We start from the raw sequence: 55,275 nt of genomic DNA, 5'->3' as shown, positions 1-55,275 counted from the left end.
CCCCCGACATCCTCGCCCTGCACGGCGAGCTTCCGGTCGAAGCCCAATCCCGCGTGCTCCAGCCCGATCCGGACGGCCGGCGCCGTGTCGTCCTCGCCACCAACGTCGCCGAATCCAGCGTCACGCTGCCAGGTGTGCGCGTGGTGATCGACTCCGGCCTGGCGCGCGAGCCGCGCTACGATCCCAACAGCGGTTTCGCGCGACTGGACGTGGTGAACATCGCGCAGGCATCGGCCGACCAGCGCGCCGGCCGTGCGGGCCGCGTCGCCGAAGGCTGGGCGTATCGCCTCTGGCCCGAATCGCAGCGGCTGGAGCCGCAGCGTCGCCCGGAAATGGCGCAGGTCGAACTCGCCGGCCTCGCGCTCGAACTCGCCGCGTGGGGCGACGCCGACCTGCGCTTCGTCGATGCGCCGCCGCCGGGCGCGCTCGCCGCCGCGCGCGAACTGCTGCACCGCCTGGGCGCGCTGGAAGGCGGTTCGATCACACCGCTCGGCCGTCGCATGCTCGCGCTGGGCACGCATCCGCGACTGGCCGCGATGCTGCTCGCGCCGCGCGATCGCGTCGAGCAGGCGCTGGCGTGCGATCTGGCCGCGCTGCTGGAAGCACGCGATCCCCTGCGCTCTCGCAGCGATTCGCTCGCCGAACGCTGGCAGGCGCTGGCGGCGTTCCGTGCCGGGCGCATCGGGCCGGAGGCTTCGCGTTCGTCGCTCGCCGCGCTCGACCAGGCCGCGAAGCAGTGGCGACGCCGCCTGCGACTCGACACGGCACCGCCACCGGATGCGCCCGCACACCTGCTCGGCGACGTGCTGCTGCATGCATTCCCCGATCGCATCGGGCGCCAGCATCCTTCCGATCCGTACCGCTACCTCCTCGCCAACGGCCGCAGCGTGAAGCTGTTCGACGATTCCACGCTGTACGGCGAGCGGTGGATCGTGGCGAGCGAACTGCGCGACGAAGCCCGCGACGCGCGCGTGCTGCGCGCCGCGCCGCTGGACGAAACGCGATTGCGCGAGGACTTCCCGCACCGTTTCATCACCGAGGACCGCGTGCTGTGGGACGCGAACACGCGCGGCATCGCGGCGGTACGCGAAACGCGCTTCGACCGCATCGTCATCGAAAGCAGGCCGCTGGCGAAACCCGATCCCGCGCGCTACGCGGACGCGCTCGTCGATGCGGTGCGCCAGCTCGGCCTGCGTGCGCTGCCGTGGACGCCGGCGCAGGAGCAATGGCGCGCGCGCGTGCGCTGCCTGCGTGCGTGGATGCCGGAGCTCGAAGGCTTGCCCGATCTCTCCGACGCTGCGTTGCTGGACTCGCTGGACGACTGGTTGAAGCCGGCGCTCGCCGGAAAGACACGGCTCGACGCGCTGGACGAGCAGGCCTTCGGCGAAGCGCTCAGGTCCGCGACGCCCTGGGCGATGCGGCAGAAGATCGACGCGCTCGCGCCCACGCGCATCCAGGTGCCGTCGGGCATGGAGCGGACGATCGAATACGCCTACGACGACGAGACCGACGCACCGGTCGCGCCGGTGCTGGCGGTGAAACTGCAGGAACTGTTCGGCCTGGCCGACACGCCGCGCATCGCCGAGGGCCGCATGCCGCTCACGCTGCACCTGCTCTCGCCTGGCGGCAAGCCGCTGCAGATCACGCAGGACCTGAAGGGTTTCTGGGACCGCACGTACCCGGAAGTGAAGAAGGAAATGAAGGGCCGCTACCCGAAGCATCCGTGGCCGGACGATCCGTGGAGCGCGACGGCGACGCATCGGGCGAAGCCGCGCGGGACGTAGGGCATCAGCCGCCCGGTGAACGCCATGCCCTCGTAGCCCGGGTAAGCGCAGCGCACCCGGGGTCCACCTCGCCGAGCCGAACATCCCGGGTGCGGCTGCGCCTTACCCGGGCTACAGGAGCGAACCACGGCGGCTCGCTACACTTCCCCCATGACCGTCGCCCTCGACAACGCCGCCTTCCTGCCGTTCAAGCTCGACCTGATCGGCCGGCGCGTGCTGTGGCTTCGGCTGGACGAAACGCAACGCCGCGACGCCGCCTTCCTCGACGACCGTGCGGTCCCGAAGAACGCCGAAGGCGGCTGGGCGTCGATCGACACGCTGCTTTCGCGCAGGGCTGGCACTGCAATGCCCGCGCACGCCATCTTCCACATCGGCCATTGCGGCTCCACGCTGCTCAGCCGCCTGGTCGACACCTGGCCCGACGTGCAGGGCCTGCGCGAACCGCTGCCGCTGCGCACGCTCGCCGAGGCGTGGCCGACGCTGGAGGAGCCGGCCTCGCGCCTCTCGCCCGATCAGGCCGACGACGCGCTGGGCGCGTTGTGGGCGCGCTGGTCGCAGGCGCTGCCGCCGCATTCGCGCAGCGTGGTGAAGGCCACCAGCAGCTGCAACGGGCTCATCGCGCCGCTGCTCTCGCAGCAGCCGCACATGCGCGTCGTACTGATGGACATGCCGCTGCGGCCGTACCTCGCCACGCTGCTCAAATCGCCCAACTCCGTCTTCGACGCCGCGAGCGCCGCCGGCGAGCGCCTGCGCTACCTGCAACGCCACGGCGTCGCCACGCACCTCGCGCTGCATCAGATCCCGCTGCACCGGCAATGCGCGCTGGGCTGGCTGGCCGAGCAGATGCGCTTCGACGCGCTGGCGAACGGCCGCCACGGCGATCGCGTGATCCGCGTCGATTTCGAATCGCTGCTCGATGAGCCCGCCCACGAACTGCATCGCGTTGCCGTGCATCTGGGGCTGGATGCCGCACGCGTGGATCAGGCCGTTGCATCGCCCGCATGGGGTCGCTATTCGAAAGCGCAGTCGCACGGTTACGGGCGCGAGGACCGCGCGCACGATCTGGCGCTTTCGATGCAGACGCACGGCGCGGATATCGAAGATGCGGAAAGCTGGATCGCCGCGCTCGCGGTGAGCTGACCTTTTGCAGCCCGGGTAAGCGAAGCGCGCCCGGGGTTCGCCTGGCCGAAGCAAAAGGCGCCCGGGTACGGCCTGCGGCCCTACCCGGGCTGCAAGCGCCGCGCCGACCCCGCTGCGCTAAGCTCCGCCCCATGTCGGATTTCTCCGTGCAAACGCTGCTCGACACCGGCACCGTCAGGGTGCGCGACGTCTTCTGCGCCGGCACCTGCCGGCATCGCAGCGCGGAGGAATGCGCGGCCAACACGCACCTGGTCTTCCCGTATCGCGGGCTGTACGCGCGCCACGTCGGCCAGGACCAGTCGGTCGCCGACGCCAACCACGTGCTGTTCTTCAACGCGGGGCAGGGCTATCAGGTGAGCCATCCGGTGGAGGGCGGCGACGCGAGCCTGGTGCTGGCGGTCTCGCCCGGCCTGCTGCGCGAGCTTTCCCCGCGCGAACTGCTCGAACGCCACGACGATCCCACCTACCGCCTGCAATCGCTGCGCATCGACCCGCGCGCCCAGGCGCTGGTCGCGATGCTGCGCCACAGCCTGCGGCATGGCGGCATCGAACCGCTGGAAGCCGAAGTGCTGGCGGTGACGCTGATCTCGCGCAGCCTCGGGCCGCGCACCGCGCACGAAACCCGGGCCACGCAGGCGCGGCGGCGGCTGGTCGATCGCGTGAAGGTGCTGCTCGCCAGCGATCTCGGCCGCCAGTGGAAACTCGCCGACATCGCCGCGCACATCGGCGGCTCACCGGTGTATCTCACCCAGGCCTTCGCCCAGGTCGAAGGCATCCCGCTGCACCGCTACCACCTGCGGCTGCGGCTCGCGCGCGCGCTGGACCGGTTGGCCGCGAGCGGGGACATGTCGGCGCTGGCGCAGGACCTGGGGTTCTCCAGCCACAGCCATTTCAGTGCCGCCTTCAAGCAGGCCTACGGCCGCACGCCGTCGGCCTTCCGCGCGGCGACGCTGGCCAAGAGCGCCTGACACGCGTACGCGGTCGAGCCCGACACGCGATCGCTAAAGATTCCGACAGCGGTGCCCTCGCACGGATGGTCCCATGTGCGTGCCCGGAATCGCCGGGCCTCACCGGAGCGTGTCATGAGCGAGAACACCTGTGCCGTCTGCGATTACCCGCTGGACGAGAACCGCGTGGAAGTGACCATTGGCGGTCGCGCCGTCGAAGTGTGCTGCGAGGAATGCGCGCAGAAGCTGCGCGAAGCCGGGCAGGGCGCGTGATGGACGCCGGCACGTTCCTCGCGTCGCGCCGCACCGTGCGCACGCCGTCGGGTCTGATCAGCCATGTCGAGCGCGGCCAGGGACCCGTCGCGCTGTTCGTGCACGGCGTCCTGCTCAACGGCTATCTGTGGCGGCACCAGCTGGAGGCCCTCTCCGATGTCCGCCGCTGTATCGCCGTCGACCTGCTCGCGCATGGATACACGGAGACGGACGACGCGCAGGACGTGTCGGTGACCGCCAACGCGCACATGCTGGCGCAGTTCCTCGATGCGTTGGATATCGACCGCGTGGACCTGGTCGGCAACGATAGCGGCGGCGGCATCTGCCAGATCTTCGCCGCGCTGTATCCACAGCGCCTGCGCAGCCTCACGCTGACGAACTGCGATGCGCACGACAACTGGCCGCCGGAGCCATTCCAGCCCTTCGTTGCGATGGTGGCGGCCGGCGGCCTGCCGGACACGATCCGCGCGATGCTCGCCGACAAATCGGTGTATCGGCAGGCGCTGGCGCCGGCCTATGAGCGTCCGCAGGACGTGTCGGATGCGACCATCGACGCCTACCTGCAGCCGTTCGTGAGCCAGCCCGGCCGGCTCGCGCAGCTGGAGCGCTTCGTCAATGCGTTCGACTGCGATCACACACTGGCCATCGAGGACGGACTGCGACGCCTGCGGGTCCCCACGCTGATCGCGTGGGCGACGGACGACGTGTACTTCCCCGTGGAGTGGTCGCACTGGCTGCGCAAGACCATTCCCGGCACAACGCGACGCGTCGAGTTCGAAGGCGCGCGTATCTTCTTCCCGGAGGAACGCGCGGCGGAGTTCAACCGCGAGCTGCGCGCGCACCTGGCGGCGGCGCTCGAACCCGAATCGCGAACCGGTACCGGCGCGGCAGCGTAGGACGAAGCCATGCATCTTCACCAAACTTCACCGGACGCGCCGATCGTCGTGTACGGCGCGACCGGCCACACCGGACGCTTCATCGTCGCCGAACTGCTGCGTCGGGGCCGCACGCCCGTGCTGTGCGGCCGTGACGTGGTGCGGCTGGGTGAAATGGCGCGGGAACACCCGGGCGTGGTGTGCCACGTCGCCGCCATCGATGACGCAGCCGCACTCGACGCTGCACTGCACGGTGCATCCGCGCTGATCAACGCCGCCGGCCCGTTCCTCGATACCACCGAACCGCTGCTGGACGCGGCGCTGCGCAACCGGCTGCACTACTTCGACACCAGCGCCGAACAGGGTGCGGCGGCGCACGTGTTCGGACGCGATGCGCAGGTACGCGAAGCCGGGATCGTCGCGATGCCTTCGGTGGCGTTCTACGGCGCGTTCGCGGACCTGCTCGCCACCGCGGCGATGGACGAGTGGGACGACGCGGATTCCATCGACATCGCCGTCGGTCTCGACGGCTGGCATCCGACTCGCGGAACGCGCATCACCGGCGAGCGCAATCGCGCCGTGCGCTGGATCGTGGACGACGGCGAGCTGCGGCCATTGCCCGATCCAGCGCCGACGCGCGAGTGGAACTTCCCGCCGCCATTGGGCACGCAGGCAACGGTCCTGCTGACGCTGTCTGAAATCGTGTCGATCGCGCGTCACCTGCGCAGCCGGCGGGTGCATTCGTACATGAACCTGGCGCCGTTGCGGGACCTGCGCGATCCATCCACGCCGTCGCCGGTGGCTTCGGACGAGCGCGGGCGGTCATCGCAGCGGTTCGTGCTGGATGTGCGCGTGCGGCGCGACGGCTACACGCGGTTGGCGATGGCCCAGGGTCGCGACATCTACGCGGTGACCGCGCCGCTCAGCGTGGAAGCGCTGGAGCGTGTCCTCGCCGGCGAGGTTCAAGAGCCGGGCGCTTGGACCGCGGGCGAGGTGTTCGATGCAGCGCGCTTCCTTGGCGCGCTTGCGCCGGAGCATTTCGATCTGACGTTCGAGTATGAAGACGAGGAGAGCGAAGAAACTTCAGAGGCGTGATGCGGCGCCCTCGCTCGTAAGCCCCTCCGCGGAGATCTAGCGGTGAACGCCCGCCTTCGCTGCAACGAAGCCTTTGTAGGCCGGGCAAGCGAAGCGCACCCGGGTTTGAAGCCGAGACGGTCAAAAGCCCCGGGTGCGCTGCGTTTGCCCGGGCTACAGACGCTGGGCGGCGGGAGCCGCAACGGACGAAACGGTGACCCAGCGAACCACGCTTATCGACGCGGCTTCACGTATCCGCCCACATCCGGAACAGATTCGTCCGCAACGATTCCAGCAACACCTGCAATCGCTGGCGATCGCCCCCACTCGCCGCCAGCGCGCGCGCTTCCTCCAGCTGCACCAGCAGTTCGCGGCAGTTGCTGTCGGCGACCCAGCTCTGCAGCCACGTGATCGCGGCGACGCGCACGCCACGCGTCACCGGCGTGACCCGGTGGATCGTCGTGGACGGATACAGGATGGCGCTGCCCGGCTCGAGCTTGTACGACAGCTCCTGCGCGCCCAACTGGATGGTCAGCTCGCCGCCGTCGTATTCGGACGGATCGTTGAGGAACACCGTGCACGACAGGTCGCTGCGGATCGGCGGGGTCGAGGGAAACAGCGCCTCGTCGACGTGCCAGCCATAGTTCATTCCAGGCTCGTAGCGCACGACGGTGGTGCGCGCCATCGTGCGCGGCTGCGCGAACACGCGCAGCTCGCCGTAACGCATCAGCGCGTCACGGGCGATCAGCGCGATCCGCTGGTTCGCCGGATCGTCCTGCGGCGCCTGCAGGTTCTGCTTGATCGTCGAGTCCGGATTGGTGATCCGCCCGTCGCTGAAACGCACCTGCGGCAGCAACTCGCGCACCGCCTGCAGTTCCGCGGCGGAGAGCACGTTGGGCAGGATCCGGATCATGACGGTGCGCTCGGCGGTGGTGGCGGCCATCATCGGCATTCAGCCGGGGGCCGGCAAGCGCGCGGCGCGCTCACGCTGCTTCAACGATGGCTTGCCGACACTGGATTCCGTTTCCGCGATGGGTGCCCACCATGACGAAGCTGACTTCGATCCCCGAACGCGCGCTCGACCTGGCCTCGATGGTCGGCGACAACCTGCGCCACGTCGGCGAGAACCTCCGCCACTCGGTGCCCGCGGTCACCCACCACGCCAGCGAATGGCTTGGAACGGGCGCCAAGCTGGGCGCGCTCAAGGGCGGCGCCCGCGTGGCCGGCGGTTTCGTCCGCCGCAATCCGGTGCTGATCGCCGCCGCCGTCGCCGGCGCGGGCCTGCTCTGGTACGCGGCCAAGCGCCGCGCACGCCGGGCCGAAGAGGAACTGGAGGCGCAGGAGGCGATCGAGGGATCCTCGCGCCGTGTCGAGGCCCGCCGCGGCACCGGTCGTCGGGCGCCGATCCCGCGCCGGACGTCCGCGTCGCGTCAGCAGTCGCGCGTGGAGCATTGATACGCCGCGCCGTATGCCGCTTCCGCTGCTGTGCCGCGGATTGACGGGGACGCATGCCGTGTCCGCGCCTCCTGACGCGGATCAGACAGCTCGCCTCCATTCATGCGAACGATCCCGGCGCTGCATTACGTCGGCGGTGGGAAGCGCACACCAGTCGCGCGAACGCGCAAAGCCGAAAGGGTTCCAGCTTTCGCTGGAATGACGGCGACGTGGTCGCAGAGAGTGCCCATGCGTTGCGGGCCTGGATCCAGGCCTTCGCCAAGTGACGGTGAGTGGTCGCCGGTGAGGGTGCCTGCGCGTGAATCCCGGCTTTCGCCGGAAGGACGGAATCCACGCGGCGCGCTGGCGCGCGCTTTACATGAAGCCGATTCCCGATCCTGAGCGCGAGCCCGTCGCGTCCCGCTGGCTTTGTCGCGCTGGCCACCATCACCAGCCTCGCCGCCTCGCCCCCTCACGCCAACGCAGTCACCGGCGCTTCCGGAAGCTCGATGATGAAGCGCGCCCCACCGTTGCGGCGCGCTTCGTACCACAGCTGCCCGCCGGCGCGCGCGACGATGCGTCGGGCCAGCGACAGGCCCAGGCCGCTCGACAGGCCGTCGTAGCGCGGGTCGTCGTGCAGGCGCACGAACGGCTTGAACAGTTCCTTCTCGCGCTCCGGAGGAATGCCGGGGCCGCGATCGGCCACCACCAGCTGCCAGTACCCCGGCGCGCCCGCGCGTGCGGTGAGCAGCAGTTCGGAATCGGGGGCGTACTTCATCGCGTTGGTGACGAGGTTCTCGGCGACCTGGCGCAGCACGCGCGGATGGATGTTCACCTGCGCCGCCGATTCGGGCAGGCGCAGTTCGGCGCGGATGCCGCGCGCTTCCAGCTGCATCTCGTAGCGCTTGTGCAGCCAGCGCAGCGTTTCGACCAGGTCGGCGCGAGTGGCGCTGGCGGCTTCGTCGGCGCGCTTGTCGGACTGGCTTTCCAGGTAGTGATGGATGTAGCCGAGTGCGTCGTCGGCGCTCTCGTGGATCATCTCAAGGTAGCGCGGCACGCGCTCGGCCTTGCACAGCCCGCTGCGCAGCAGCTCGGCGGCGAAGACCACGCTGCTCAGCGGATTCTTCAGGTCGTGCGCCACCAGGTTGACCAGCTCCTCGCGCTCGCGGGCGACGCGTTCCAGGCGATCGCGCGTGAGCTTCAGGCCGACGTGCGCGTTGACGCGCGCCAGCAGTTCCTCGGGCAGGAAGGGCTTGGTGACGTAATCGACCACGCCCGCGTCGAAGGCGCGCAGCAGCAGGTCGCGGTCGTGGGCGGCGGTGACGAACACCACCGGCACCTGCAACGGACCGAGCTCATGCAGGGCGGCGAGCACGTCGAAGCCGTCCATGCCGGGCATCATCATGTCGAGCAGGATCAGGTCGGGCGGGCTCTCGACGTAGCGCTGCAGCGCTTCCTCGCCGGAGCTGGCGGAGACGACTTCGTAGCCCTGCCGGGCCAGCAGCGTGCCGACCACGCGCAGGTTCACGTTCTGGTCGTCGACGACCAGGATTCGGCCCGAATTGCCAGCGGCTACGACCATGCTGCTTCCGTGTCCCCGGGGCAGCGTCGACCCCCTTCGCGCCGCGGATTCATTGGGACAAACGGTATCAGAAAGGCGGGCGATTGCGTGCATGGCGTCCCCCTGTGCCGGGCCGGTACCGCGTCGGCCTCGTAAGGCGGGACCGCGACGTCCTGTCGCGGTTCGGTCGCCCCGCCGGCTAGAACGCATCGCATCATGTGTCCCCCTACTCACGATCCGCCCCATGCAGCCCATCCTCCGTCCCCTCGGCCGAACCGGCCTGCGCGTCGCCCCGTTCGCCCTGGGTGGCAACGTGTTCGGCTGGAGCGCCGACGAGGCCACGACCTTCACCCTGTTGGATGCTTTCGTCGACGCCGGCTTCGACCTGGTCGACACCGCCGACTCGTACTCGTACTGGGTGCCCGGCAACCAGGGCGGCGAGTCGGAAGCGCTGCTGGGACGCTGGTTCCGCCGCAGCGGCAAGCGTTCGCGCGTGACGCTGGCGACCAAGCTGGGCAAGTGGGAACGCCACCGGGGGTTGGCGCCGGCGACGATCCAGGCGGCGGTCGAAGGCTCGCTCAGGCGCCTGCAGACCGACGCGATCGATCTCTACCAGGCGCACGAGGACGATGCGGCGACGCCGCTGGCCGAGACGCTCGGCGCGTTCGCGCGGCTGATCGAACAGGGCAAGGTGCGCGCGATCGGCGCGTCGAACTACACCGCCGCGCGACTGGGCGAAGCGCTGGACGTGGCCGAGCGCCACGGCCTGCCGCGATTCGAGACGCTGCAACCGGAATACAACCTCTACGCGCGGGCCGGATTCGAAGCCGCGCTCCAGCCGTTGGCGCGCGAACGCGAGGTCGCGGTGATCCCGTACTACGCGCTGGCGAGCGGCTTCCTCACCGGCAAGTACCGCAGCGAGGCGGACGTGGGCAAGAGCGCCGCGCGTGCCGGCGCGATCGGCAAGTACCTCAATCCGCGCGGGCTGCGCATCGTGCAGGCGCTGGACGACGTGGCCGCCGACCTGCGCGCCACGCCCGCGCAGGTGGCGCTGGCCTGGCTGATGGCGCAGCCGGCGATCGCCGCGCCGATCGCCAGCGCAACGTCGGTCGAGCAACTGCACGAACTGCTCGCGGCGGCGCGGTTGTCGCTCAGTGAAGCGCAGCTGGCGCAGCTGGATGAGGCGAGCCAGGAGAGGAACGAGTAGCGGGAAACGACAACACGTGAGCGCCGACTTTCCGTTCCCTTTTCCCGTGCCTTTCGCATGACATCACCATCGAACACCTCTTCCCGCCGCATCGGCCTGGCGATGGCCGCGACCGGCGCCATCCTGTTCTCGGCGAAGGCGATCCTGGCGAAGTTCCAGTACCGCTACGGCGTCGACTCGCTCGACGTGCTCGCGCTGCGCATGCTGCTGTCGCTGCCGCTGTTCGTCGCGCTGGGCATCCGCGAGACGCGCCGGCCCGACCATGCGCCGATGAGCCGCCGCGATTCCGGCCTGATCGTGATCCTCGGCGTGCTCGGCTACTACCTGTCGAGCCTGCTGGATTTCTGGGGGCTGGAGTACGTGCCGGTCTCGCTGGAACGGCTGATCCTGTTCCTCAATCCGACGTTCGTGCTGCTGATCGGCGTGTTCGCGTTCAAGCGCCGCGTCGCACGCCGCGAATGGCTCGCGCTCGCCGTCAGTTACGCCGGCGTGTCGCTGGTGTTCGTCGAGAGCGTGCGCGTGCAGGGCGAGCACATCCTGCTGGGCAGTGCGCTGGTGCTGCTGGCGGCGCTGAGCTACGCGCTGTACCTGTCGATGTCCGGCCAGCTGATCAAGCGGATCGGTTCGCTGCGCTTGGTGGCGTATGCGATGACGATCTCGACCGCGGCGACGCTCACGCACTACCTGATCGCGCGCGATCCCTCGCATCTGCTGGAACTGCCCGCGCCGGTGTACGGGCTGGCGGCGATCAACGCGTTCTTCTGCACCTTCCTGCCGGTGACCTTCACGATGGGCGCGGTGGCCCGGCTCGGTGCCGGCACGGCCGCGCAGCTGTCGGTGCTGGGGCCGGTGTCCCTGGTGTTCCTCGGCGCGTGGCTGCTGGGCGAGCCGATCACCGCCGTACAGCTGGTCGGCACCGCCGTGGTGCTCGGCGGCGTGCTGCTGCTCACGCGGCCGGGGGCGAATTCGGTGCCCGTCGCGGAAACGGCGCACAACGCGCCGGAAGACAGCGATGCCCAGAGGACCGGGACGCGCTAGAGCCGCGCGGCCCTACAGCCTGCGCCACTGCCCCGGCGCCAGCCCGTCAAGACGATGCGGCCCGATCGCCACCCGCACCAGCCGCAAGGTCGGCAGCCCGACCGCGGCCGTCATGCGCCGCACCTGTCGGTTCCGGCCTTCGCTGATGACGATTTCGAGCCACGCATCCGGCACCGTCTTGCGGAACCGCACCGGCGGATCGCGCGGCCACAGCGCCGGCGTGTCGATGCGGCGCGCCTTGGCTGGACGCGTCGGCCCATCGTTGAGCTGGACGCCGCGCCGCAGCGCCTCGACCTGCGCGTCGGACGGATCGCCTTCCACCTGCACCCAGTACGTCTTGGGTTCCTTGTGGCGCGGATCGGTCAGCCGGTGCGCGAGCGCACCGTCGTCGGTGAGCAGCAGCAGGCCTTCGCTGTCGTGATCGAGCCGGCCGGCGGCGTAGACGTCGCGTGGCAGCCCGAACTCCGCCAGCGTCCGCCGCGGCGGCGTGCTGCGGTCGGTGAACTGGCAGAGCACGCCGTAGGGTTTGTTGAGGGCGATGAGCATCTTCAAGCCCCTCTCCCTGCGGGAGAGGGGTTGGGGTGAGGGGTGGCGAAGTGGTGCGGCCGGCACTCCTCGTGCCGGCTTCCGAACCGGGTGGATTGGAATGGGAGCAGCGTGGGTTACGGCTTCACGAACCGCATCGTCATCCGATCGCTCTCCCCGATCGCCTTGTACTTCGCGTCGTCCTTCGCGTCGTGCTGGTTCGACGGCGGCAGCGTCCACACGCCGTTGGGATGATCGGCGGTGTCCTTCGCGTTGGCGTTGATCTCGCTCTTCGCATCCAGCTTGAAGCCGGCCTTCTGCGCCAGCTCGATCACCAGCGCCTCGGTGAGGTAGCCGGAGGTCTTCATCTTCTCGACGTCCGTGCCCGGCTTGGCACGATGGTCGACCAGGCCCAGCGTGCCGCCCGGCTTGAGGACGTCGAAGAACGCCTTGAAATACGCGTCCGCCGTGCCGTCGTCGACCCAGTTGTGGGCGTTGCGGAAGGTCAGGACCATGTCGGCCGAACCGGCGGGACCGAAGTCCGGCGCCTTCGGATCGAAGTTCTGGACCTTCGCCTTGCCGTACACGCCGGTGTCGGCGAGCCGCCTGGTCATCGCCTCGCTCTGGCGGTAGCGGTACTGCGGCTGGTTCGGGATCGCGGGGTCGTACATGGCCGCGACGTACTGGCCGCCGTCCTTCAGGTACGGCGCGAGGATCTCGGTGTACCAGCCGCCGCCGGGGGTGATCTCCACCACCGTCTGGTCGGGCTTCACGCCGAAGAAGGCGAGCGTCTGCGCCGGATGGCGGTACTGGTCGCGCAGCACGTTCTTCGGATCGCGCGTGGACGAAGCCACCGCAGCCTGCAGCGCCGGGTCGGCAACGGCGGTTGCGGGGGCCTTCTGCGCGGGCGTTGCCTGCGCGAGGGCATCGGCGTTGACGACGAGCAGGGCGGGGACGAGTGCGGCAAGCAGCAGGCGCTTCATGCGGATCTCCATGCGGATGGGCCGTGAACGGGCGGCCAGACTAACGCCAACGATGTGGCGGCCACCATCAACGGACGGCACGGGGCCGGGCTTTGGGTGCAGCTTTCGAAGGCGTTTTCGCGGCGGGCTTCGCGGCCGGCTTGCGACCGGGCTTGCCGGCCGGCCTGCGCGCGCCGGGCGTGGGCGGCGTCATCGCGTCGCTGGCCGCGTACACGGCCGCTTCCTCCAGCAGCCAGTCGCGGAACCGCGCCAGGCCGCGGTGATCGCGCGAACGCGGCGGATACACCAGGTAGTGCGCGAACTCGGTCTTCAGGCGTTCGTCGAACAGTTCGACCAGCCGCCCGGCCTCGATCAGCGGCCGGGCCAGCGTCACGCGTCCCAGCACGATGCCCATGCCTTCGGCCGCGGCGCGATGCAGGTTCTCCGAATCGTCGAAGATCGCCACGAAACGCGCCGGCGGCGAGCCGCCGAAGCGCGCGAACCACTCGCTCCAGCGACCGCCCGGCGCGCCGAGCAGCGGGAACTGGTCGAGGTTGGCGAGCGTCGGCCGGCCGAGGCGTTCGATCAGCGCGGGGCTCGCGGTCGGGGTCATCCAGTCGTCGAACAGGTGCACCGCTTCCACGCCCGGCCACTTGCCCGGGCCGAAACGGATGCCGGCGTCGATGGCCATTTCGCGCGAGAAGTCGATCGGATCGACGTTCGATTGCAGGCTGATCTCCAGCTGCGGATGCGCGGCGAGGAAACGCGGCAGCCGCGGCACCAGCCAGCTGGAGGCGAAGGAGGGCATCAGCGTCACCGCGAGCGCGTCGTCGCGACGCACGCGGCGCGGCGCGAGCGCCAGTTCGATCGCTTCCAGGTGCGGCGCGATGCGGTCGTACAGCACCTGGCCGTGTTCAGTGAGCTTCACCCCGCGCGCGCCGCGCACGAACAGGCGGCGGTCGAGGCGTTCCTCGATCGCGCGGATCTGGTGGCTCAGCGCACTCACGGTCAGGTGCATGGATTCGGCGGCACGGGTGAGGTTCCCCGCGCGCGCGGCGGCGATGAAACCCATCAGGGCCTGCAACGGCGGACGGCTCATTCGACCTCCTCCCGGCAACGGCGCCTCTTGAAGCGGATTCAACACTGGCTTGCAGAACCGTCGCTTTTTCGGGCTCCGGCGCGGGCGTATCTTGCAACGCACTCAAGGAAGTTGTCCACGCCACGCAGGCCGCCGCACACCGGGAGTAACGCCATGAACGTGTTCACCAACCTCTTCTTCTCGCAGGGCCAGCAGGCCCGGCCGCATCCGTTCGACGAGGGCGACGATCGCTACGCGCACGGCTACGGCAACCGCATCGCCTCGGCGCGCGTGTTCGCTCCGCTGGGCCATGCCAGGGCGGAGCGCCCGGACGATGCCGCTTCGCTCGCGTTCGACGCCGAGCTGGCGCTTGGCGGTTGCGGCTGAGGCATAACCACCGCCGACCGCGAAGTTCCCCGCTTCAATCTCCAGGCCTTTTCCCCAGCGCCGCGTCCCACCGCGGCGCTTTTCTTTTCCTGTCCGACGAACGGACCTCACCGGCCCGGCCGCGCTGGCGATTGTTTGCCCCAGATGAAGGGCCTACAATCGCGAACGATTCTCATTCGTTGGCGAGCCGGCGTCGTGGAGCCGGTGTTCCCGGGACGGGCGCCAACCTTACCCACAGGTCCCCGATGCAATCCCTCCGTTCGTCCGTCCGGTCGCTGCCGGTCTCGATCCGCCACGCCCTCGCGCTCGCGCTGCTCGCCGGCGCGGCCATGCCTGCTTCCGCACAGGACAGCGCGACCGACCTCGATTCCGTCGAAGTCCGCGCCCCCATCGCCCGCACCGCCGGCACCGCGACCAAGACCGACACGCCGATCCGCGAGATCCCACAGTCGATCTCGGTCGTCACCGACCTGCAGATGAAGGAGCGCGCGATCCACGGCATCGAGGAAGCGATGTGGTTCACCGCCGGCGCGCAGGGCGGTGGCTACGGCGGCGATCCGCGTTCGGACTGGCTGCTGCTGCGCGGCTTCACCCCGGCGCGCTACCTCGACGGCCTGGCGCTCGCCGACGGCAGCGGCACCGGCATCACCCGCATCGAGCCTTACGGCCTGGAGCGCGTGGAAGTGCTCAAGGGCCCGGCGTCGGTCGCCTACGGCGCGATGCCGCCGGGCGGCATGGTCAATTACGTGAGCAAGCGTCCGACCAGCGAAACCCTGCGCGAAGTCGAGGTGCAGGTCGGCAGCTACGACCTGTTCCAGCTCGCCGGCGATTTCGGCGGCAAGCTCACCGACGACGGCGTGTGGACCTACCGCCTCACCGCGCTGGCGCGCCAGAGCGACGACCAGGTCGATTTCGTCCACGACGACCGCTATTTCATCGCGCCCGCGCTGACGTGGAAGCCGGACGAGGCGAACTCGCTGACCCTGCTCGCGCGCTGGCAGAAGAACGACACCGTCGCCGGCGCCGGCTTCCTGCCGGCCGAAGGCACGCTGCTGCCGAACCCGCACGGCCGCATCCCGCCCAACCGCTTCACCGGCGAGCCGGGCTTCAACAACTACGACAAGACGATGTCGTCGCTGGGCTGGGAGTATTTCCATGACTTCGGCGGCGGCGCGACGTTCCGCCAGAACCTGCGCTACGGCGTGACGGAGATCGATCCGAGCACTTCGGTCGGTGCGTTCGGCCTGCTCGCCGACCAGCGCACGCTGATGCGCTACCTGTGGAACACCGAGGAAGAGAGCAGGAACTTCGGCGTCGACAACCAGCTGCAGTTCGACTTCGCCACGGGCGCGGTCGAGCACACGCTGCTCACCGGCCTGGATTTCCGCCGCGCGCGCAACGACTACGCGTCGGCCTTCACCTTCGAAGGCGCACCGACGCTGGACATCTTCGAGCCGGTGTACGGCGCGCCGATCGTCGAGCCCGACTTCACCTCGCGCACGCGCCAGACGCAGTCGCAGTTCGGCCTGTACGCGCAGGACCAGATGAAGGTCGACCGCTGGGTCGTCACGCTTGGCGCGCGCCAGGACTGGGTCGGCACCGACACCCATGAAGTGATCGGCGGCGCGCAGTCGCACCAGAGCGACGACAAGTTCTCCGGCCGCGTCGGCGTGAACTATCTCTTCGACAACGGTTTCGCGCCTTACATCGGCTGGTCGCAGTCGTTCCAGCCCACGGTGGGCACGGACTTCTTCGGCAACGCGTTCGTGCCGACCACCGGCGAGCAGACCGAAGTCGGCATCAAGTACCAGCCGGCCAGCAACCGCATCCTCGCCACGCTCGCCGCGTACGAGCTGGTGCAGGAAAACACGCTGGTGGTCGATCCGAACCACACGCTGTATTCGATCCAGCAGGGCGAGACGAAGGTGCGCGGCGTGGAGCTGGAAGGCCGCTGGAACCCGGGCAACGGCCTGAGCGTCTACGGCGCCTATACCTACACCGATTCGGAAGTGACCCAGTCCACCGATCCGCTGTCGGTCGGCAAGGAAATCCCGTTGCAGCCGGAGAACGTCGCCTCGCTCGGCGGCGATTACACCATCACCTCCGGCCCGCTCGCGGGCCTGGGCTTCGGCGCGGGCGTGCGCTACACCGGCGCGCACTACGGCGATGCGTACAACGACTGGCGCACGCCTTCGTACACCCTGTTCGACGCGTCGGTGCATTACGACATCGGCGCGTGGCGCCTGCAGCTAAATGCGCAGAACGTCGGCGACAAGGAATACATCGCCACCTGCAACAGCGCGACGTGGTGCTACTACGGCTACCCGCGCACGGTGACCGCGACCGCGCGTTACCAGTGGTGACCTGACGGATCGACACCATGAACCCGCTCGCCGCCACCATCGCCGCCATCGCGCTGTCGCTGCTCTCCGCGGCATCGCTGTATGCCGCTTCGAGACATTGCCGCTGGCCGGCATGGCGGCGGCATGCCGCGCGCGGCAAGCTCGTCGGCGGCGTGCTGGCGATCGCGTCGCTGTGGGTGTGGATCGCGCAGCTCGGCGTGGGTGCCGGACTGTGCGCGATGCTGGGGACGTGGATGCTGGGGTTGATGGCGTTCCCGTATCTCGCATGGCGCACCGGCGCGGAAGACAACGGAGGAACCCGCTGATGTGGTCGCGCGCGTTCGCCGGGATCGTGCCGGGCTTCCTGTTGTCGGCGGGCGTGGTCGGGCTGGTCGCGTGGTCCCTGCCGGGCCCGTGGCAGGCCACGATCGTTCCCGGAATCATCGCGTTCTTCATCGTGTGGATCGCGGTGATGGGCGCGAGCTTCCAGTTCGCCAACGGCAAACGCGCGTGGGCGTGGCTGGGCTCGCTCGCCGCGGTGTCGCTGGGCGCGCTGTGGCTGCTGCAATGGCTGCGCTGGATCGAGTGAGGCGGACATGAAACTTTCCTCCAACACGCTGCGCACGTTCACCACGCTGCACACCTGGGTCGGGCTCGTCGCGGGCTTCGGATTGTTCGTCGCGTTCTACGCGGGCGCGATCACCATCTTCCACCACGACCTGCAGGCATGGCAGTCGCCGCACGGCATCCACGCCACGTCGCAGACGCTCGCGCAGGCGCAACACCTGCTCGACGAAACGCTGGCGCGCCATCCCGACGCGCGCAAGCACGTGGGCATGGTGTTCCCCGGCGAGGAATACCCGGTCACCGCGACCTACTGGCCGGATGCGAACGGCACCTGGCACTACGCCACGACCGAGCATCCCGAAGGCACCGGCGAGATGCCCGGCGGCGTGCTGTCGGAACTGGTCAACGCGCTGCATTACTCGCTCGGCATCCCGGTGGCCGGCACGTACCTGATGGGCATCGTCAGCCTGCTGTACGGGCTGGCGCTGATTTCCGGCGTCGTGATCCACCTGCCCAAGCTCGTCGACGACCTGTTCGCGCTGCGCCCCGGCCGCAACCTCAAGCGCATGTGGCAGGACGCGCACAACGTCATCGGCGTGCTGAGCCTGCCGATGCACATCATGTTCGCCGTCACCGGCGCGCTGCTGTGCCTGGCGATGATCGTGATGCTCGCGCTCAACCCGCTGGTCTATCGCGGCCAGCTGATGACCGCGCTCGGCCCGGCGATGGACACCGCGCCGGTGATCGCGCCGGCCGGTCGCGAGCAGCCGATCGGCTCGCTGGCGATGTGGCGCGAGCGCGCGATCGCCGTGGCGCGCGAGCAGGGCCTTGCCGATTTCGAACCCGCCTACCTCAAGCTCGCCAATGCCGGCGATGCGAACGCGACTGTGGAAGTCACCGGCGAATCGTCGGGCACGCTGGGCCCGCCGGGATCGGTCGCGATGAACGCCAACACCGGCGAGGTGCTCGCCACGCAGCTGCCCGGCCAGCGCGATGCGAACCACGCCACGCTCGCCTCCGCGTACGCGCTGCACTTCGGCGAATTCGGCAACGCCTGGGTGCAGTGGCTGTACTTCCTGCTCGGACTGGGCGGCGCGTTCCTGTTCTATTCGGGCAACCTGTTGTGGATCGAATCGCGCCGCAAGCGCCGCCAGGCCGAACAGGGCCGCGCGCAGCTGTGGATGGCGCGCGCGACCGTCGGCGTGTGCATCGGCGTGTGCGTGGCGATCTCGGTGGCGTTCATCGCGACGCAGCTGCTGCAGTCGCCGGCGCTGTCGGGCGTCGGACTCGCCTTCGGCGTGAACGCCGCGTGCTTCGCGGCCTGGGCGCTGTGCGCGCTGTGGGCCGCGCTGCGTCCGCCGATCCGCGCCGCGCAGGAACTGCTGTGGGCGGCGGCGTTCACGACCGCGTTGATCCCCGCCGCCCACGGCGTCGTCACCGGCGCGTGGTGGTGGACCAGCGCCGCGGCCGGGCAATGGTCCCTGTTCGCGATCGACGCGGGCGCGATCGCGATGGCGGTCGGCTTCGCATGGCTCGCCCGCGTGACCGCGCGACGCATGCGCGAAGGCGAAGCGAACAGCGTGTGGGCGTTGGCGCCGGCGGCGGTCGCCGCGCGCGTCGAAGCGCCGCAGCCCTGAACGGGCGCGTGACGAACGCGCCATCGCCGATGCCCCGACGCCGCGCCTGAAGCCTGCGTGGCATCATCGGCGGCATGCAGGGCGTGCCCGGGAATTTCGATCATCCGCTGGACCGGGCGCAGTTCCGCCGCCCGGCGCATCGGGCGGGCGTGGAGCTCTATCGGGCGCACATCGTGCGCCACGCCTTCGAGCCGCACACGCACGAGGCGTACGGCCTGGGCGCGATCGAAACCGGCGTGGAGCGGTTCCGCTATCGCGGCAGCGATCACCTGGCGCCGCAGGATTCGCGGGTGATGATGAATCCGGACGTGCTGCATACCGGCCGCGCCGAGACCGACGGCGGCTGGCGCTATCGCATGGCCTACATCGACGCGGAGGTGGCGGAGACCGTGACCGGACAGCGCGGACTGTGGTTCCGCGATGCGGTCGAGCACGATGCGCTGCGCGCGCGGCGGGTCACCGGACTGCTCGATGCGTTGTGGTGCACCGATGAACCGCTGGCCTTCGACGGGCTGATGGTGGAGTTGCTCGATGCGTTCTCGGACCAGGCGCGCGCCGCGCGTCCGGCGGAGCGGCATGCGTCGCCGCGCTTCGCGCGCGTGGTCGAGTACCTGCGCGACAACCTCGCGCGGCGACTCACGCTGGATGAACTGGCGGCGGTCGCGGAGCTGAGCCCGTTCCATTTCCTGCGCGCCTTCCGCGCGCAGTACGACGCCACGCCGCAGCAGATGCTGATGGCGCTGCGCTTGTTCGAGGCGAAGCGGCGGCTGGCCGGCGGCGTCGCGCCGGCGCAGGTGGCGGTCGAAGTGGGCTTGAGCGACCAGGCGCACCTGACGCGGGCGTTTGCGCAGCGGTATGGGGTGACGCCGGGGCGGTATCAGAGGCAGGTGCGGGGTTGAGCTTTCGATCTCCTCCTTCTCCCTTCGGGAGAGGATGCCGGAGGGCGGAGGGGGGGCGGAGGATCAAGGCTGCAACCCGCCTCACTGCGCTGGTGGGTGTGCGCTTCCACGTCGTTGCCCTCACCCACCTCTCCCGCAGGGAGAGGGGTTCAGACCGCAATCTCCTTCAATACACCTACCCCACAAAGCCCCACGCTGCGCCCATGTGGACCGGAACCCTCTACGCCCTCGCCGCCGGCCTGATGTGGGGCCTCGTCTTCGTCGCGCCGCTGCTGCTGCCGGAGTACCCGGCAACACTGCAGTCGGTCGGGCGTTACCTCGCCTTCGGGCTGATCGCGCTGCCGCTGGCGTGGATGGACCGCGCGGCGCTGCGGCGCCTGTCGCGCGCGGACTGGATCGAGGCGCTGAAGCTCGCCGCCATCGGCAACCTGCTCTATTACGTGTGCCTGGCCAGCGCGATCCAGCGCGCCGGCGCGCCGCTGCCGACGATGATCATCGGCACGTTGCCGGTGGTCATCGCCATCAGCGCGAACCTGCGCGACCACCGCCGCGACGGCCGCCTGCCGTGGCGGCGGCTGGCGCCGTCGCTGCTGCTGATCGCGCTCGGCATCGCCTGCGTCAACCGGGTCGAGCTGGAAGCGCTGCGCGCGCAGCCCGACGCCAGCGCCGCGCGCTACCTGCAGGGTGCGCTGCTGGCGGTGGTCGCGGTGGCGTGCTGGACCTGGTATCCGCTGCGCAACGCCGACTGGCTGCGCGCGCATCCGGACCGCAACCCGCGCACCTGGGCCACCGCGCAGGGCGTCGCGACCCTGCCGCTCGCGTTCGTCGGATACGCGTTGCTGTGGGCCGGGATGGCCGCGGTGGGCAGCGACTTCGCGATGCCGCTCGGCCCGCGTCCGTGGTTCTTCCTCGGCCTGATGGCGTGCATCGGACTGTTCGCCTCGTGGCTCGGCACGATGTGCTGGAACGCCGCCAGCCAGCGGCTTCCCACCGCACTGGTCGGCCAGCTGATCGTGTTCGAGACGCTCGCCGCGCTCGCCTATGCCTTCATCCTGCGCGGGCGCGTACCCGAACCGCTGACCCTGGCCGGCATCGCGCTGCTGATCGCGGGCGTGATGTGGGCGGTGCGGATCCGCCCGGAGCCGGTCGCCGCCGAAGGCCATGCGGGCTGAACTCCGCCGGCTGAACCTCGCGGCCTGAACGCGCCTTTCGCGCGGCGTGAAGGCCGCCGCGGTTCCGCCATCACGCGCGAGCCGCTACGATCCCCGCACGGCGCGGCGAAGCATCGCGCCGCCTGGGATGGAGCGCACGGGGAAGCGCATGTCGACGAGACTCCTGATCGTAGTGCTGTCGCTGGCATTGGGCGCGGTGAGCGGCGCGTTCGGCTGGTCGCTGATCGCCGGCAAGCGCCAGGCCGCCGCACTCGCCGCCGCGCGCGAGGAAGGCCGCAAGGCCGCCGAGAAGGCCTACAGCGACGAGATGGCCGCGCTCAAGCCGGTCAGCTTCGCAAAGGCGGCCGATGCCGACAGCAAGGCCGGCGGCGTGCAGTTCGGCTACGAATACGTGAAGCCGAAGAACCCCGAGCTCGAACCGTTCTACAAGCTCGCGCACGACACCGACATGCTGCGCCACATCCCCGAGGTGCAGGCCATCGACGGCATGCTGATGCTGCCGCGCCCGATCAACTACGTGACCGCCGAATGCGGCGAGGTCAACGCGTTCTATTCGCCCGAACGCAACGAAGTCGTCATGTGCTACGAGACCATGCAGGTGCTCGAGCAGCGCGGGCGCGAACTCGCCGCGCACAACAAGCTGCCCGACACCTACGCGCAGCAGTACCTGGATGCGAACTTCCGTTTCATCCTGCTGCACGAGACCGGCCACGCGCTGATCACGCTGCTGGAGATCCCGATCACCGGCCGCGAGGAAGACGCGGTCGACCAGCTCGCGACCACGCTGATGCTGCGCTTCGCCGGGCTCGACGAATCGACGACCACCGTGACCGAGAACCTGCGCATGGCGTCGAACTGGTTCCTCGCGCGCAGTACCGGCGAGTACAACCTCGACGCCTACGCCGACCAGCACGCACTGGGCGAGCAGCGCTATTTCAACCTGCAGTGCCTGCTGTACGGCAGCGATCCGGCGCGTTACCTGAGCATCGTCACCGACGGCGACCTGCCGGAGGCGCGCGCCAAGGGATGCCCGGAGGAATCGCGCCGCGTCAGCCGCTCGTGGCTGCGCCTGCTGCTGCCGTACGTGGCGCCCAAGTACGAGATGACCGAAGAGAAGGCGAACCGCCTGTTCGAACAGCGCGACCGCGAACGCGAGCGCAATACGGACCGGTCGTACATCCGCTGAGGCTGGACGCGAGCGGGAAGCAACGGGGTTGGGCACGCGGGTGCACTGTTCACGGCTACCGGCCCCGATCACTCGTTCCCCGTTTCCGGTCCTTCATCGTCCCAGGCCCGCGTTCGTCGCAGTCGGGCTTCCGCCCCGCCCCCGGGCCGCTATGCTGCGCCGCATTCCATCGTGTCGGGACGTTTCGTGCTCAAGGGTCTGGCCTTCGTACTGCGCATCGCCGCCGCCTGGCTGCTGGCGTTGCTGGTCGTGTCGGCCATCTGGAACGAACTGCCGGTGCTCGGCCGGCACGATTGGCTGCTCAGCATCGCGGGCATGGCGACGATGGCGCTGGTCGTGGTCGCCGCGTCCTCGCACCTGGGCCGTGTTCGGCTGATCGCGGGGCGCGTCGACAAGGAAGCGCTGGACAACCGCCAGCGCCGGCAGGTGGAAGTCCCGTTCGATGCGGGCGAGGCGTTCGATCTGGTCGAGGCCGCCGTGCGCGAGCTCCCCCGCGTGCAGCAGGTCGAAAGCGCGCGCGACAGCCTGCAGCTGCGCGCGATCGTGGAACGCCCCGATAACGACGGCGATTACCCGCTGGGCCGCTGGAACCCGATGCGCTGGTTCGGCGTGCCGCGCAACCGCATCCACGCCACCGTGGTGCCGGGCCACGACGCGGCCAGCGTCACGCTGATCTGCGAACCCGAAAGCCCGACGTGGAGCGACTGGTTCCTGGTCGATGAAGGCACCAACTTCGAGAACGCCGAGGCGATCGCGCGCGCCATCAGCCGGCGCGTCGCGCAGCGCCGGCGCGACGAGAAGTCCGAAGCCGCGCAGACCGCCACAGAGAAGGAACTCACCGTCGCGCGCCTCAACCTGCTGCACGCGCAGGTCGAACCGCACTTCCTCTACAACACGCTCGCCAGCGCGCAGCTGCTCACGCGCAGCGATCCGGCGCGCGCCGACGAGATGCTCGGCCACCTCATCCAGTACCTGCGACGTTCGCTGCCGAGCACCGACAACGAGATGTCCACGCTGGGCGTGGAACTCGAACGCGCGCTGGCCTATCTGGAAATCCTCAAGATCCGCATGGGTTCGCGACTGTCGGTGCAGGTTGATGTCCCCGAATCGCTGCGCGCCACGCCGCTGCCGCCGATGGTGTTGCAGACGCTGGTGGAGAACGCGATCAAGCACGGGCTTGAACCGCGCACCGGCGGCGGCACCGTGTGGATCCGCGCGCGCCGCGTGGACGACGTCGTCGCCGTCACCGTCGCCGACGATGGCGAAGGCTTCAACACGAAGACCAGCGGCACCGGCATCGGCCTGAAGAACGTGCGTGAACGCCTGCGCCTGCTGTATGGCGCCAGCGCGGCGCTGTCGGTGGTCGCGAATTTCCCCAGCGGCGTGGCCGCGACCATCTCCGTGCCGCCCGCGATTCCGACGGAGAACCGTCATGTCTGAGACGACGCTGTCCGAGCGTGCTTTCACCTGCATCGTCGCCGAGGACGAGACGCTGCTGCGCGAGGCGCTGGTGAAGCAGCTGCGCGAAGCGTGGCCGGAACTGCAGATCCTCGCCGAATGCGAGGACGGCGCGAGCGCGCTCGAAGCCCTGTCCGAACACACGCCGGGCGTCGCGTTCCTCGACATCCGCATGCCGGGCATCACCGGGCTCGAAGTCGCCGCCGCCTCTGCGCAGGTTTCGCCGCGCACGCAGATCGTGTTCGTCACCGCGTTCGACCAGTACGCGATCGACGCCTTCGAACGCGGTGCGGTCGATTACCTGCTCAAGCCGATCTCGCCCGCGCGTCTTTCCACCACCGTGCAGCGCCTGAAGGAGCGCACGGGCCAGAACGACGCGGCCGTGCTGGCCGATCTGCTGCAACGGCTCGGTGCGCGACCGGCCGCCGCCACGTCGACGCCGCTGACCTGGATCACCGCCAGCGCCGGGCGCGAGACGCGGCTGATCCTGGTGGACGAGGTCGCCTACTTCCGCGCCGACAACAAGTACACCACCGTCGTCACCGCGGAAGGCGAAGCGCTGCTGCGCACGCCGATCCGCGAACTGCTGGGCGTGCTCGATCCGAACACGTTCAAGCAGATCCACCGTTCCACCATCGTCAACCTCAAGGCGATCGCCGGCATCGTGCGCGACGACACCGGGCGCGGCACGGTGCGCCTGAAATCGCGGCCCGAAACGCTGCCGGTCAGCGCGCCGTTCATGGCGCTGTTCCGCCACATGTAACACCGACGCTTCCGGCAACGGATCGCCATTCCATCTGCGAGGTGCACCATGAAGTTCCAGGCGCTGTTGTATTTCGTGCTGTCGATGTTCGGTTGCGACGTCGGACGAAGCACGTTCGTCGACCGCATCGTGCATGACGGCGCGGCCACGCTGGAGAGCCGCGCGGTGGTCGAAGCCGGCATCGCGCGCTTCGAATGCCTGCGCAGCGCGAGCGGGCAGTGCTACTACACGTTGTTCCCGCGCGATTGTTCCGCTTCGAACGGCAAGGATGCGGGCTGCCTGACGAAGCCGATCCGGCAGTTCGCCGTCGCCGATGGCGACACGAGGCAGATCGCGGGGCTGCGGGATTTCCGGTTGTGCGTGAGCGATGAGAATGGCGCTGCGGCGCCGGCTTGCCCGGTGGCGAAACCGACCGCGCGCTGACCGCTCTTGTAGCCCGGGTAAGCGAAGCGCACCCGGGGAAACGTTCCGAGAGGCCTCGGGTGCGCTTCGCTTACCCGGGCTACAAAGGCTGGTAAGCGAAGCCAGCCGGAAGTTGTCGCACAAACGACGCGCCATCGCGCGTCACTTCACCCCTCCCCAATCCTCCCCTGCAAGCAGGGGAGGCTGACGGGGGCGACGGACCCTCAGAGGGCCGCGAGCGCCGCGTTGAACGTTTCGCTCGGACGCATGGCCTTGGCGAGCTTGCCCATGTCGGGGTGGTAGTAACCGCCGATGTCCACCGGCTTGCCCTGTGCGGCGATCTGCTCGTCGACGATCTTCTGCTCGTTCGCTTCCAGCGCGTCGGCGAGCTTGCCGAAACGCGCGGCGAGTTCGGCATCGTTCGTCTGGTTCGCCAGCGCGCGCGCCCAGTACATCGCCAGGTAGAAATGGCTGCCGCGGTTGTCGATGCCGCCGACCTTGCGCGAGGGCGACTTGTCGTTGTCGAGGAACTTCGCGTTCGCCTCGTCCAGCGTGTCGGCCAGCACCTTCGCGCGCGCGTTGCCGGTGTGGTTGGCGAGGTGTTCCAGCGAGGCGGCCAGCGCGAGGAACTCGCCCAGCGAATCCCAGCGCAGGTAGTTCTCTTCGACGAACTGCTGCACGTGCTTCGGCGCCGAACCGCCGGCGCCGGTCTCGAACAGGCCGCCGCCCGCCATCAGCGGCACGATCGACAGCATCTTCGCGCTGGTGCCCAGTTCCATGATCGGGAACAGGTCGGTGAGGTAGTCGCGCAGCACGTTGCCGGTGACCGAGATCGTGTCCTTGCCGTCGCGGATGCGCGACAGCGACAGCTTCATCGCCTCCACCGGCGACAGGATGCGGATGTCCAGGCCTGCGGTGTCGTGGTCCTTGAGGTAGCGCTCGACCTTCGCGATCAGGTTCGCGTCGTGCGCGCGCTGCGGATCGAGCCAGAAGACGGCCGGCGTGGTCGATAGGCGCGCGCGGTTCACCGCGAGCTTCACCCAGTCCTGGATCGGCGCGTCCTTGGTCTGGCACATGCGCCAGATGTCGCCGGCTTCGACCGTGTGCTCCATCAGCACGTGGCCGGCGTCGTCGAGCACGCGCACCACGCCGTCGGCGGGAATCTGGAAGGTCTTGTCGTGGCTGCCGTATTCCTCGGCCTTCTGCGCCATCAGGCCGACGTTGGGCACCGAGCCCATCGTCGCCGGATCGAACGCACCGTGCGCCTTGCAGTCGTCGACGACCGCCTGGTAGATGCCGGCGTAGCAGCGGTCGGGAATGATCGCCTTGGTGTCCTGCAGCTTGCCGTCGGTGTTCCACATGCGGCCGGAGTCGCGGATCATCGCCGGCATCGACGCGTCGACGATGACGTCGCTGGGCACGTGCAGGTTGGTGATGCCCTTGTCGGAATTCACCATCGCCAGGCCCGGGCGACGCGCGTATTCGGCGGCGATGTCGGCCTCGATCGCGGCGACGGTTTCCGGCGGCAGCGACGGCAGGCGCGCGTAGAGGTCGCCGATGCCGTTGTTCGCGTCGAAGCCGGCGCGGGCCAGCACGTCGGCGTGCTTGGCCAGCGTGTCGCGGTAAAAACGCTTGACCACGATGCCGAACATGATCGGATCGGACACCTTCATCATCGTGGCCTTCAGGTGCAGCGAGAACAGCACGCCACGCGCGAGCGCGTCGTCGATCTGCGCATCGACGAATGCCGACAGCGCCTTGGCGCTCATCAGCGAGGCGTCGATCACTTCGCCGGCCTGCACCTTGATGTTGGTCTTGAGCATGCTGCGGCGGCCGTCGCTGCCGGTGAGCTCGATCGAGACCGTGCCCGCCTTGTCGATCACCTTGGACTGCTCGCTCGCATAGAAATCGCCGGCGTCCATGTGCGCGACGTGCGAGGCCGAATCGGTGCTCCACGCGCCCATGCGGTGCGGATGCTTGCGCGCGTAGTTCTTCACCGACAGCGGCGCGCGGCGGTCGGAATTGCCTTCGCGCAGCACCGGGTTCACCGCGCTGCCCTTGACGCGGTCGTAGCGCGACTTGATGTCGTTTTCCTGCTCGCCCTTGGGCTCTTCCGGGTAATCCGGCAACGCGTAGCCCTGCTGCTGCAGCTCGGCGATGGCGGCCTTGAGCTGCGGCACCGACGCGGAGATGTTCGGCAGCTTGATGATGTTCGCGTCCGGCGTGGTCGCGAGCTGGCCCAGTTCAGCCAGGTCGTCGGCGATCTTCTGGTCGGGCTTCAGCAGTTCGGGGAACTGCGACAGGATGCGGCCGGCCAGCGAAATGTCGCGCGTTTCGACCGCGATGCCCGCCGGCGCGGTGTAGGCCTCGATGATCGGCAGCAGCGACTGCGTGGCCAGGAACGGCGCTTCGTCCGTCAGCGTGTAGAGGATCTTGGGCGTGTTGGGCATGTCGGCGTGACTCGCTAGCGGAAGACGGGGGCGGGTGCGCGGCTCGTCGCGGCGTGGCGCCGGCGCGGCCTGTTCGACGCGCGCGCCTGCTCATGGAGAGGGGGCGCGCAACGCGGCATTGTCGCGGTTTCGATGCAGCGCGGCAAAGCGCGCGAGCGCAACGCTGCGGGCCGCTACCGCACGCGGCGGTATGGCGCGGTCAGGCCGCGCCGCAGCACTTCTTGTATTTCTTGCCGCTGCCGCACGGGCAGGGTTCGTTGCCGTCGGGCGTGGCTTCGCGGCGGATGGGCTCGCGCGGCGTCAGCGTGTCGATGCGCAGGTGGTGCAGGTCGGCGAGCATGCCCGGCAGCGACGCGATGATCTCCAGCCGTTCGCGATAGCTGACCGGCTCGCCGGGCGCTTCGGGATCCTCGCCGACGATCTCGCCGCTGGCGAGGCGGTCGAAGCGCAGGAAGATCTCCTCGACCCAGTCGTGTTCGTCGAGCCAGCGGTCCCAGGCGATCTCGCTCAGTTCGACCGCGCGGAAGAAGCCGAAGGCCCAATCGCGGCCGACGTCGAGTTCGTCGTCCTGTTCCTCTTCCGGATTTTCCGGCAGCCACAGCAGCGGGGCGAGATGGTCGGGCAGGTCGTCGTCGCCGTGGCGCACGCGCTGGTTGGCCATGTTCCAATGGCCGAGCAGCAGGGCCTCGACCTGCTGGCGTTCCTCCTCGTCCTTCCAGCGCGGCGGCGTGCCCCACACGGCGGTCTGCCACTGCTCGAAGGGGATCGTCTCCGGCCCGACGGCCAGCGCCGAGAGATAGCCGTCCAGCGCCTCGAGGTTGAAGCCCTTGAACGGCACGGCGCGCTGGTCGAGCAGCTCGGCCAGGCGTTCGATCTGATCGTCGTCGAGGTAGTTGGGGGCAGCGGGTTTCATGGCGGCTCGGGCTACGCGGGGGCGGGTCATGGTAGTCGCAGAGGGGTTGTCTCGCCGAGAATTCGTGCATGAGCTCCGTGAAATCCACCCCGATGGCGCCTTCGGCCGCATGCCCCTGCGGTCGCGGCCGTCCCTACGGCGAATGCTGCGGCCCGCTGCACGCGGGCGCGGCGGCTCCCGACGCGGAGGCGCTGATGCGTTCGCGCTACAGCGCGTACGTGCTGGGCGACGTGGCGTACCTGCTGGCGAGCTGGCATGCGGACACGCGGCCGGACGCGCTCGACCTGGGCGACGTCGCCGGGACGCGCTGGCTGGGGTTGGACGTGAAGCGGCACACGCCGGTGGATGCGGACCACGCGATCGTGGAATTCGTGGCGCGATACCGCGTCGGCGGCGGCTCGGCGTTCCGGCTGCATGAGATCAGCCGCTTCGTGCGCGAGGACGGGCGCTGGTTCTACGTGGGCGGGGTGCTGCCGGCGCGGTGATGCGCGCGCGGCGCGTGCCGGCAGGTACCTTCAAGCACACAAAAAAAGGGCGCGGTAGGGAGCCGCGCCCATGCTTGCCCACCCGTGGGTGGGGGAGAGAGACGATTACTTCACCTCGAAGTCGCGCGTCTGCACGACGGCGCCGTCGAGCATGACTTCGAGCTTGTACTTGCCGGTCGGGAAGCCCTTCGGGCTGTTGATGCTGAAGACCGTCTGGCCCGGGCCGGCGAAGTTGATGTCGGCGGTGTCTTCCTTGACGGTCTGGCCGTCCTGGAAGGTCCACTTCGCGCCGAGCTTGGCCGGCACCGCGGCGGCCGGGTCGGACGTGGTCGTGCCCACCGAGGCGTTGATCGTGTCGCTCGGCTTGAACGTCGCGGTCGGCGCGGCGACCTTCTTGTCGGCGCCGACGCTGGAGCCCAGATCGACCGTGGTGACCGACACCGTCGCGGCGGGCGCGGGTGCCGGAGCGGGCGCAGGCGCGGCCGGTTCGGTCGTCGCCGGCGGCGTGGTGGTGACGGCGGGTTCTTCTTCCTTCTTCTTGCAGCCGACCAGGGCCACCGACACGAGCAGCGCGGCGGCGATGGCGGTATGCAGGCGGTTACGGGTCGTCATCGAAACTTCTCCTGGGAAGGGCTTGGGCGGTGGGCTGGCGGCGTCATTCGCCGGCCGGCGGAATGCGCAGCACCTGGCCGGGCTGGATGCGGTCGGGATCGTCCAGCTGGTCGCGGTTCGCGTCGAAGATCGCGTTCCACCTGCTGGCCTTGCCGTAGAACTGCTTGGCGATGTGCGAAAGCGTGTCGCCCTTCTGCACGGTGTACGTCTGCGCTTCGCCCGCGGTGGCGGACGTGATCTGCTCGGTGGAGCTGATCGAAGACTGGACGTCGCCGAAATCCGGCTTGATCTGCTCCGTGCTCTCGACGTTGCTCTGCACGTCGGAGAAGTCGGCCTTCTTGTCCGGTGTGGTCACGTGGGGTGTCTCCTGCGCAATGGCGGAGGCACCTTCGCACGCGCCCTGTTAAGGGTAGGTAATCGGAATGCGCGGAAATTCCGCGTTGACGCCGCTCGTCATTGCCGTTCGTCGCGACCCGGCGCCGGGCGCTCGATTCCGGGCGTCGCGCGCCACGGATTGATGTCCAGTCCGCCGCGCCGGGTGTAGCGCGCTTCGACCGACAGGCGCTGCGCGCCGGTACGTGCGACGAGATCGACGAACACGCGCTCGACGCACTGCTCGTGGAACTCGGCGTGGTCGCGGAACGAGACGAGGTAACGCAGCAACGCGGCGCGATCGAGCTTCGGGCCGTGGTAGTCGATCACGATGCGCGCCCAGTCCGGCTGCCCGGTGACGGGGCAGTTGGACTTGAGCAGCGAGCTGGTGAGCGTCTCGGTCACCACGTGCGAGGCGTCGGCGGCGAGGTGGTCCGCATTCGGCGGGCCGTAGTCGTCGATGTCGATGTCGAGCGAATCGATGCAGTCCATCACCGCGTTGTCGGGCGCGGCTTCGTCGATCGGCGGCAGGCCGAACTCGACGTCGACCGGCGCACCGGCCACGCGCGTGAGGTCTTCGACGATGCGCGCGCGCACGTCGGCTTCCGATGCGAAGCGCGAGGCGTTGAACGAGTTGAGGTAGAGCTTGAGGGACTTGGATTCGACCAGGTTCGGCGAAGTGGCCGGCACCGTGATCGTCGCCGTGGCCACGCGCGGCTTGCCGCGCGCATCGAGCCAGCTCAATTCGTAGGCGTTCCAGCGATCCACGCCGATGAAGGGCAGGGCGCCCGCGTCGATGCCGATGTGGTCGCGGCCGAGCGATCGGGCGATGGGGAACAGCAGGCTCGCGTCGTACTCGCGCGGGTAATCGACGTGGCGGCCGAGGGGGAGATCGTGGTTCATCGCGCGATTTTACCTGCCGCGCAGGCGCGTCCTTCGCACGCGCGCGCTTTGCCGAAGCGGGCGTCGGACTCCCGCGCCACATCGAAGTTCCTGCACCTGCCAGTTCAGTATTCAGGTTAAATTTGAGTTAGGTCCGGATACTCCCTCGGCACCGGCGCCACTCGCGTGTCCCCCAAGGCGCCGGATCCAGAACAAATAAAGAGGCTGAGACCTTATGAAGCGTTCCCTGCTTGCCCTGACCCTGCTGGCCGCGCTGCCGTTCGCCGCGTCCGCTGCCGAAAACGTGTCGTACAACTACATCGAAGGCGGCTACGTCGGTACCAGCACCGACACCATCGGCGGTTTCAACGACACCCCGGACACGGACGGCTGGTCGGTCGGCGGCTCCGGCGCCATCGCGCCGAACTTCCACCTGTTCGGCAACTACAGCAGCCAGGAGTTCGACCACAACTTCGGCGACCTGGACCGCTGGCGCCTGGGCGTGGGCTACAACCACGAGATCAACTCCAGCGTCGACCTGCTCACCCGCGTCGCCTACGAGAAGGCCGAGTTTGATGCCATCGACCTGGACGGCTGGAGCGTGGAAGCCGGCGTGCGTGCGGGCCTGACCCCGAACATCGAAGCCTTCGCGCTGGCCGGTTACGAGGACTACGACCAGGGCGTCGACGGCGAGTTCTACGGCCGCGTCGGTGCGCAGGTGAAGTTCAACCAGACCTGGGGTATCAACGGTGAAGTGAAGTTCGTCGACGGCTACACCGAGTACTTCGTCGGTCCGCGCATCAGCTTCTGATGCCGACCCCGCGGTAACACGACAACGCGTCTCTCTCCCCCGATGTCGTGACTGGAAGCCCGGCCTGGCCGGGCTTCTTTTTTGCCTTCGCCCTGGCCGCCGTGCTGGCGGCCGTGCCGACGCGCCACATCGAAGGCTACCTGCTGGCCGGCTACCAGAATTACGACGGCGGCATCGACGGCGAGTTCTACGGTCGCCTCGGCGCTCAGGTGAAGTTCAATCCAATGTGGGGCATCAGCGCCGAAGTGATGTCCATCGACGGAGACAACCGGTTCTTCATCGGTCCCCGCGCCAGTTTCTGACCCGCGACGCAAGCGCCTCTCCGCACTCCCGCAAAGCCCGGCCACGCCGGCTTTTCCTTGCGCCGGTAGACCACCGGACGGCCATTGTATTAACGGATTCTTCACGCTATCGTGCGCCCACCGCTGCAATGGCGGCCAGGGATTCATCACCAAAAGGACCAGGGGAATCATGAAGAAGCGTTTCGTTCTGGCTGCCATGCTGGCGGCCGTGCCGTTCGTCGCCTCCGCGCAGGACAACGGCCTGAGCTACACCTACGTCGAAGGCGGCTACAACCAGCTGCGCATCGACCATGACGAGGACGAGCTCCTCGGCGACTTCGACGCCGACGGCGCCTACCTGCGCGGTTCGGTCGCGATCAGCCCGTCGTTCTATCTGTTCGGCAGCTACGCCAGTGGCGAGGACAGCGACAGCGTGAGCATCGACCTGGGGCTCGACGAGGTCTACGAGGCGAAGGTCGACGACGAGCTGACCACCACCGAGTTCGGCGTCGGCTATCACATGCCGATGGGCGAGCGCGTGGACTTCATCGGCGAGCTGGCCTACTTCCGCATGGAAGAGGAGTTCAAGATCTCCGACGAGGAAGGCACCGTTTCGGACAAGTGGCACGTCAACGGCGGCCGTGCGTCGGTCGGCCTGCGCGGCGGCAACGAGCGCGCCGAGGGCTGGGTGAAGGTCGGTTACCTCGACGCCAGCGACTTCAGCGGCAACTTCGTCGGCAGCGTCGGCGGCCAGTTCAAGTTCAACCGCACGTGGGGCGTGGTCGGCGAAGTGGAAGTCTTCGACGAGCTGTCGCACTACATGGTCGGCGTGCGCGCCAGCTTCTGATCGAAGCCGGATGCAGCACCGGAAAGACCCGGCTCCGGCCGGGTCTTTTCGTATGCGACGCCCGCCTCATGCCGGACGCACGCTTTCGTGCGAAAGTCCGGCTCGCGTTTGTGCACCTTTCGGGGATCGGATGAAGAAGCAACTCGCACTGGCGGTGGCGCTGGCCGCCGCGCCGTTCGCCGCGCTTGCCGGCGGCCACAGCTATACGTACATCGAAGCCGGTTACGCCCGGCTCGACCAGGAACTGCCGTCGCCGGCGGGGTTCGACGTCGACGACATCGAAGCCGGCGGTTTCTACCTCGCCGGGTCCGTGGCGGTCGCGCCGTCGGTCCACGTGTTCGGCGCTTACCGTGATGGCGACGACGACGTGGGCATCTCGCTGCCGTCGGGTGGCGAGATCGCCAGCGCCGGCGTCGACATGTCGCAGGGCGTGCTCGGCGTGGGCTGGCACCACGACCTGCGCGAGCGCACCGACCTGGTCGCCGAGCTGAGCTGGCTCAGCACGAAGATCGACGTGGAAGACGACCAGGAAGGCGCCAACGACGGTGACGACGTACGCGCGGCGGTCGGCGTGCGGCACCTCATCGCCGACAACGTCGAGCTGTGGGTGAAGGGCAACTACACCGATGGCGACGTCTACGACGGCGCCTTCAGCGCCAGCGCCGGCCTGCAATACAAGCTCACCCGCAATTGGGGCCTGGTGGCCGAAGCCGAAGGCGGCGGCGACACGGCGATGTTCGGCGTGGGCGTGCGCGCGAGTTTCTAGGAACTTCACCGCAACGAAAAAGCCCGGCCTTGGCCGGGCTTTTGTTGATGACAGTGCCAGCGATCAGCCGAACAGGTTGCGCGGATACTCAGGCTTCTGTTCGCGCGACAGCAGCAGTTTCAGTCCTTCGCCCGGCGTGATGGCGCCATGCAGGACGCATCGCACCGCGCTGGAGATCGGCAGCTCGATGCCGTGACGTTCGGCCTGGCGCATGACCTCGTCGGCGGTCTGCACCGATTCGACGACCTGGCCGATTTCGCGGACGGCGTCCTCGATCGACTGGCCGCGACCGAGCGCGAGGCCCAGACGCCGGTTGCGCGACAGGTCGCCCGTACACGTGAGCACCAGGTCGCCCAGCCCCGCCAGGCCCATCAGTGTTTCCGCCTTGCCGCCGATGGCGTGGTTCAGCCGCAGCATCTCGTTGAGGCCCCGGGTGATGAGCCCGGCGCGGGCGTTGAGGCCCAGCTGCATGCCGTCGGCGACGCCGGTGGCGACCGCGAGGACGTTCTTCATCGCGCCGCCGAGTTCGGCGCCGAGCATGTCGTTGCCGGTGTACGCGCGGAACGCCGGGCCGTGCAGCGCATCGGCCACGCCTTGCGCGAACCGCGCGTCGTTGCCGTGCACCGTCAGCGCGGTGGGCAGGCCCTGCGCGACTTCCTTCGCGAAGGAGGGGCCGGTCACCACGGCCAGCGGCACGTCGGGACCGAGCACCTCTTCGGCGACTTCATGCAGGAACCGGCCGCTGCCGGGCTCGAAACCCTTCGTCGCCCAGGCCACGCCCGCGTGTGCCGGGCGATGCGGCGCGAGCGTGCGCAGCGTCTGCGCGAAGGCGTGCGAGGGCACGACGACCAGCACGAAGTCGGCGTCCTTCAGCGAGCCGGCGAGGTCGGTGGTCGCGCGCAGGGACGCCGGCAGCGGAATGCCGGGGAGGTAGCGCGGGTTCTCGTGGCGGGTGTCGATGGCCTCGATGCAGTCCGCATCGCGACCCCACAGCACGGTCGGATGACCATGCCGTGCGATCAGGGCCGCCAGGGCGGTGCCCCAGGAACCCGCGCCGAGCACCGCGACGCGCGGAAGTGCGTTCGCTTCCATGCCGCGGGCGCGATCAGGCGTTGCCGGCGGTCTCGGCGTCGGCCAGACCCGACTGCTGCTGCGCGGCGCGCTGGCGCAGGCCTTCGGCGTAGAGCGCGTCGAAGTTGATCGGCTGCAGGTAGAACGGCGGGAAGCCGCCGGCCTGGATCAGGTCGCTGATCAGCTGGCGGGTGTACGGGTACAGCACGTTCGGGCAGTGCGTGCCGAGCATCGCGTCCAGCGTCTGCGCGTCGAAGCCGACCAGGCCGAACACGCCGGCCTGCTTCACTTCCGCCACGTACAGGGTCTTGTCGCTGGCGGTGCAGGTCAGGGTGATGCCGAGGACCACCTCGAAGGCGTTCTCGTTCAGGCGCTGCACGCTCTGGTTGAGGTTCATCTGCAGCTGCGGCTGGGCCTGCTCGTTGAAGATCGCCGGGCCGCCCGGAACCTCGAAGGAGACGTCCTTGACGTAGATCTTCTCGACGGTGAACGCCGGGCCGGTGTTGTCGGCGGACGCGGCATTGCCGTTGACGTTTTCTTCGGACATCTCGTGACTCCAGGCAATTAAAAGTGCGGAAAGTGGTCGATTATGGCACGCGTCCACGGCGTGCCCGGCTGTTCAGACTGCGTGGGCGAGGGCGCCCCGACGAGCCCGAAGGCTGTCCCCAATGACCGGTGTTGGGGCGCGCGCGGCGTCGATCAACCCCTGCGCGGCGCGGCAAAGTCGCGCGATCAGGCGCGGCCCTTCACCAGCGGCAGGTCGGCCGACTGCCAGGCGCCAATGCCACCGTCCAGCCAGTACACCTGCTTGAAGCCGGCCTTCTTCAGGCGCTTGGCGGCATCCGCCGAGCCCTGTCCGTTGCGGCACACCACCACCACCGGCAGCTCCTTCGCGTTGGCGAGCAGCTTGTTTTCCGGATCGAACTGGCTGGGCTGCACCGACTTGCTGCCGGCGATGTGGCCCTTCTCGAAGTCGTTGCTGGCCGACAGGTCGATCACCAGCGCGTTCTCGCGGTTCATCAGCCCCGTCAGCTCGGCCGGGCGCAGCGCCTTGTAGCCGCGGAACAGGCGCGCGATCTCGGTGTAGAGGATCGCCAGGGTCAGGCCGGCGAGCGCGAGCGAGAGATAGAGGTGGCGCTCGGCGAAGGCCAGCAGGTCTTGGAAGGTCACGGCATCACGCGGCGGAAATCAGGGGGCGGGATTGTCGCAAAAAAGCCAGGAACGAGTGGGGAGGAGTGAGAAACGAGGGGACACCGTCGACCGCTGGGGCGCTTTCCGCTTCTCACTCGTTCCAGCCATCCGGCGTTACTCGCCGTCCCACAGGTCCGGCAGGCCGGTCACCAGCCACCAGTTCTTGGAGGTTTCGTCCCAGCGCCATTCCTCGCGGTAACGGACGGTGCGCTCGGCCTGGGTATGGCGGTTGACCACGCCGATCTCGACGTCCCGCAGCGCCACGCCGCCCTTCTTGTCGGCCGAGCTGTTGCGCTCGCGATAGGCGGTGATCTGCACCTGTTCGTAGCGCTTGAGTTCCAGGTCGGAGACCGGATGCTCCTCGCGGTAGCCCGGTTCGATCAGGCTCAGCGCGCCCTCGAAGTCGCCCCAGCGGATCGCCCCGGACCAGGCGTACTGGTTGGCCTGGAGCTTGTCCATCTTCCCGCGCGGCGCCGCGACGCCGGTGATGGCGAACAGCGCGGCCAGCAGGGCCGCGATCAGCGTTACGGTCAGGCGCATCGGGCGTTCCCCCTTCGAACTGACGGCCATCCTAGCCGGTCGGCGTGGCCGTGGCCCGCGGTTTGGCGATGGCGACATAGCGGGCGGTGAACTCCGTCGCGATTCCGCCGTCGGGCAGCTTCGCGCGGGCGACCAGGCCGATGCGGGCACGGCCGCGTTCGCGCAGGGTCGCGATGAAGCTCGGCCACGCGGCGTCGGGGGCGAGTTCGGCCTCCACGTCCAGGTCGGCGAACAGCGGCGCAAGGTAGCGGATCTGGCTGTCGGCGACGAAGACCTCCGCTTCCAGCCCGGCCTCCTCGACGTGCAGCGACACCAGCCCCCACGAGGCGAGCGTCATCATCGACGCGAGGCTGCCGCCGAACGCGCAGCCCTTGTCGTTGACGTGCGTGGACAGTGGCGCGTGCAGGCGCAGGCGGTGGCCGTCATAGCCGGCGACGACGACGTCCATCGCCGCGACGGGCGGCATCGACTGGTAATGCCGGTGCAGGCGGGCGAGGGCGTCGGAATGATCGAGGCCGGCGTCGCCGGCGGAGGTATGCGGATCGGAAGGCATGCGGATCGTGGGGGAATGACGAACGGTCGGCGCGGTCGGGCCGCTATGCTGGTGCGATGCCCGATTCCGCGACGCCCGGATGGTACGTGATCTCGCTGCGCGCGCGCGGCGAGCACGCGCCGCTGCGCGCCGCGGCTGCGAAGGCGGGTGCGGGACTGATCGCGATTTCGCCCTGGCGGTTGCACCTGCGCGACGACGCCGCCACGCGCGAACGCCTGCGCGAAGCGCTGGCCGCGCCGCGCGTGGTGTTCACCAGCCCCGTCGCGGTCCGCGCCGCGCGGCGCCTGCAACCGCTGCGCACGCTGGACGGGCAACGCTGGTTCGCCGTCGGCGCGGGCACCGCGATGGCGCTGCGGCGCGCCGGCGTGGCCGGAGTCGACGCGCCGCAGCGGATGGACAGCGAAGGCCTGCTGTCCCTGCCCGGGCTCGCGGAGCTTCACGGGCAGGACGTCGGCTTCGTCACCGCACCCGGCGGACGCGGCGTGCTGGTGCCGGCGCTGGAAGCGCGCGGCGCGCGCGTGATTCGGGCCGACGTGTACGAACGCGAGGCGGTCACGCTGTCGCCGCGCCCGCTCGCACGACTGGCGGAACTGGACGCACCGGCGAAACTCGCGCTGTCGAGCGCGCAAGCGCTCCAGCTCGTCATGGACGCGCTGCCCGAACCGCTGCGCGATCGCCTTCGCCGCACGCAGGCCATCGCCGCCAGCGAACGCCTCGCCGAGCTCGCCCGCGCGCAGGGTTTCACCGACATCGTCCTCGCACGCAGCGCGCGTCCGGCCGACCTGATCGAAGCCGCGGCGCGCCCGTCCACGAAGTGACGCACGTCGCCATCCGGTAGCATGGCGCCTTCCGTTCGCCGAGCCCGCCGTGTCCGCCACCCCCACCCCGACCGAGCCGCCCGCCCGCCGTTCCCATGGCTGGATCGCGTGGCTGCTCGTCGTCGTGTTCGCCGTCGCGGCGGGTGCATGGGGCTGGAAGGAATGGCAGGCGCGCAGCGCGCTCGACCGCGAACAGCAGGCCGACGCCGGCCAGCGCCTGGACGCGCTGGAAGGCCGCATCGACGCGATCCGTCGCGACCAGCGCTCGCAGCTGCAACGCCTGCAACAGGCCGATGCGACCAACCGCGTATTGCGCGATGAAGTGCTCGGCATCGGCCAGCGTTCCTCGCTCATCGAGGACACCGTTTCGAAACTCGCCGATCCCGATCGCCATGGCGAGCAGGCGCTGCGCCTGGACGAAACCGAACTGCTGCTCAACATGGCGCAGCAGCGGTTGCTGATCGCCGGCGACCTGGAAGGCGCGCGTCGCGCCTACGTGCTGGCCGGCAACGTGCTCGACGGCATCGACGATCCTGCCTACCTCAGCCTGCGCCAGACCCTGCAGCAGGAACGCGCCGCGCTCGACGCGCTAGCGGCCGAGCCGCGCGTGCGCGCGATGGCCGAACTGGATGCGTTCGCCCGGACGATCAGCACCGCGCCCGTCGAAGCGCGGACGAACATGCCCGTCGATGCGCCGTGGTGGCGGCGTGCGTTCGCCACCCTGATCGACGTGCAGCCGAGCGACCGCACCGTCGCCGTGCAGCCGGCCGATCGCATCGCGGCGGCGGCGGGATTGCAGCTGGAGATCTCGCTCGCGCGTGCCGCAGCCGAACGCCGCGACGAAGCCGGCTTCCGCACCGCACTGCAGCGCGCCGACGGATGGATGACGCGCCTGTGGCCGCCGTCGCCGACGCTCGACAGGCAGCGCGCGCAGCTGCACGCGATCGGCGCGCGCGAGCTTTCACTCGCGCTTCCGACGCTGGGCAGCACACTGCAGCAGTTGCGCCAGTTGCGCGCCGCGGGCTGAGCCGTCGCCGGCACGCGCCGGCACGAGACGAACACGTCGACGACCCCACGCAAGGAGCCGCCCATGAACCTGTTCCGCAACGTGCTGTTCTGGATCGTGCTGGCGCTGGTCGGCGCGCTGGTCGCGCAGCTGCTGGTGCTCGATCCGGGCTACGTGCTCGTGCGCTACGGCGGCAACGACTACACCACCAATGTCCCGAAGGCGATCGCGCTGCTGGTGGTCGCGCTGGCGGTGCTGTGGGTGCTGTGGAAGCTGGTGACGCTGCCGTTCGTGGCGATGCGCCGGCACCGCCGCCGGCAGTCGCGCGCGCGCCTGATCGACGGCTTCGACGCGGTGCACCGCGGCGAATGGAGCCGCGCGGAGAAGCTGCTCGAACAGGCATCGCAGGAGCGCGATGCGCTCGCCGTCGGCCGCATCCATGCCGCGCGCGCGGCGTGGGCGCGCGGCGACGAAGCCGCGGCGCGCGCGCATCTGGCCGCGATCGGCACCGATCACCCCGTCTCACGCGCGGTCGCCGAAGCCGAGTTGGCGATGTCGCAGGGGCGTGCGGGCGACGCGCTGTCGATCCTCGATGCGCCGTCCGCGACGCCCCTGCCGCCGCGCGGGCTGGTGTTGCGCGGCGAGGCGCTGGCGGCGCTCGGCCGCAGCGGCGAAGCGTACGGAACGCTCGGCGCGTTGCGCCAGCAGCAGGCGTTGTCGAACGAACGCCTGTCCGCGCTGGAAGCGCAATGGGCCGCGGCCTCGCTGCGCGAAGCGGCCGACGCGAACGTGCTCGCCGATCGGTGGGAAGCGCTGCCGAAACCGCTTCGCACCGATCCCGCCACCGTCGCCGCCTATGCCGAACGCGCCGCCGCGATGCGCTGGGACGAAGCGGCCACGCGCAGCGTCGAGCAGGCGCTCGATACGAACTGGGACGAATCGCTGGTCGCGCTGTACGGCCGCCTGTCGGTGAATCGCTACGACCAGTGCCGCGCCACGGCAGAGCGCTGGTTGCAGGCGCATCCGGCGAGCCCGGCGCTGCTGCTCACGCTCGCGCGGCTGGCGCGCGCCCAGGGTCAATGGCCGCAAGCCGAGCAGTACCTGCATCGCGCGCTGGCACAGGGCGCCAACAGCGAAGCGTGGGAAGAACTCGGCGACGGTTTCGCGACGGCCGGCGAGGAAAAGCTCGCGCGCCACTGCTACGCCAACGCGCTGCGCGCCGCGCGCGGCGAAGCGACGGAACCGCTGCCGGGCCGCGACATGCGGCAGACGATCTTCGACCAGGCGGTGGTGGAAGAGCGCGATGCGCACGGGATGCCGCGTCTGCGCGAGTAGTGCGTGCTGTCGCGGTGATTTCGACGAATCGCCCTCGATGGCTCAGCGCTCACCGCCGCACATCCTGTGCGGCGCCCGGATGGGCTGTTCGACAGCAACCGCAAGCGCTTTTGTAGCCCGGGTAAGCGAAGCGCACCCGGGGCGCACGTCAGAAGCAACAGCGAAATGGGGTCCAGCTTTCGCTGGACGTGATGTGGTGTGCCGGCAGGAGTGCCCGCACGCTGCGGGCCTGGGTCCCGGCCTTCGCCGGAATGACGACGTTCTTGGGACGGCGACCTTCCCGCGATGACGATGCCGCTCCTGTAGCCCGGGTGCGCGAAGCGCACCCGGGTTGCCGCGCCGAGTCCACAAGGACGTGCGCATGTCGGTGCTGCGGCGCGCTGCGGCGCGTTCATCACCGCCGCAATGGAGTTGCACGCAGGCGCGGTGCGCTTCGCTTGCCTCGGCCTACAAAAGCAGCGGGACGACGGCCCTCACCGCGTCCGATAGAACGCCGGCAACGTGGCCAGGAACTCCGCGCCCGCGCCGCGGAAGCGCGTGTAGTTCTCGCCGATGCGCGTCACCACCAGCAGGCGCGAGCCGATGATGCCGACGATCACGCTCGCCAGCAGCACCGCGGTGCCGCCGAACAGCACGTGGAACCGTTCGCGCTGCGCACCCATCACGATCAACCCGATCGCAAGCGCCACGCCGGCGAACGCCAGGGCCAGGCTCGCGCGGCGGCGCTGGACGTGCCGCGCGCACAGGCCGATCGTCACCGGCGTCCGGCGTCGCACGAACAGCGCGATCACCAGGTACAGCAGCAACCCGGCGAACACCGCCAGGTACAGCGCCGGGTGATGCCAGTAGAAACGCGCATGCCGCATCGGCAGTTCCGCAGGCGCGTTGCACTTGATGCAGCGGCCGGGCAGCGTGCAGCCGGGCCGGACGACCAGTTCCTTGCCGTCGCGCCAGCAATCGCCGCCGACTTCAGCGGACAGCGCATCGCGCAGCCGCGTCGTGGGCGGCTGGTACGGATTCAACGTCGACATCGGTTTTCCCCCTGGACCGCAATGCCAGCGGATACGCCCGCCGGGAGCGTTCGCGGGCCGTATCGCCACCGGTGTCCCCACACCGGCTGGCCCGCGCGTCGATCCTAGGGCGAGCGCGAACTGCGTTCCACTTTCAGGGGCGCCGTTCGTCGGAGCGCGACGAACGGACCGGGCGTCAACGCTCCAGGATCGCCACCACGCCCATGCCGCCGGCGGTGCAGATCGACACCAGGCAGCGGCCGCCGCCGCGCTGCTTCAGTTCCTTCGCGGCCGTGGCGACGATGCGAGCGCCGGTCGCGGCGAACGGATGACCGGCCGCCAGCGAGGACCCGTTCGGGTTGATCTTCGCCACGTCGATCCGACCCATCGGCGCGTCCAGGCCGAGGCGGCCCTTGCAGTAGTCCTCGCTCTCCCACGCGCGCAGCGTGCACAGCACCTGTGCGGCGAAGGCCTCGTGGATCTCGTAGAAGTCGAAGTCCTGCAGGGTCAGGCCGTTGCGCTTGAGCATCTCCGGCACGGCGATGGTCGGCGCCATCAGCAGGCCCTCGCCGTGCACGAAATCCACCGCCGCGACCTGCGCGTCGCGCAGGTAGCACAGCGGTTCCAGGCCGTGCGAACGCGCCCATTCGTCCGAGGACAGCAGGCACGCCGCCGCGCCGTCGGTCAGCGGCGTGGAATTGCCCGCCGTCAGCGTGCCGCGGCCGGAGGTCTTGTCGAAGGCCGGCTTCAGCGAGGCGAGCTTCTCCAGCGTGCTGTCGGCGCGCAGGATGTTGTCGCGCGCCACGCCGCGGAAGCTCACGACCAGGTCGTTGAAGAAGCCGCGCTCGTAGGCGGCGGCGAGCTTGAGGTGCGAGGACAGCGCCCATTCGTCCTGCGAATCGCGCGAGATGTTCCACTGCTTGGCCATGTCCTCGCAGTGTTCGCCCATCGACTTGCCGGTGCGCGGCTCGGCCACGCCCGGGAACTCGGGCTTGAGTTCGCGCAGGTGGAAGCCCTTGAACGCGGCCAGCTTGTCGCGCGGCGTCTTGGCACGCGAGGCCTCGAGCAGGCGGTGGCGCAGCTTGCGTCCGTAGACGATCGGCACGTCGGACGTCGTGTCCGAGCCGCCGCCCACGCCCACGTCGATCTGGCCGGCGGCGATCTTGTTGCCGATGGTGATGATCGAATCCAGCGAGGTGCCGCACGCGCGCTGCAGCGTGATGCCCGGCGTCAGCGGCGACAGGCCCGACGACAGCGCGGCTTCGCGGCCCAGGTTCCAGTCGCTGGAATGCTTGATCACCGCGCCCATCGCGACTTCGCCCAGCTGCTGGCCGTGCAAGCCGAACTTCTCGACCAGCGCGCCGAGCGTGCGCACGGACATGCCGAGGTTCCCCACGTCCGAATAGGCCGTGTTCTGGCGGCAGAACGGGATTCGGACGCCACCGAGCACGGCAACGGGACGGGCAGGACGCATCGCTACACCTCGCAGGACACACGGACCGGGGTCACGGGGGAGTCGCCAAAGCCTTTACGGCCGGGCGGGCATAATGGCCCGAAGTGTAGCGCCGCCTCCCCGGCGCGACCACACGCCACCGTATCCTCGATACAGGAAGCCATGACTCCAGCACAGATCGCCATGCCCACCCCGCCCGTCACCCTGCACGTGCTCGGGGCACTCGCCCTGGAGCTGCGCGGCGATGCCCCCGTCGCCCGCCAGGCGCTGGCGCAGGGCGAAGTGGGCGCGCTGGCAGAGCTGATCGCGTCCGACCTGGCCGGGTTCGTCCCCGAAGCCGCATCGCTGGACCTGATCACCGTCGGCGCGCATTACGACCCGGTGGAACTGCTGCGACCGGGCTGGCCGCTGCATCGCGAACTCGACCAGCTCGCCGCCCGCGCCCCGCGCGCCGGCATCGCGCCGGGCACGGGCCGGATCATCGCCTTCGGCGCGCACGACACCCAGCTGCCCGGCGCGCTGACGCCGTCGGCCGACCACGTCGGCGGGCCGTTCCGGCTGGTGCCGTTCGTGCTCGGCGGCAGCGAGGAAGCGGCGGCACGCGTGGGCGAGGCGTTCGAACGCGAGCTGCTGGAGCGCGGCATGGCAGGCGCGGCGACCGCGCTGGCGGCGCAGCAGGCGTTCGGCCTGCAGGTCGAACACGCGCGCTATCTCACCGTGCACGACCTCGCCGCGATGATGGCGATGCAGTACGACCACGCGGGCCTGTCGCCGCTGTGGCCGCTGCTGGAAACCGCGCTGCTGGAACCGGAAGGCGAGCACTGGCTCGATGCCCCGCCGGAACCGCTGGTGCACTACGCCGACGGCGAGGCGCGCATCGCGATGTTCGAACCGCGCGCCTGGAAAACCCGCTACGCGACCGAAGCGCCCTGCGACACGCCCGAATGCCGCGCGCGCCTGGAGCAGCAGCACCGCCATTTCCAGGCCCGCCAGCGGCAGATCGCCGCGGTGCTGGGCGCGCACGGGATTCCGGTGAATTTCGTGCACTGCACGGACGAGGGGCGCGCCGCGCTGGCCTGACGTCGGCGCCGCCTTAGTAGCCCGGGTAAGCGAAGCGCACCCGGGAACGCGGCACCTCTCCGGCCCCGGGTGCGCTTCGCTTACCCGGGCTACGAGAGCGGCTAACCGAGCAACGACCGCACGATGCCCACCGCCGCCTCGCGACCTTCGTACGCGGCGGTGACCACCAGATCCGCCCCGCGCACCCCATCGCCGCCCGCGAACACGCGCGGATTCGTCGTCTGGAACGGCAGCGCCGCCACGTCGCTGGACGCACGCCGCGACCCGCACCCCGAAGCCGGCTGCGTCACCCGGATGCGCCCGCTCTTCTCCAGCTCGATGCCGTGCGCCGACAGCCACTGCGGCGGATCGGGCTGGAAGCCGAACGCGATGATCACCACGTCGGCCGCGAGCACCGATTCGCTGCCGGGCACGAGTTCCGCATTGCGGCGCCCCAGCGCGTCGGGTTCGCCCAGGCGCGTTTCGGCGACGCGCACGCCGGTGACCTCGCCGTCTTCGCCCAGCAGCGCAAGCGGCTGGCGGTTGAAGAGGAACTGCACGCCTTCCTCGCGCGCGTTGGCGACTTCGCGCGCCGAGCCGGGCATGTTCGCCTCGTCGCGACGGTACGCGCAGGTCACGCGCGCCGCGCCCAGTCGCACCGCGCTGCGTACGCAATCCATGCCGGTATCGCCGCCGCCGAGCACCACCACACGCTTGCCGTGCAGGTCGGGCAGGGCGACGCGATCTTCCCAGCCGGCGATCGGCTTGCCCTGCGCTTCGTCGTCGCCATGCACCAGGCGCCCGTTGTGCACCAGGAACGGCAGCGCCGGCAGCACGCCCTTCAGGTCCTGTCCGGGCAGGCCGCCGTCGGTGTAGCGATAGCTGCCCAGCCCGAGGAACACGGCGTCGAACTCCGCGAGCAGGTCGTCGAGCCCCACGTCGCGGCCGATCTCCACGCCGAGGCGGAACTGCACGCCCATGCCTTCGAGCACCTCGCGCCGCGTCTGCAGCACCGACTTCTCCAGCTTGAAACTGGGAATGCCGAAGTGGAGCAGGCCGCCGATCTGTTCATAGCGGTCGAACACGACTGCTTCGATGCCCGCACGTGCGAGGCGGTCCGCGCACGACAGGCCGGCCGGGCCGGCGCCGATCACCGCCACGCGCTTGCCGGTGGCGGCGACCTTCGACAGGTCCGGGCGCCAGCCGTCGGCGAGCGCGCGATCGCTGATGTACTTCTCGACCGCGCCGATGGTGACCGCGCCGAAGCCGTCGTTGAGCGTGCAGCTGCCTTCGCACAGGCGGTCCTGCGGGCATACGCGGCCGCAGATTTCCGGCAGCGGATTGGTCTCGTGCGCGAGCGCGGCGGCTTCGAAGATGCGGCCTTCGCGCGCGAGTTCCAGCCAGTTCGGAATGTAGTTGTGCAGCGGGCATTTCCAGCTGCAGTACGGGTTGCCGCAGTCCAGGCAACGGCTGGCCTGGTGCCTGGCCTCGGCTTCGCCGAAACGGCCGTACAGTTCGCCCCAGTCGCCACTGCGGCGCAGTTCCAGCGGGATGCGCGACGGCATCTGTCGGGGCGTCTCGCGGAAGGCGAATACGGGCTTCTTGCTGTCCATCTTGCTCACATCGCACTCCGCATGCTGTTGAACCCCTCCCCCTGCCCGCAGGGGGAGGTTGGGAGGGGGTTCGAGGCGCGCCAGCGCCGAGGTTGCGCTGTCGCGCCGAACGAAGCCGCGCTGTGCACGGCAGCCCTCCCCAACCCCGCAGCTATCGGGCATCGCCCGATGGCGTTCGTCGCGACGCGCGCCATGGCGCGCAAACGTCGCTCCTCACCCCTGCAAGCAGGGGAGGGAGCAGCGCAGCAGGAAGAGACCATCACGCCGCTCTCCGCAGGTTTTCGGCCAGCGATTCCAGGCTCGCCGCCTTCGGCTTGACCAGCCAGAACTTGCCGAGGAAGTCGCGCATCTCGTCGAGGATCTTCCGCGCCCACACGCTGCCGGTGAGCTGCACGTGCGCTTCCAGCAGTTCGCGCAGGTGCGAGCGGTGGTTCTCGAACCCGTCCGAGGCGATGCGCAGGATGTCGATGAGTTCGTGGTTGTAGCGATCGACGAAATCGCGCTCGGTGTCGAGCACGTACGCCATGCCGCCGGTGAAGCCCGCGCCGAAGTTCAGGCCCGTGCGGCCGAGCACCGCGACCACGCCGCCGGTCATGTATTCGCAGCAGTGATCGCCCGCGCCTTCCACCACCGCCGTCGCGCCGGAATTGCGCACGCCGAAGCGCTCGCCCGCGCGGCCGGCCGCGTAGAGTTCGCCGCCCGTGGCGCCGTACAGGCAGGTGTTGCCGATGATCGGCGTCTCGTGCGCGGTGTAGCGCGCGCCCATCGGCGGACGGATCACGATGCGTCCGCCCGCCATGCCCTTGCCGACGTAATCGTTCGCTTCGCCATGCAGTTCGAACTGCAGACCACCGGCGTTGAACGCGCCGAAGCTCTGGCCGGCGGTGCCGTCGAAGCGCAGCGAGATGGGCGCATCCACCATGCCGCGATCGCCATGCAGCCGCGCGATGCGGCCCGACAGGCGCGCGCCGATGCTGCGATCGGTGTTGCGGATCGTGTACGCGTACGCGCCGCCTCGCTTGCTCGCGATGGGCTCGGCCAGGTCGACATCGAGCTGCGCCGCCAGGCCCGTCGCATCGGCCGACGGCTGCGGCACGCCGCAATGGCCGCCGTGCGCGAGACCGCTGCCGGCGAGCAGCGGCGCGAGGTCGAGCTTGTGCTGCCGCTCGCCGTCGCCTTCGAGCTGCTTCAGAAGATCGGTGCGGCCGACCAGCTCGCCTAGCGTGCGCACGCCCAGTTGCGCGAGCCAGAAGCGCACTTCCTCGGCGAGCAGGCGGAAGAAGTTCTCCACGCGCTCGGGCAGGCCGGCGAAATGCTCGCGACGCAGCGCGTCGTCCTGCGTCGCCACGCCCGTCGCGCAGTTGTTGAGATGGCAGATGCGCAGGTACTTGCAACCGAGCGCGATCATCGGCGCGGTGCCGAAGCCAAAACTTTCCGCGCCCAGCAGCGCGGCCTTCACCACGTCCAGGCCGCTCTTCAGGCCGCCGTCGGTCTGCAGGATCACGCGGTCGCGCAGGTCGTTCGACACCAGCGCCTGGCGTGCTTCGGACAAACCGAGTTCCCACGGCGTGCCGGCGTAGCGGATCGACGAGATCGGACTCGCGCCCGTACCGCCGTCGTGGCCGGAGATGGTGATCAGGTCCGCACCGGCCTTCGCGACGCCGGTGGCGATCGTGCCCACGCCCGCATGCGACACGAGCTTCACCGACACCAGCGCCTGCGGGTTGACCTGCTTGAGGTCGAAGATCAGCTGCGCGAGATCTTCGATGGAATAGATGTCGTGATGCGGCGGCGGCGAGATCAGGCCGATGCCCGGCATCGCGTAACGCAGGCGCGCGATCAGCTCGTTGACCTTGTGGCCCGGCAGCTGGCCGCCTTCGCCGGGCTTGGCACCCTGCGCGACCTTGATCTGCAGCACTTCGGCATTGACCAGGTATTCCGGCGTCACGCCGAAACGGCCCGACGCGATCTGCTTGATCTTCGACACCTTGTCGGTGCCGTAACGCGCCGGATCCTCGCCGCCTTCGCCGGAATTGCTGCGCCCGCCCAGGCGGTTCATCGCGATCGCCAACGCTTCGTGCGCCTCGGGCGACAGCGCGCCGAGGCTCATCGCGGCCGAATCGAAGCGGCGCACGATGGCCGAAACGGGTTCGACGTCTTCCAGCGGGATGCCCTTAGCATCAGACGTATCGACGTCGAGCAGGTCGCGCAGCGCGGCGGTGGGGCGTTCGTTCACCGCGGCGGCGTAACGCTGCCAGTCGTTCCAGTCGCCGGTGGATACGGCGCGCTGCAGGTTCATCACCACGTCGGGATTGAACAGGTGGTATTCGCCGCCCGGCGTGTACTTGAGCAGCCCGCCGATGTTCGGCAGCGCGTTCGCGTTCCATGCGTGTTCGGCGAGCGTGGCCGCGTCCTCGTGCAGTTCGGCGAAGCCGGCGCCGCCGATGCGCGAGGGCGTGCCGGCGAAGCACAGGTCCACCACTTCGCGATCCAGGCCGACGATCTCGAACAACCGAGCGCCGCGATAGCTGCCGATGGTGCTGATGCCCATCTTCGAGATGATCTTCAGCAGGCCCTTCTTGATGCCGCGCCGGTAACTGCGGCCGATTTCCGCGACCTGCCCGTGCTTGGTCTTGAGGATGCCGCGCACGCCGAGATCGTGCAGCGTCTGGTACGCGAGGTACGGATATACCGCCGTGGCACCGACGCCGATCAGGCAGGCGAAGTGATGCGGGTCGCGCGCGGTGCCGGTTTCGACGATGAGGTTGGATTCGCAACGAAGCCCCGCGCGCACCAGATGCTGGTGCACCGCGCCGGTCGCGAGCAGCGCGTGCACCATGAGCCGGTCTTCGACCGGATAGCGGTCGCTCAGCACCAGCAGCACCTTGCCTTCGCGCGTGGCGGTTTCGGCCTCGGCGCAGATGCGTTCGAGCGCGGCCTTCAGGCCTTCTTCCGGCGCGTAATGCAGGTGGATCAGCGCGTGCGCGTTCTCGTACTGCTCCATCGCCAGCATCTGCCGCAGCTTGCGCTGCGAGAGCACGGGCGAATTGAGATGGATGTGGTCGACGTTGCCGGGGCCGTCGACGAACACGTTGCCCTCGCGACCGAGCTGCGTCGCCAGCGACATCACGCAGTCCTCGCGCAGCGGGTCGATCGGCGGGTTGGTCACCTGCGCGAACGCCTGCCGGAACTGGTCGTACAGCGGGCGTACCTGCTGGCTCAGCACGGCCATCGGCACGTCGTCGCCCATCGAGCCGACCGCTTCCTGCTCGGTTTCGGCGAGCGGACGCAGCACCTGCTCGCGCTCCTCGCGCGTGAGCTGGAACAGCTTCTGGAAGCGCGTCAGCGTCTCGCTGTCGAAGGGCTCGGCCGCGAGCGCGGGATCGATCAGCTCCGTCTGCAGGTAAGTGACGCCCTGCTTGAGCCAGCGCTTGTACGGGGCGCGCGCGCGGTTGATGCGGTCGATCGCCTCGCTGTCGAGCACTTCGCCCAGGTAAAGATCCACCGCGATCATCTCGCCGGGCCCGAGCTTGCCCTTGGCTTCGATCTCCTCCGCCGGGCGCTCCCACACGCCGGCTTCTGACGCGATGAGGAAGTGGCGATCGCGCGTGCGCATCCAGCGCGCCGGGCGCAGGCCGTTGCGATCGAGCGTGCACGCGGCGTAGCGGCCATCGACGGTGACGATGCCGGCCGGGCCGTCCCACGGCTCGGTGTTGAGCGCGTAGTACTCGTAGAACGCGGCGAGGTCGGCGTCCTTGTATTCCAGCGATTGCGTCGCCGGCGGGATCAGGATGCGCATCGCCTTGAGCAGGTCCATGCCGCCGGCCTGCAGCAGCTCGAGCATGTTGTCGAGCGATTGCGAATCCGAGCCGTCCATCGTGATGACCGGATCGAACTCGGTCAGTTCCAGCGTCGGCGTGCGCCACACGTGCGCGCGCGCCTGCGCCCAGGCACGGTTGCCGGAAATGGTGTTGATCTCGCCGTTGTGCGCGAGCAGGCGGAACGGCTGCGCGAGCGGCCAGCGCGGCGTGGTGTTGGTCGAAAAGCGCTGGTGGAACACGACGACGCTGGCGGCCAGGTCGCTGCGTTGCAGATCCGGATACAGCTGCGAAAGCCGGTTGGGCAGCACCATGCCCTTGTAGCCGATGCTCGCCGTGGACAGGCTGACGACGTAGAAGTCAGGAAGCTCGCGCAGGCGCTGCTCGGCGCGACGACGCGCGAGGAACAGCGAACGCTGGAAGCTCGCGGCATCGAAGGCGCCGGCGGGCTTCACGAAGATCTGCTCGATGCGCGGCATCGTGCGCCTGGCGAGTTCGCCGCACGCGGCCAGATCGACCGGCACGACGCGCCAGCCGGCGACGTCGACGCGTTCGCGCTGCAGCTGCGCGGCGAACTCGTCCTTCGCGCGCGCCGCTTCGGTTTCATCGTGCGGAAGGAACACCAGGCCGGACGCGTAATGCGCGCCGAGCGCGATGCCCGATTCGCGCGCGAGCGCGCGCAGGAACGCGTCCGGCTGGCGGATCAGCAGGCCGCAGCCGTCGCCGCTGAGTCCGTCGGCCGCGATGCCGCCGCGATGCGTCATGCGCACCAGTGCCTCGATCGCGCGGTCGACGATGGCCCGGCTGGGCGCGTCGTCGAGCTGCGCGATCAGGCCGAAGCCGCACGCATCGCGCTCGTCGCGCGGGTCGTAGAGGCCGACGGGATCGGGACGGACCTGTTGCTGCATCGTCGCTCCATCGCGGATTTCACCGCTGGGTTGCTGTGCGAAACACGACAACGAACCTGGCAAACGCACTCTCGAGCCCAGGTTTGCGGCGACGACGAAGGCGGTCCGCTCGCGCGGTCCGGCCTGCCTCACCACCCTGGTTCAACCGAATAAATCACACTTTGTGCGCTGCGGCAATTTGTCTTCCGCGCCACCGAAGAAATCGCGCGTGCAGGCCTTCAAGTGCCTGATCGCAGTGAGAAAAGTGCGCGACATGCGGAGGCGTTTGGTAACGGGTGAAACCATTCGCGCGAGCGGTGCGCGTGATGCTCTGGTAATCCGGGCAAGGCCGGAGGGCGCACCCGGGGAACCGCGCCGCATGGCTTACGGACGCACATCCCGGGTGCGCTTCGCTTACCCGGGCTACAAGAGCTGCGGGCAGTGGGAGGAGAAACCGAAGCGCTAAACTTCCCGCCTTCCCAGAATCCTCCCGGCCCCCGTGACCGATACCGCTCCCGCCACGGGTGCGCGCCGCCGTGCCGCGCTCGTCTTCATCTTCATCACGATCCTGATCGACGTGCTGTCGTTCGGCCTGATCATTCCGGTGCTGCCGCACCTGATCGAACAGTTCACCGGCGGCGACACCGCGCACGCGGCGTACTGGGTGGCCGCGTTCGGCTTCCTGTTCGCGGGCATCCAGTTCGTGACCTCGCCGATCCAGGGCGCGCTGTCGGACCGTTTCGGACGGCGGCCGGTGATCCTGCTTTCGTGCCTGGGCCTCGGCCTGGATTTCGTGTTCATGGCGCTGGCGCCGTCGCTGATGTGGCTGCTGGTGGGCCGCATCATCTCGGGCATCACGTCGGCGAGCTTCACCACGGCGAACGCGTACGTGGCCGACGTCACGCCGCCGGAGAAGCGCGCCAGGAGCTACGGCCTGCTCGGCGCCGCGTTCGGCGTGGGCTTCATCGTGGGGCCGCTGATCGGCGGTGCGCTGGGCGAGATCGACCTGCGCCTGCCGTTCTGGTTCGCTGCCGTGCTGGCGCTGCTCAACTTCGCGTACGGCCTGTTCGTGCTGCCCGAATCGCTGCCGAAGGAGCGTCGCAGCGCGCGTTTCGACTGGGCGCACACGATTCCGGGCGCGTCGCTCGGACTGCTCAGGCGCTACCCGCAGGTGTTCGGGCTGGCGGCGGTGGTGTTCATCGCCAACCTCGCGCATTACGTGTACCCGAGCGTGTTCGTGCTGTTCGCCGACTACCAGTACCAGTGGGGTCCGCGCGAGGTGAGCTACGTGCTGGCGATCGTCGGCGTGCTCAACGTGATCGTGCAGGCGGGGCTGGTCGGCAAGGCGGTGCATGCGCTGGGCGAACGGCGCGCGCTGATGCTGGGCCTGGGCTGCGGCGCGATCGGTTTCGGCATCTACGGTTTCGCCGAGGTGGGCTGGATGTTCCTCGTCGGCCTGCCGGTCTCGGCGGTGTGGGGCCTGGCCGCGCCGTCGACGCAGGCGCTGATCACGCGCCAGGTCGGGCCGGAAGTGCAGGGCCGCATCCAGGGCGCGCTGATGAGCCTGGTGAGCCTGGCGGGCATCATCGGCCCGGTCGTGTTCGCGGGCAGCTTCGGCTACTTCATCGACGATCGCGCGCCGGTGCACCTGCCGGGCGCGCCGTTCCTGATCGCGGGGCTGCTGCTGGCGATCGCCGTGGGCATCGCGTGGCGGTATGCGCGGGCGCCGGCGGAGGCGCCTGCTGCGAGTGCGGTCGAGCCGGGCTGAGCGCCTTTGTAGCCCGGGTAAGCGAAGCGCACCCGGGTGCCATGGCGAGTTCCACAAGCACACGTGCACGTTGATGGTGCAGCGCGCTGCGGCGGGTTCATCGCTACCGCAACTGGGTTGCACCGGGGCGCGGTGCGCTGCGCTTACCCGGGCTACCGGAGCGCCGTTAACGCCGCATTGCCGCCGACTTCACCGGCGATCGCGCACCGCGACGCCAGACTCGGGGTTCCCGTCAGGAACGAGGACTCCCGCCATGCCCAAGTGCGATACCTGCGGCAACGACTACGACAAGGCGTTCACCGTCACCATGCCGCACGGCAGCGGCACGTTCGATTCGTTCGAATGCGCGATCCACAAGCTCGCGCCCACGTGCGAGCACTGCGGCTGCCGCATCATCGGCCACGGCGCGGAACACGACGGGAAGTTCTACTGCTGCGCCAGTTGCGCGAAGCACTCCGGCATCACCGGCATCGACGACCGGATCTGACCGGCGCGTCGTATCGGCGCGATCAGTCTTCCAGCGCCGTCAGCCGGTCGCCGGGGAATGGCAGCAGCGCCCAGAACGCCACATCGACGTGCGCCCATTCGAAGGCCGCTTCGTTGAGGATCTCCAGCAGCGTGTCGAAATCCTCGCCGTTCGCATCGCGCCAGTCGGCGACGATCGCGAGCAGCCAGATGGAATGGGAGCGGCGCATGTCGTATCGCTATCGGGAGTGCTGGCGCGCGGCTGCGTTGTCCGGAATCAGCCGCAGCGCAGGCCGGTGATCGCGCCGCGGTCGTTGACGTCGATGTTCACGCGATCCTCGCGGAAGTCCATCGTCGCCGGCTGGCCCGGACGCAGCACGCGCGCGTCGCGGCTGCCGGTGCCCTGCAGGATGCGGTTGACGACGTCGTCGTTGACCGCCGAGCCGATCGCCCAGCGTGCGCCTTCGGCGTTGCACTTGCCGCTCGGAACGCTCGGCCCGCCCGCGACCGGCGGCGCGGAAGCGCAGCCCGCGAGCGAAGCGGCGGCAGCGATGGCGGCAATGCACAGGATGCGGCGGGTCATGGCGTTTCTCCTTGTCGTGGACGGGCGGGGCCGCGTATGCGGCGCACCGTGCGCCCGGGGGCGTGTTCAGGGTGTAAAGGATAGCGGGGGATGTGACGCTTGCTGCGCTTCCTCTCCCCTGCGAATGCGGGGAAGGGCCGGGAAGGTGAAGTGTCCGCCGTCAGCGCCGGACGAGAGCAAAGCACGGTGCCCGCATGCGTCGTGCGCATCGATGCATCGCACGCCCCACCCTGCCCGGCCCGAACGCACAGCGTTCGGGCGTTCGAAGGCGCGCGAACCGGCGATTCCTGGGCGGCGCCTTCCCACCCCAACCCCTCTCCGGTGGGAGAGGGGCTAGAACTCCGCCTCCAGAATCGAATACCCCGCATCCACCATTCCCAGCGCCGTGTAGGTCTTCTGCGCGTTCGTGTTCTCGCGCTCCACGTACAACCGCAGCCCGACCACGCCGGGCGTTTCCCGCGCGAGCGTCTCGACATGCCGGTAAAGCGCGGTGAACACCCCTTGCCGGCGGAACTCCGGTGGCACGTAGACGCTCTGGATCCACCACCAGTCGCCGTTGCGCCAGTCGCTCCATTCGCGCGTGAGCATCAGCGTGCCGGCGGGCGCGGCGATGGTCTCGCGCCCGGCAACGGTGGATTCGTGCATCGCGATGAAGTACCGCGCCTTGCCCGCATCGGCGATGCCCGCCTCCATGCCGGCGCGCACGGTGGCCTCGTCGAGCTGCTTGTGCTCGGTTTCCAGTGCCATCGCGAGGGCCCAACGCGCGAGCAGGTCGCGGTCGTTCGCGTGGGCGGGGCGGATGCGGAGGGTCATGTTCAAGGGACGAGGCGGGAGGAACGAGAACCTGGTGGAGTGCAAGCAACCGGTCCGCGCAACACCGGGTTCTGGTGCCTGCGCGCTTGTTCCGTCATTTCGTGACCGTGATGATTCCGCACGCCACGCGCCCGCCCGCATTGCCGGTCGGCTGGGTGCGGTAATCGTCGGCCGCGGCGTGCACGATCACCGCCTTGCCGGCGACATCGTTGGCCGCGCCGCCGCCGAGGGTCACGCCCTGCGCGTGCGCGTTGACCTGCGCGACGCCTTCGGCGCTGGCGACCAGGTTGTCCATGTCGCCGCCGTGGTGCGCGCCGCTGCCGACCTTGCCGTGCGGCTGCGCGGACGGGTTGAAGTGACCGCCGGCGCTGCTCGCGTCGGCCGCGCTGCAGTCGCCCTTCTCGTGGATGTGGATCGCGTGCGTGCTGCCCGGCGAAAGTCCGCCGACCTCGCCCGTCAGGTGCACGCCGTCGCCCATCGGCACGACGGTCAGCTTGCCGCTCACCAGGCTGCCCGAGGCCGACGCGAGGTTCACCGTGGCGGACTTCGCGGTCGACTGCGCCGTCGATTGCGCGGCCGGTGCCGCCGGCGTGGACGACGGGGCAGGTGCCGCGCCGGTGTCGATCGGCGTCGAACTGCACGCCGACAAGGCGACGACGGACGCGGCGAGCAGGGCGGTGGCGAGGGTGGTCTTCATCGGCTTCTCCTTGCGAAACGGACAACGGTATCGGGTGGTGCTTCGCCGGTCCGCGGATGCGGCCGGGAACGGCGGAAGCGGAACGCGGCCCCGCAGGCTAGCGGCGATGCGGTGGCCCGGCGGTGAACGCCGCCGTCACGAAGGCCGCCGCCGCCCCGGCCCGAGCTTGCGCGTGAGCGTGTTGCGGCCCAGGCCCAGGCGCGCCGCCGCTTCGGTGCGCCGGCCGCCGGTGTGTTCCAGCGCGGCATCGAACAACGCGCGTTCGAACCGCTCGCGCGCCTGCGCGTGGATGTCGTCGCGGCCGAGTTCCAGCTGCGCCCGCGCCCACGCGGCGAGGCGGCGATCCCAGTCATCATCGCCCGCGCCGTGGACATCGTCCTTGCCGGGCGTGGCCGCAAGCGCTTCGTCCAGGTCTTCGCGCGCGATGGCGTCGCCCGGCGCGAGCGCGGCCAGCCGCCAGCACAGGTTCTCCAGCTGACGCACGTTGCCGGGCCAGTCGTAGGCGACCAGGCGTTCCAGCGCGGTCGGCGAAAACCGCTTGGCCGGCGCGTCGAACCGCGCCGCCGCCGCACGCAGGAAACGTTCGGCCAGGCGCGGCACGTCCTCGCGGCGTTCGCGCAACGCGGGCAGGCGCAGGCGCACGACGTCGAGGCGATGCAGCAGGTCGGCGCGGAAACGCCCCGCATCGACCAGCGCTTCCAGGTCCTGGTGCGTCGCGGCGATCACGCGCACGTCCACCCGGATCAGCTCGCGCCCGCCCACGCGGAAGAACTCGCCCTCGGCCAGCACGCGCAGCAGGCGCGTCTGCAACGGCAGCGGCATGTCGCCGATCTCGTCGAGGAACAGCGTGCCGCCATGCGCCTGCTCGAAGCGGCCGATGTGGCGACGCTGCGCGCCGGTGAACGCGCCGGCCTCGTGGCCGAACAGCTCGCTTTCCAGCAGTTCGGCCGGAATCGCCGCCGTGTTGAGCGCGACGAACGGCGCCTGCGCGCGCGGCGATTCGCGATGCAGCGCGCGTGCGACCAGCTCCTTGCCGGTGCCGGTTTCGCCGGTGATCAGCACCGACAGCGGCGCCTGCGCGAGGCGGCCGATCGCGCGGAACAAGGTGCGCATCGCCGGCGTTTCGCCGATGAGCGCGTCGTCGCTGGTCGCCGCCGTTTCGCGCGGCGGCGCGGCCGGCGCTTCGCGCGTGGCGAGCGTGCGTGCGGCCAGCTCGACGGCTTCGTCCAGGTCGAACGGTTTGGAAAGGAACTCGTGCGCGCCGCCACGAAACGCCCCCGCCGTGCTGGCGACGTCGGTGTAGGCGCTCATCACGATGACCGGCAGCTTCGGCGCCTGCGCCTTGAGTTTGTCGAGCAGCACCAGGCCGTCGTCGCCAGGCATGCGCACGTCGGTGAACAGCAGGTCCGGCGCGCCGCGTTCGGCGAGCGCATCGAGCGCGTCGCGCGCGTTCTCGAAGCCGTCG

The 55,275-nt window shown here is 69.4% G+C and carries 54 protein-coding genes and 1 pseudogene (2 of these 55 running past the window's edge); 31 read left to right on the top strand and 24 right to left on the bottom strand.

The window, feature by feature from the left end; all coding sequences use genetic code 11:
- The 6 genes from hrpB to AC3ANK_RS18565 form a co-directional block, all read left to right on the top strand.
- A protein-coding gene (gene hrpB / locus AC3ANK_RS18590) for an ATP-dependent helicase HrpB (RefSeq protein ID WP_484171711.1) crosses the window boundary here: on the top strand, positions 1–1,784 show its 3' portion. It extends 706 nt beyond the left edge of the window; 1,784 of the gene's 2,490 nt are visible here — the last part of the coding sequence; the start codon falls outside the window, past its left edge; it ends in the stop codon at positions 1,782–1,784.
- Positions 1,785–1,934: 150 nt separating this feature from the next.
- Positions 1,935–2,924, top strand: coding sequence for a hypothetical protein (locus AC3ANK_RS18585; RefSeq protein ID WP_484171710.1), 990 nt, complete (start codon positions 1,935–1,937; stop codon positions 2,922–2,924).
- 131 nt (positions 2,925–3,055) lie between these two features.
- Positions 3,056–3,892 (top strand): helix-turn-helix transcriptional regulator, encoded by an 837-nt coding sequence (locus tag AC3ANK_RS18580; RefSeq protein WP_484171709.1) that lies wholly within the window; start codon positions 3,056–3,058, stop codon positions 3,890–3,892.
- A 114-nt stretch (positions 3,893–4,006) separates the two neighbouring features.
- A complete protein-coding gene (locus AC3ANK_RS18575; protein ID WP_206861956.1) occupies positions 4,007–4,144 on the top strand; it encodes a hypothetical protein in 138 nt (45 codons plus the stop codon).
- Positions 4,144–5,040: an alpha/beta fold hydrolase gene (locus tag AC3ANK_RS18570; protein WP_484171708.1), complete on the top strand. Its 897-nt coding sequence runs from the start codon at positions 4,144–4,146 to the stop codon at positions 5,038–5,040. The genes AC3ANK_RS18575 and AC3ANK_RS18570 overlap by 1 nt, the downstream gene beginning before the upstream one ends.
- 9 nt (positions 5,041–5,049) lie before the next feature.
- Positions 5,050–6,114 carry a saccharopine dehydrogenase family protein gene (locus AC3ANK_RS18565; protein WP_484171707.1) on the top strand — a complete coding sequence of 355 codons (1,065 nt, stop codon included), beginning with the start codon at positions 5,050–5,052 and terminating at the stop codon, positions 6,112–6,114.
- A 226-nt stretch (positions 6,115–6,340) separates the two neighbouring features.
- Here AC3ANK_RS18565 and AC3ANK_RS18560 read toward each other — a convergent pair whose 3' ends face one another.
- The gene (locus AC3ANK_RS18560; protein WP_484171706.1) at positions 6,341–7,039 is read right to left on the bottom strand and encodes a Fe2+-dependent dioxygenase; all 699 of its coding nucleotides are present in this window, start codon (positions 7,037–7,039) and stop codon (positions 6,341–6,343) included.
- A gap of 98 nt (positions 7,040–7,137) precedes the next feature.
- Between AC3ANK_RS18560 and AC3ANK_RS18555 the strand changes: the two genes are divergently transcribed.
- Positions 7,138–7,548 (top strand): hypothetical protein, encoded by a 411-nt coding sequence (locus AC3ANK_RS18555; RefSeq protein ID WP_206861960.1) that lies wholly within the window; start codon positions 7,138–7,140, stop codon positions 7,546–7,548.
- A gap of 451 nt (positions 7,549–7,999) precedes the next feature.
- Here the strand turns inward: AC3ANK_RS18555 and AC3ANK_RS18550 are convergent, their stop codons facing one another.
- Complete coding sequence (locus AC3ANK_RS18550) at positions 8,000–9,109, bottom strand: hybrid sensor histidine kinase/response regulator (RefSeq protein WP_206861961.1); 1,110 nt, start codon at positions 9,107–9,109, stop codon at positions 8,000–8,002.
- 223 nt (positions 9,110–9,332) lie between these two features.
- Between AC3ANK_RS18550 and AC3ANK_RS18545 the strand changes: the two genes are divergently transcribed.
- Together AC3ANK_RS18545 and AC3ANK_RS18540 are read left to right on the top strand one after the other, a co-directional pair.
- Positions 9,333–10,295, top strand: coding sequence for an aldo/keto reductase (locus AC3ANK_RS18545; protein WP_484171705.1), 963 nt, complete (start codon positions 9,333–9,335; stop codon positions 10,293–10,295).
- 57 nt (positions 10,296–10,352) lie between these two features.
- On the top strand, positions 10,353–11,333 hold the full coding sequence (locus AC3ANK_RS18540) for a DMT family transporter (protein WP_484171704.1): 981 nt from the start codon (positions 10,353–10,355) through the stop codon (positions 11,331–11,333).
- Between the two features lie 12 nt (positions 11,334–11,345).
- On the opposite strand, the gene AC3ANK_RS18535 is transcribed toward AC3ANK_RS18540, so the two are convergent.
- The 3 genes and pseudogenes from AC3ANK_RS18535 to AC3ANK_RS18525 all read right to left on the bottom strand — a co-directional run.
- A complete protein-coding gene (locus tag AC3ANK_RS18535; RefSeq protein WP_206862120.1) occupies positions 11,346–11,879 on the bottom strand; it encodes a pseudouridine synthase in 534 nt (177 codons plus the stop codon).
- Positions 11,880–11,995: 116 nt separating this feature from the next.
- Entirely contained in the window at positions 11,996–12,841 is an 846-nt protein-coding gene (locus tag AC3ANK_RS18530; protein WP_484171703.1) for a class I SAM-dependent methyltransferase, read from the bottom strand.
- Positions 12,842–12,974: 133 nt separating this feature from the next.
- Positions 12,975–13,919, bottom strand: a pseudogene (locus AC3ANK_RS18525) (LysR substrate-binding domain-containing protein); the annotation flags it as partial.
- A 153-nt stretch (positions 13,920–14,072) separates the two neighbouring features.
- Here AC3ANK_RS18525 and AC3ANK_RS18520 point away from each other — a divergent pair.
- The 11 genes from AC3ANK_RS18520 to AC3ANK_RS18470 all read left to right on the top strand — a co-directional run bounded on the left by AC3ANK_RS18520 (position 14,073) and on the right by AC3ANK_RS18470 (position 24,732).
- Positions 14,073–14,285 (top strand): hypothetical protein, encoded by a 213-nt coding sequence (locus tag AC3ANK_RS18520; RefSeq protein ID WP_484171702.1) that lies wholly within the window; start codon positions 14,073–14,075, stop codon positions 14,283–14,285.
- Positions 14,286–14,530: 245 nt separating this feature from the next.
- Positions 14,531–16,648, top strand: a complete 2,118-nt coding sequence (locus AC3ANK_RS18515; protein WP_484171701.1) for a TonB-dependent siderophore receptor — start codon at positions 14,531–14,533, stop codon at positions 16,646–16,648.
- A 17-nt stretch (positions 16,649–16,665) separates the two neighbouring features.
- Positions 16,666–16,953, top strand: coding sequence for a hypothetical protein (locus tag AC3ANK_RS18510; RefSeq protein ID WP_484171700.1), 288 nt, complete (start codon positions 16,666–16,668; stop codon positions 16,951–16,953).
- The gene (locus AC3ANK_RS18505) at positions 16,953–17,216 is read left to right on the top strand and encodes a hypothetical protein (protein WP_206861968.1); all 264 of its coding nucleotides are present in this window, start codon (positions 16,953–16,955) and stop codon (positions 17,214–17,216) included. Before AC3ANK_RS18510 ends, AC3ANK_RS18505 begins: the two co-directional genes overlap by 1 nt.
- A gap of 7 nt (positions 17,217–17,223) precedes the next feature.
- A complete protein-coding gene (locus tag AC3ANK_RS18500) occupies positions 17,224–18,831 on the top strand; it encodes a PepSY-associated TM helix domain-containing protein (protein WP_484171699.1) in 1,608 nt (535 codons plus the stop codon).
- Between the two features lie 74 nt (positions 18,832–18,905).
- Positions 18,906–19,730 carry an AraC family transcriptional regulator gene (locus tag AC3ANK_RS18495; protein WP_484171698.1) on the top strand — a complete coding sequence of 275 codons (825 nt, stop codon included), beginning with the start codon at positions 18,906–18,908 and terminating at the stop codon, positions 19,728–19,730.
- Positions 19,731–19,933: 203 nt separating this feature from the next.
- Positions 19,934–20,902: a DMT family transporter gene (locus tag AC3ANK_RS18490; RefSeq protein ID WP_484171697.1), complete on the top strand. Its 969-nt coding sequence runs from the start codon at positions 19,934–19,936 to the stop codon at positions 20,900–20,902.
- Positions 20,903–21,050: 148 nt separating this feature from the next.
- Positions 21,051–22,088, top strand: coding sequence for a DUF4344 domain-containing metallopeptidase (locus AC3ANK_RS18485; RefSeq protein WP_206861971.1), 1,038 nt, complete (start codon positions 21,051–21,053; stop codon positions 22,086–22,088).
- Between the two features lie 186 nt (positions 22,089–22,274).
- Positions 22,275–23,528: a sensor histidine kinase gene (locus AC3ANK_RS18480; protein ID WP_320415211.1), complete on the top strand. Its 1,254-nt coding sequence runs from the start codon at positions 22,275–22,277 to the stop codon at positions 23,526–23,528.
- Entirely contained in the window at positions 23,521–24,309 is a 789-nt protein-coding gene (locus AC3ANK_RS18475; protein WP_484171696.1) for a LytR/AlgR family response regulator transcription factor, read from the top strand. Before AC3ANK_RS18480 ends, AC3ANK_RS18475 begins: the two co-directional genes overlap by 8 nt.
- Before the next feature lie 48 nt (positions 24,310–24,357).
- Positions 24,358–24,732, top strand: a complete 375-nt coding sequence (locus AC3ANK_RS18470; protein WP_206861973.1) for a hypothetical protein — start codon at positions 24,358–24,360, stop codon at positions 24,730–24,732.
- 203 nt (positions 24,733–24,935) lie between these two features.
- On the opposite strand, the gene AC3ANK_RS18465 is transcribed toward AC3ANK_RS18470, so the two are convergent.
- Together AC3ANK_RS18465 and AC3ANK_RS18460 are read right to left on the bottom strand one after the other, a co-directional pair.
- The gene (locus AC3ANK_RS18465; protein ID WP_484171695.1) at positions 24,936–27,161 is read right to left on the bottom strand and encodes an NADP-dependent isocitrate dehydrogenase; all 2,226 of its coding nucleotides are present in this window, start codon (positions 27,159–27,161) and stop codon (positions 24,936–24,938) included.
- Between the two features lie 199 nt (positions 27,162–27,360).
- Entirely contained in the window at positions 27,361–28,074 is a 714-nt protein-coding gene (locus AC3ANK_RS18460) for a UPF0149 family protein (RefSeq protein ID WP_484171694.1), read from the bottom strand.
- 68 nt (positions 28,075–28,142) lie between these two features.
- On the opposite strand from AC3ANK_RS18460, the gene AC3ANK_RS18455 reads away from it, so the two are divergent.
- Positions 28,143–28,559, top strand: a complete 417-nt coding sequence (locus AC3ANK_RS18455) for a YchJ family protein (RefSeq protein ID WP_484171693.1) — start codon at positions 28,143–28,145, stop codon at positions 28,557–28,559.
- Between the two features lie 105 nt (positions 28,560–28,664).
- Here AC3ANK_RS18455 and AC3ANK_RS18450 read toward each other — a convergent pair whose 3' ends face one another.
- From AC3ANK_RS18450 to queF, 3 genes are all read right to left on the bottom strand, one after another.
- Entirely contained in the window at positions 28,665–29,171 is a 507-nt protein-coding gene (locus AC3ANK_RS18450) for a hypothetical protein (RefSeq protein ID WP_484171692.1), read from the bottom strand.
- Between the two features lie 43 nt (positions 29,172–29,214).
- Positions 29,215–29,526 carry a LysM peptidoglycan-binding domain-containing protein gene (locus tag AC3ANK_RS18445; RefSeq protein WP_320415202.1) on the bottom strand — a complete coding sequence of 104 codons (312 nt, stop codon included), beginning with the start codon at positions 29,524–29,526 and terminating at the stop codon, positions 29,215–29,217.
- Positions 29,527–29,624: 98 nt separating this feature from the next.
- Positions 29,625–30,446: an NADPH-dependent 7-cyano-7-deazaguanine reductase QueF gene (gene queF, locus AC3ANK_RS18440; protein WP_484171691.1), complete on the bottom strand. Its 822-nt coding sequence runs from the start codon at positions 30,444–30,446 to the stop codon at positions 29,625–29,627.
- A 214-nt stretch (positions 30,447–30,660) separates the two neighbouring features.
- Between queF and AC3ANK_RS18435 the strand changes: the two genes are divergently transcribed.
- The 4 genes from AC3ANK_RS18435 (at position 30,661) to AC3ANK_RS18420 (ending at position 33,130) form a co-directional block, all read left to right on the top strand.
- Complete coding sequence (locus AC3ANK_RS18435) at positions 30,661–31,236, top strand: outer membrane beta-barrel protein (protein ID WP_206861979.1); 576 nt, start codon at positions 30,661–30,663, stop codon at positions 31,234–31,236.
- A gap of 47 nt (positions 31,237–31,283) precedes the next feature.
- Complete coding sequence (locus AC3ANK_RS18430) at positions 31,284–31,538, top strand: hypothetical protein (RefSeq protein WP_484171690.1); 255 nt, start codon at positions 31,284–31,286, stop codon at positions 31,536–31,538.
- A gap of 169 nt (positions 31,539–31,707) precedes the next feature.
- Positions 31,708–32,364 (top strand): outer membrane beta-barrel protein, encoded by a 657-nt coding sequence (locus tag AC3ANK_RS18425; RefSeq protein WP_206861980.1) that lies wholly within the window; start codon positions 31,708–31,710, stop codon positions 32,362–32,364.
- Positions 32,365–32,494: 130 nt separating this feature from the next.
- Positions 32,495–33,130: a hypothetical protein gene (locus AC3ANK_RS18420; RefSeq protein ID WP_206861981.1), complete on the top strand. Its 636-nt coding sequence runs from the start codon at positions 32,495–32,497 to the stop codon at positions 33,128–33,130.
- A gap of 63 nt (positions 33,131–33,193) precedes the next feature.
- Here the strand turns inward: AC3ANK_RS18420 and AC3ANK_RS18415 are convergent, their stop codons facing one another.
- From AC3ANK_RS18415 to AC3ANK_RS18395, 5 genes are all read right to left on the bottom strand, one after another.
- A complete protein-coding gene (locus AC3ANK_RS18415; protein ID WP_206861982.1) occupies positions 33,194–34,222 on the bottom strand; it encodes an NAD(P)H-dependent glycerol-3-phosphate dehydrogenase in 1,029 nt (342 codons plus the stop codon).
- A 13-nt stretch (positions 34,223–34,235) separates the two neighbouring features.
- A complete protein-coding gene (secB, locus tag AC3ANK_RS18410) occupies positions 34,236–34,748 on the bottom strand; it encodes a protein-export chaperone SecB (RefSeq protein ID WP_206861983.1) in 513 nt (170 codons plus the stop codon).
- A gap of 185 nt (positions 34,749–34,933) precedes the next feature.
- Positions 34,934–35,371: a rhodanese-like domain-containing protein gene (locus AC3ANK_RS18405; RefSeq protein WP_206861984.1), complete on the bottom strand. Its 438-nt coding sequence runs from the start codon at positions 35,369–35,371 to the stop codon at positions 34,934–34,936.
- A gap of 135 nt (positions 35,372–35,506) precedes the next feature.
- Complete coding sequence (locus tag AC3ANK_RS18400; RefSeq protein WP_206861985.1) at positions 35,507–35,932, bottom strand: hypothetical protein; 426 nt, start codon at positions 35,930–35,932, stop codon at positions 35,507–35,509.
- Positions 35,933–35,963: 31 nt separating this feature from the next.
- Positions 35,964–36,485: a YiiD C-terminal domain-containing protein gene (locus AC3ANK_RS18395; protein WP_206861986.1), complete on the bottom strand. Its 522-nt coding sequence runs from the start codon at positions 36,483–36,485 to the stop codon at positions 35,964–35,966.
- A 56-nt stretch (positions 36,486–36,541) separates the two neighbouring features.
- Between AC3ANK_RS18395 and AC3ANK_RS18390 the strand changes: the two genes are divergently transcribed.
- The 3 genes from AC3ANK_RS18390 to AC3ANK_RS18380 all read left to right on the top strand — a co-directional run bounded on the left by AC3ANK_RS18390 (position 36,542) and on the right by AC3ANK_RS18380 (position 39,644).
- Positions 36,542–37,303: a uroporphyrinogen-III synthase gene (locus AC3ANK_RS18390; RefSeq protein ID WP_484171689.1), complete on the top strand. Its 762-nt coding sequence runs from the start codon at positions 36,542–36,544 to the stop codon at positions 37,301–37,303.
- A gap of 49 nt (positions 37,304–37,352) precedes the next feature.
- Positions 37,353–38,330, top strand: coding sequence for a uroporphyrinogen-III C-methyltransferase (locus tag AC3ANK_RS18385; protein WP_484171688.1), 978 nt, complete (start codon positions 37,353–37,355; stop codon positions 38,328–38,330).
- Positions 38,331–38,393: 63 nt separating this feature from the next.
- The gene (locus tag AC3ANK_RS18380) at positions 38,394–39,644 is read left to right on the top strand and encodes a heme biosynthesis HemY N-terminal domain-containing protein (RefSeq protein WP_484171687.1); all 1,251 of its coding nucleotides are present in this window, start codon (positions 38,394–38,396) and stop codon (positions 39,642–39,644) included.
- Positions 39,645–40,117: 473 nt separating this feature from the next.
- On the opposite strand, the gene AC3ANK_RS18375 is transcribed toward AC3ANK_RS18380, so the two are convergent.
- Positions 40,118–40,675, bottom strand: a complete 558-nt coding sequence (locus AC3ANK_RS18375) for a hypothetical protein (protein WP_484171686.1) — start codon at positions 40,673–40,675, stop codon at positions 40,118–40,120.
- A 175-nt stretch (positions 40,676–40,850) separates the two neighbouring features.
- On the bottom strand, positions 40,851–42,128 hold the full coding sequence (locus AC3ANK_RS18370) for an acetyl-CoA C-acetyltransferase (RefSeq protein ID WP_206861990.1): 1,278 nt from the start codon (positions 42,126–42,128) through the stop codon (positions 40,851–40,853).
- A gap of 162 nt (positions 42,129–42,290) precedes the next feature.
- Here AC3ANK_RS18370 and AC3ANK_RS18365 point away from each other — a divergent pair, with 162 nt between their 5' ends.
- The gene (locus AC3ANK_RS18365; protein ID WP_206861991.1) at positions 42,291–43,187 is read left to right on the top strand and encodes a hypothetical protein; all 897 of its coding nucleotides are present in this window, start codon (positions 42,291–42,293) and stop codon (positions 43,185–43,187) included.
- A gap of 101 nt (positions 43,188–43,288) precedes the next feature.
- Here the strand turns inward: AC3ANK_RS18365 and AC3ANK_RS18360 are convergent, their stop codons facing one another.
- Both AC3ANK_RS18360 and gltB read right to left on the bottom strand, forming a co-directional pair.
- Complete coding sequence (locus AC3ANK_RS18360) at positions 43,289–44,779, bottom strand: FAD-dependent oxidoreductase (protein WP_484172901.1); 1,491 nt, start codon at positions 44,777–44,779, stop codon at positions 43,289–43,291.
- A gap of 259 nt (positions 44,780–45,038) precedes the next feature.
- Entirely contained in the window at positions 45,039–49,505 is a 4,467-nt protein-coding gene (gltB, locus tag AC3ANK_RS18355) for a glutamate synthase large subunit (protein WP_484171685.1), read from the bottom strand.
- Positions 49,506–49,983: 478 nt separating this feature from the next.
- Between gltB and AC3ANK_RS18350 the strand changes: the two genes are divergently transcribed.
- Positions 49,984–51,252: a TCR/Tet family MFS transporter gene (locus AC3ANK_RS18350; protein WP_484171684.1), complete on the top strand. Its 1,269-nt coding sequence runs from the start codon at positions 49,984–49,986 to the stop codon at positions 51,250–51,252.
- Positions 51,253–51,505: 253 nt separating this feature from the next.
- Positions 51,506–51,739: a hypothetical protein gene (locus AC3ANK_RS18345; RefSeq protein ID WP_206861993.1), complete on the top strand. Its 234-nt coding sequence runs from the start codon at positions 51,506–51,508 to the stop codon at positions 51,737–51,739.
- 22 nt (positions 51,740–51,761) lie between these two features.
- Here the strand turns inward: AC3ANK_RS18345 and AC3ANK_RS18340 are convergent, their stop codons facing one another.
- From AC3ANK_RS18340 to ntrC, 5 genes are all read right to left on the bottom strand, one after another.
- On the bottom strand, positions 51,762–51,947 hold the full coding sequence (locus tag AC3ANK_RS18340) for a hypothetical protein (RefSeq protein WP_484171683.1): 186 nt from the start codon (positions 51,945–51,947) through the stop codon (positions 51,762–51,764).
- Between the two features lie 47 nt (positions 51,948–51,994).
- The gene (locus AC3ANK_RS18335) at positions 51,995–52,300 is read right to left on the bottom strand and encodes an I78 family peptidase inhibitor (RefSeq protein WP_206861996.1); all 306 of its coding nucleotides are present in this window, start codon (positions 52,298–52,300) and stop codon (positions 51,995–51,997) included.
- Positions 52,301–52,633: 333 nt separating this feature from the next.
- Positions 52,634–53,113: a GNAT family N-acetyltransferase gene (locus AC3ANK_RS18330; protein WP_206861997.1), complete on the bottom strand. Its 480-nt coding sequence runs from the start codon at positions 53,111–53,113 to the stop codon at positions 52,634–52,636.
- A gap of 94 nt (positions 53,114–53,207) precedes the next feature.
- Complete coding sequence (locus tag AC3ANK_RS18325) at positions 53,208–53,810, bottom strand: superoxide dismutase family protein (RefSeq protein ID WP_484171682.1); 603 nt, start codon at positions 53,808–53,810, stop codon at positions 53,208–53,210.
- A gap of 135 nt (positions 53,811–53,945) precedes the next feature.
- Positions 53,946–55,275 carry the 3' portion of a nitrogen regulation protein NR(I) gene (gene ntrC, locus AC3ANK_RS18320; RefSeq protein ID WP_484171681.1) on the bottom strand. 104 nt of this gene lie beyond the right edge of the window, so only the last 1,330 of its 1,434 coding nucleotides appear in the window; the start codon falls outside the window, past its right edge; its stop codon occupies positions 53,946–53,948.

This window comes from Lysobacter sp. SCRH-1R, assembly GCF_057747855.1.
The sequence above is the reverse complement of the archived record's forward strand: the minus strand, read 5'-3'. Positions and strand labels throughout refer to the sequence as shown.

What these genes read in the sequence shown, in the direction of transcription:
- AC3ANK_RS18550 (WP_206861961.1), bottom strand. Translation starts at nt 9,109, where the DNA reads ATGGTCGTAGCCGCTGGCAATTCGGGCCGAATCCTGGTCGTCGACGAC.
- AC3ANK_RS18515 (WP_484171701.1), top strand. Translation starts at nt 14,531, where the DNA reads ATGCAATCCCTCCGTTCGTCCGTCCGGTCGCTGCCGGTCTCGATCCGC.
- AC3ANK_RS18575 (WP_206861956.1), top strand. Translation starts at nt 4,007, where the DNA reads ATGAGCGAGAACACCTGTGCCGTCTGCGATTACCCGCTGGACGAGAAC.
- AC3ANK_RS18415 (WP_206861982.1), bottom strand. Translation starts at nt 34,222, where the DNA reads ATGGAAGCGAACGCACTTCCGCGCGTCGCGGTGCTCGGCGCGGGTTCC.
- AC3ANK_RS18520 (WP_484171702.1), top strand. Translation starts at nt 14,073, where the DNA reads ATGAACGTGTTCACCAACCTCTTCTTCTCGCAGGGCCAGCAGGCCCGG.
- AC3ANK_RS18475 (WP_484171696.1), top strand. Translation starts at nt 23,521, where the DNA reads ATGTCTGAGACGACGCTGTCCGAGCGTGCTTTCACCTGCATCGTCGCC.
- AC3ANK_RS18570 (WP_484171708.1), top strand. Translation starts at nt 4,144, where the DNA reads ATGGACGCCGGCACGTTCCTCGCGTCGCGCCGCACCGTGCGCACGCCG.
- AC3ANK_RS18530 (WP_484171703.1), bottom strand. Translation starts at nt 12,841, where the DNA reads ATGAAGCGCCTGCTGCTTGCCGCACTCGTCCCCGCCCTGCTCGTCGTC.
- AC3ANK_RS18540 (WP_484171704.1), top strand. Translation starts at nt 10,353, where the DNA reads ATGACATCACCATCGAACACCTCTTCCCGCCGCATCGGCCTGGCGATG.
- AC3ANK_RS18580 (WP_484171709.1), top strand. Translation starts at nt 3,056, where the DNA reads ATGTCGGATTTCTCCGTGCAAACGCTGCTCGACACCGGCACCGTCAGG.
- AC3ANK_RS18555 (WP_206861960.1), top strand. Translation starts at nt 7,138, where the DNA reads ATGACGAAGCTGACTTCGATCCCCGAACGCGCGCTCGACCTGGCCTCG.
- gltB (WP_484171685.1), bottom strand. Translation starts at nt 49,505, where the DNA reads ATGCAGCAACAGGTCCGTCCCGATCCCGTCGGCCTCTACGACCCGCGC.
- AC3ANK_RS18460 (WP_484171694.1), bottom strand. Translation starts at nt 28,074, where the DNA reads ATGAAACCCGCTGCCCCCAACTACCTCGACGACGATCAGATCGAACGC.
- AC3ANK_RS18395 (WP_206861986.1), bottom strand. Translation starts at nt 36,485, where the DNA reads ATGCCTTCCGATCCGCATACCTCCGCCGGCGACGCCGGCCTCGATCAT.
- AC3ANK_RS18505 (WP_206861968.1), top strand. Translation starts at nt 16,953, where the DNA reads ATGTGGTCGCGCGCGTTCGCCGGGATCGTGCCGGGCTTCCTGTTGTCG.
- AC3ANK_RS18345 (WP_206861993.1), top strand. Translation starts at nt 51,506, where the DNA reads ATGCCCAAGTGCGATACCTGCGGCAACGACTACGACAAGGCGTTCACC.
- AC3ANK_RS18340 (WP_484171683.1), bottom strand. Translation starts at nt 51,947, where the DNA reads ATGCGCCGCTCCCATTCCATCTGGCTGCTCGCGATCGTCGCCGACTGG.
- AC3ANK_RS18565 (WP_484171707.1), top strand. Translation starts at nt 5,050, where the DNA reads ATGCATCTTCACCAAACTTCACCGGACGCGCCGATCGTCGTGTACGGC.
- AC3ANK_RS18390 (WP_484171689.1), top strand. Translation starts at nt 36,542, where the DNA reads ATGCCCGATTCCGCGACGCCCGGATGGTACGTGATCTCGCTGCGCGCG.
- AC3ANK_RS18370 (WP_206861990.1), bottom strand. Translation starts at nt 42,128, where the DNA reads ATGCGTCCTGCCCGTCCCGTTGCCGTGCTCGGTGGCGTCCGAATCCCG.
- AC3ANK_RS18360 (WP_484172901.1), bottom strand. Translation starts at nt 44,779, where the DNA reads ATGGACAGCAAGAAGCCCGTATTCGCCTTCCGCGAGACGCCCCGACAG.
- AC3ANK_RS18510 (WP_484171700.1), top strand. Translation starts at nt 16,666, where the DNA reads ATGAACCCGCTCGCCGCCACCATCGCCGCCATCGCGCTGTCGCTGCTC.
- AC3ANK_RS18380 (WP_484171687.1), top strand. Translation starts at nt 38,394, where the DNA reads ATGAACCTGTTCCGCAACGTGCTGTTCTGGATCGTGCTGGCGCTGGTC.
- AC3ANK_RS18325 (WP_484171682.1), bottom strand. Translation starts at nt 53,810, where the DNA reads ATGAAGACCACCCTCGCCACCGCCCTGCTCGCCGCGTCCGTCGTCGCC.
- secB (WP_206861983.1), bottom strand. Translation starts at nt 34,748, where the DNA reads ATGTCCGAAGAAAACGTCAACGGCAATGCCGCGTCCGCCGACAACACC.
- AC3ANK_RS18365 (WP_206861991.1), top strand. Translation starts at nt 42,291, where the DNA reads ATGCCCACCCCGCCCGTCACCCTGCACGTGCTCGGGGCACTCGCCCTG.
- AC3ANK_RS18455 (WP_484171693.1), top strand. Translation starts at nt 28,143, where the DNA reads ATGAGCTCCGTGAAATCCACCCCGATGGCGCCTTCGGCCGCATGCCCC.
- AC3ANK_RS18450 (WP_484171692.1), bottom strand. Translation starts at nt 29,171, where the DNA reads ATGACGACCCGTAACCGCCTGCATACCGCCATCGCCGCCGCGCTGCTC.
- AC3ANK_RS18560 (WP_484171706.1), bottom strand. Translation starts at nt 7,039, where the DNA reads ATGATGGCCGCCACCACCGCCGAGCGCACCGTCATGATCCGGATCCTG.
- AC3ANK_RS18335 (WP_206861996.1), bottom strand. Translation starts at nt 52,300, where the DNA reads ATGACCCGCCGCATCCTGTGCATTGCCGCCATCGCTGCCGCCGCTTCG.
- AC3ANK_RS18400 (WP_206861985.1), bottom strand. Translation starts at nt 35,932, where the DNA reads ATGCGCCTGACCGTAACGCTGATCGCGGCCCTGCTGGCCGCGCTGTTC.
- AC3ANK_RS18330 (WP_206861997.1), bottom strand. Translation starts at nt 53,113, where the DNA reads ATGACCCTCCGCATCCGCCCCGCCCACGCGAACGACCGCGACCTGCTC.
- AC3ANK_RS18500 (WP_484171699.1), top strand. Translation starts at nt 17,224, where the DNA reads ATGAAACTTTCCTCCAACACGCTGCGCACGTTCACCACGCTGCACACC.
- AC3ANK_RS18435 (WP_206861979.1), top strand. Translation starts at nt 30,661, where the DNA reads ATGAAGCGTTCCCTGCTTGCCCTGACCCTGCTGGCCGCGCTGCCGTTC.
- AC3ANK_RS18425 (WP_206861980.1), top strand. Translation starts at nt 31,708, where the DNA reads ATGAAGAAGCGTTTCGTTCTGGCTGCCATGCTGGCGGCCGTGCCGTTC.
- AC3ANK_RS18495 (WP_484171698.1), top strand. Translation starts at nt 18,906, where the DNA reads ATGCAGGGCGTGCCCGGGAATTTCGATCATCCGCTGGACCGGGCGCAG.
- AC3ANK_RS18490 (WP_484171697.1), top strand. Translation starts at nt 19,934, where the DNA reads ATGTGGACCGGAACCCTCTACGCCCTCGCCGCCGGCCTGATGTGGGGC.
- AC3ANK_RS18535 (WP_206862120.1), bottom strand. Translation starts at nt 11,879, where the DNA reads ATGCTCATCGCCCTCAACAAACCCTACGGCGTGCTCTGCCAGTTCACC.
- AC3ANK_RS18375 (WP_484171686.1), bottom strand. Translation starts at nt 40,675, where the DNA reads ATGTCGACGTTGAATCCGTACCAGCCGCCCACGACGCGGCTGCGCGAT.
- AC3ANK_RS18470 (WP_206861973.1), top strand. Translation starts at nt 24,358, where the DNA reads ATGAAGTTCCAGGCGCTGTTGTATTTCGTGCTGTCGATGTTCGGTTGC.
- AC3ANK_RS18420 (WP_206861981.1), top strand. Translation starts at nt 32,495, where the DNA reads ATGAAGAAGCAACTCGCACTGGCGGTGGCGCTGGCCGCCGCGCCGTTC.
- AC3ANK_RS18585 (WP_484171710.1), top strand. Translation starts at nt 1,935, where the DNA reads ATGACCGTCGCCCTCGACAACGCCGCCTTCCTGCCGTTCAAGCTCGAC.
- queF (WP_484171691.1), bottom strand. Translation starts at nt 30,446, where the DNA reads ATGAACCACGATCTCCCCCTCGGCCGCCACGTCGATTACCCGCGCGAG.
- AC3ANK_RS18465 (WP_484171695.1), bottom strand. Translation starts at nt 27,161, where the DNA reads ATGCCCAACACGCCCAAGATCCTCTACACGCTGACGGACGAAGCGCCG.
- AC3ANK_RS18485 (WP_206861971.1), top strand. Translation starts at nt 21,051, where the DNA reads ATGTCGACGAGACTCCTGATCGTAGTGCTGTCGCTGGCATTGGGCGCG.
- AC3ANK_RS18545 (WP_484171705.1), top strand. Translation starts at nt 9,333, where the DNA reads ATGCAGCCCATCCTCCGTCCCCTCGGCCGAACCGGCCTGCGCGTCGCC.